Raw genomic sequence first — 57,671 nt, forward strand, 5'->3', positions numbered from 1 at the left:
TTGAATTCCCAAAACATCATGACAGTCTTCTTCATTACCAACTACTACATCTATGAAAGGTAAAATTTCGCGCATAGTCTTTTGGGCCAAATCTTTGGCGGAGTAATTTGAATCCCACTTCCAGAGTTTACCCCTGAAATTCAAATCAATGGAAACCGAGGCTCCTGCCTCTTTTGCTTTTTGTGCAGCAACCAAAGTAGCTTCCGCTGCAGTTTTTGATAAGGCAGGTGTAATTCCGCTTAGGTGCAACCATTGTGCATCCTTGAAAATATTGTCCCAGTCATAGGCGCTTGCGGGCGTAATTGACACTGCTGAATCTACACGGTCATAAATTACATTGCTCGGTCGTTGGTTTGCTCCTGTTTCCAAGAAATAGAGTCCCAACCGACCTTCGTCGGTACGTAAAATATAATTGGTGTCAATACCAACCGAACGGACTGAGTCCATGGTAGCTTCGGCCAGCGCATGTTTAGGTAATGCCGTAACATACCGCGCTTTTCCACCAAAATTACAGATTGAAGCTGCCACACTTGCTTCTGCCCCAGCGTAGGACACTTCTATGTTTCGGGTTTGCCGTAATCGCAAATTTGCCGGTGCAGCCATTCGGCCCATTATTTCTCCAAAGGTTACTACTTTCTTCATGTTATCTAAATAGTTGGTCTACGACCTGATTTTTGTTATTAAGTTTCTAATTTCTCTTGCATTTTCAGTAATTACATCCCAATTCTCTGATTGAATCAATGGGCGTTTTGCCACCCAGGTACCACCAATAGCAGTAATTAAATCAGATTGTAAATAACTAGGCGCATTTTCTATATTGCACCCTCCCAAAGGGATAAATTTCAATCCTAAATAATTGTACGGAGCTGACATACTTTCTAAATGTTTCATACCTCCTGAGGTAGCTGCTGGGAAAAATTTCAGAATTCGACAGCCTTCTTGAACCGCTATTTCAATATCCGAGGGCGTCATAATACCCGGAGCAAATGAAAGTCCTTGTTTATGGGCCTCTGCAATTATATTCGGATTACAACCTGGAGACACTGCAAAGTCAGCTCCCACGTCAATAACCGCCTTTACTTGGTCTACGGTCAAAACGGTACCAAAACCTAAGGTTATTTCTGGAACTTCTTTTTTGATTGCCTTCGCAGCATCTAAAGCTGCAGGCGTGCGGAGCGTCAGTTCAATGGTGTCTACACCGCCTTCGAGAAGTGCGTTTGCCAATGGAACAGCATGCTTGACCTCATCAACAATAAGGACCGCAATGATTCCGGCATCATCTATCTTTTGAATTAATTCTAGGGACATTGCCCTTTGCGCTAATGGTTGCATACTAGAAATTTAGTTTTCGGAAACAAATTTATTGCGAAGATTAGGATTAAGAATGATATCATACTAGACAAAAACCGAATCTTACCCATATTTGACTTAAGAATACTTAAATAGCCATTGAGATTCGTTTTTTAACTAAATAATCATCCAAAGCTAAATGTGAACAATCATGTCCGATTCCACTATTTTTAATTCCGCCATGTGGAAGGTAAATCGAATATTTGACTCCGTTAATTTGAATTTCTCCGAATTGAAGATCTCTAGAAAACCGTTCAATACGTTTATGGTCGTTGGTAAAAATATAGGAGGCCAATCCAAATTCCGTATCGTTCGCCAAAGCTAGAACCTCGTCGTCGGTTTCAAAGGACATTAAGGACCCTATAGGTCCAAAAGTTTCTTTTCTAAACACATCCATTTCTGGAGTCATCCCAGAAAGTACAGTGGGTTCAAACCAATTTCCTTTTTCCCGACCTTCGGGAATGTTTCCTCCATATTCTAATTTTGCTCCTTTGTCAATAGCATCCTTAATCAAATCAAACATTCGGTCACGGTCTTTTCGGGAAACCATGGGTCCCATATCTGCTTCGGAGTCTATACCATGGCCTAATTTCAATTCAGAAGCTCTTTTGACATAAGCCTTCAAGAATTTGTCATAAATACTTTTATGGACAAAAATTCGATTTGCAGCTACACAAACCTGTCCTGAATTTCCATATTTCAGGGCAATTCCCAAATCCAAAGCTTTTTCGATATCGGCATCTTCAAAGACAATGAAGGGAGCGTTTCCACCCAATTCCATTCCCAATTTTTTTATGGAAGTAGTACTATCCGCAATGACTTTTTGACCTGTTGCTGTGGAGCCAATCATGGTCAAGACAGCAGGAATTGTACTTGTAGTCATGGTATGTGCAACTTCACTGCTAGGCCCACAAAGAATATTCACAACTCCTGCGGGAAAATCAATATCATAGAGGATTTTACCAATTAAATAAGCAGAGAGCGGCGAGGCGGCAGAAGGCTTTATAATAATAGAACAACCAGACGCCAATGCTGGACCTAATTTGAAACCAACATTGAGCAGAGGGAAATTCCACGCTAAATAGGCAACAGCAACCCCAGCTGGCTGATGTACCATTTTATGTGTATGCGTATTTTCGTAATCAGGAATCTGCTCATCACGCATGTTCTTCATAGCAGCCGGGTACCATTCCAAAGCATTGATAACCCCTTCAATATCTTCCCATGCCCCAGCATAGGTCTTACCCATTTCATAAACCATTGCGGCACGCAAGTCGTGTTCCCTTTCCAGGACGGCAGTTCTAAGTTTGCTCATCCATTCGGTACGCTCCGCCAAAGATAGTTTTGACCAATATTCGAATCCTTTTTGGGCAGCACTTAACGCCAATTCAGCGTCTTTGAGCCCCGCCCATGCAATTTCGGCTACTTTCTCTTCATTAGCCGGACAAATTACGGTGTGACGCTTTCCATCCGCAGCATCAACCAATTTACCGTCGATATATAATTTTAGATATCCGAAATCCATTCCTTTTTCACTTTCAGTTAAATCATGATTTCGGTTGAATAGTGGCGTACAATAGCTTCATCCACCTCAAAACCCAAGCCCGGAAGTTGTGGTACGTCAATATAACCGTTTTTCATCTGTATCTCGGGTGCAGTTAGTGCCTCTCTAATGCCATTTTCAGTTCGGTCGTATTCGATATACATATCTGGAGGGTAAACTCTTCCCGGAATGGGTTCTAAATTGGCAATAAAATGAAGTGCTGCATGGAAAGCAATTCCTGTTCCCCAAACATGAGGAATAACTTCAACACCCCGCGTACTCGCTAAGGTAGCGATTCGTTTAGCTTCCGTCAAGCCGCCAGCACTGCAAATATCCACCTGTAAAATATCTACAGAGTCATTTTGTAACAATTGCTGAAATCCGTATCGTAAATATTCACATTCACCTCCTGCAATAGGAATGCTTGTTTTTCCTCTTAATTCACGATAGTGGTGGTAAAACTCTGGAGAAACAGGTTCCTCAAACCATCCAATATCGCAGGCTTCAACCTTTCTTGCCAATTCTGCGGCCTCACGCAAGGAATAGGCATGATTTGAATCAATCATCAACTTGATTTCATTGCCAATAGCCTTTCGAACGGCTTTAACGATAGCAACATCTTTCTCAACCGAAAGACCAACCTTCATTTTGATGGCCTTAAAACCCCGATCAACATAATTTTTGGCCTCCTGGACGAGTTTTTCGATAAGGTTTTCACCCTTAGAAAAATATAATCCAGTTGCATAGGGAACCACTTTTTTACGATGTTGTCCCCCCATGAGAACACTAACAGGCAAATTCAAGGCTTTCCCCTTTAAATCCCATAGGGCAACATCAACAGCACTTATTGAAGCTGCCAATACCCCTCGACGCGCATAATCAAGGGTTTTTCGGTACATATCAAACCAAAGTGTTTCCTGTTCTATAGGGTTCTTCCCAATTAATAGGGGGGCTATTGATTTTATCCCTGCCTGTATTACGTCCGCAGGACCATAACCTTCTCCCCAGCCAACTAGTCCGTCATCGGTACTCACCTTTACAATACATATACGCCTTTCACTATACTCCCATTGTGAAAAGAAAAAGCTTTCCTGGAGCTTATCAGACAAGACAAATGTCTCTACTTTATTAATTTTCATACGATTAACGGTTGGTTTATACTACCTAAATGGAATTTTAAATTTAGGAAAGGTAGTACAAAAAAATAGGTGGTAATTATCTAGGTTTGACCTTATTTTAACCAAGAATCGCAAGGCATAAAGAATTGGATTGGGGATTATTGACATAAATCAAGAAACAAGTTCAATATTTTGTTGCCTGAAGCTACTATATCTATCTCTAAAACTACTCGGAGAAGTGTCTTTAAAATTTTTGAAAGTCCTATTGAAATTCGTCAAAGAAGAAAAACCGACATCGTAACATATCTGTTTGATGGGTGCCTCCCCATTTATTAAAAGTTGACAGGCCTTACTGATTCTAACTTCATTGAGAAAAAGGGAAAAGGTTTTATTCGTACGTGTTTTAAAAAATCTACAAAACGCAGGCGGGGTCATAGCAGCAATTTTTGATATTTCCTCGAGGGAAATATTCTGTGAATAATTTGCCGAAATATAATTGATAACCTTATGTAATCGATTTTCACCAGCCAGTTCTTTTGGAATAGAAAAATTTGGGCCTGATAATATCTTATGGTCCCGGCTTTTTGATAAGGTTTGTAAAATACCTAAAAAAGAAATCAACTTCTCAGAAGAGGAAGCAGTACTCAGCTTTAATAATGAATCATGCACCAAAGCCTGAGTCTTTCCTGAAAATAGAATTCCTTGATTTGACTCTTTTAGGAGTGCTTTTATGTGCGTAAGTTCAGGCAAAGAAAAAAGGTCAATTCCACCAAGAATTTTTGGAAATTTTACTACTATAAAATCCACAACTTCATCATCGGTTACATCCTCATCATTGCGCCATAAATGGGGTAGCCATTCACCTACAAGAACTAATTCGCCTTTTTGAAAATTGGAAATATGGTCACCTACAATACGCATACCGTGACCTTTCAAAAAGTAAATCAATTCAAACTCTTTATGAAAATGCCAATCACCACCAACATAGGGCCTATGCACTCTTCTGGCTACAATTGAGCTGAGTGAATCTTGTTCTGAAGATTTAAACTGGAGTTTCATCGACTAGTAAGCTAGTGAAAAAAAATAGTTACCCCAAATGTCATCTTTTATGACAAATAATAAAGTATTAGGAAATATGGGCCTTTACATAAATTGAAGTAAAGGTTTATTCGAGATGTTCAGCTTATGTCTAGTTGAATGTTGTATTATATTTCAAGAATTCAAGTACTTTACCAATGCTAACCAATTTCTTTACAAAATGACTTTGATTGAAAAAATTCTCATTTGCTTATTGGGAGGATTTTTACTTCTTTCCTGCGGTTCAAAGAGTAAAAAAATGGACGTAGAGGAATCTGTAAAAGATACCTTGACAGTTTATGAGCCAAATTGGGAATCCATCAAAAAAAATTACAAAGACCCTGAATGGTTCAACGACCAAAAATTCGGGATTTTTATCCATTGGGGGGCGTACTCGGTTCCAGCATATGGTTCTGAATGGTACCCAAGACGTATGTATATGGATACCGCAACATTTTCGGCCCAATTGAAACATCAAAAAGACGGCCCTAATGAAACTTATTTATATCATAAAAAGAAATATGGCGATCAAAAGAAATTCGGATATAAAGATTTTATTCCGATGTTCAAGGCCGAAAAATTTGACCCTGTAGAATGGATTTCATTGTTCAAAAAGTCAGGTGCGCGATACGTTGTACCCGTGGCCGATCATCATGATGGCTTTGCCATGTTCGCCTCTAAGACCAGTAGGTGGAACGTGGCCAATATGGGACCTAAACGAGATGTTTTAGGCGAGCTATTTGAAGAAGGCCATAAACAAGGGTTGATTATGGGAGCCTCATCGCATTATGCGTTTAATTGGTCCTTCTACAATAAAAAAGATCATTTTGATACAGTAGACCCGGAATATGCCGATTTGTACTCAAAAAAAGGTAAAGATTTAACGGAGCCCGTTTCTGAAGAATTTAAGCAACTATGGTGGGATAGAACAACAGACCTTATCGATAACTACAAGCCTGAAATTTTATGGTTCGATTTTTATTTGGACATTCCTGATTTTGAGGAGTACCGACCAAAAATAGCGGCCTATTATTATAATAAGGGATTGGAATGGGGAAAAGAAGTTGTCATTAATGATAAGAACCTCTATCATGAAGCATTTCCTGAAGGAACCGTTATTTACGATCTTGAGCGCGGAAAACTTCCGGGCATTCGACAGTTGTCTTGGCAGACCGATACATCCATTGGAAAAAAATCATGGGGGTATGTGACCAATGAGGAGGCAAAAACGCCGAACTCACTTGTAGATGACTTGGTTGATATTGTCTCAAAGAATGGAAATCTATTATTGAATGTAGGTCCAAAACCTGACGGAACCATTCCCGAAGACCAAAAAGAAACGCTTTTGAAAATAGGAGCGTGGCTTGATACCAATGGTGAGGCAATCTATAATTCAGAGTACTGGAAAACTTTTGGTGAAGGTCCAACTGAGGAAGAAGGTGGCTATATGTCTGAACACTCAAAAAAAGGTGACTTCACGGCCAAAGACATTCGCTTTACAAAAAGAGGTGACAAACTCTATGCGATTATGCTGGACTGGCCTTCCGATGGAAAAATAAATATTAAATCTTTGGCAAAAGATAGCGAATTTGCGGAAGGCTTGATTATAAAATCAGTAAGATTACTTGGTAGCGATAACAAGTTAAGTTTCAACCAAACGGAAACTGGACTAATGGTTACCGAACTTGGGGAAAAAGTGGGGGAATTTGCCCACGCACTGGAAATAAGTCTATAGAAAAGATTTGCGTTAAATTTAAGATTTTATTTTGGCAAGGTTCCCTCGCCATCCGGCCTGCAACTGTGCTTTTAATTCAGCTACCAATTCAGGATGTTTGTCAGCAATATTTTTGGTTTCGGCAGGATCTGTTTGATGGTCGTATAATTCCACATCAATAGGTTCAGCATCGGGATTTGTTCTATCCTTCCAAGCTACAAAACGATAGCGTTCGGTGCGCATGGAGTAGCCCATCAATCTATTCTCGAACAGGTCTATATCCCATTTTTCACCTTGTTGTTTTATAATTCTGCCTTCTACCTCTTCGATCAACGGACCAAAATAGGTCTCACGCATTTCTGCGGTTAACGGATTTGCGGCCCATTCGCGAAGTGCTGGACTTGGAAACTGGCTGAAAACAGCTTTCTTCCATGCTTTATCGGGATTCCCAAGCAAAGGCACAAAACTCTGACCTTCTAAGTGTTCTGGAAGTTCTAAGCCTACCAATTCCGTTAACGTAGGATACATGTCAACTAATTCTACCAAAGCATCGGTCTTTTTTCCTCTACTTCCTTTGGGCATATCAGGTGTCCAGATGAGCAAAGGAACTCGAGTAGCAATCTCATAATTCGTTGCTTTTCCCCAAACGCCCATATCGCCTAAGTGCCAACCATGGTCACCCCATAATATGATAATGGTGTTTTCGCGAACACCTGCTTCTTCTAGCGCTCCAATCATATTACCAATTTGAGCATCGACATAACTTACAGACGCCAAATAAGCATGCTTCAGGGTTTTAGCCAACTCTCCTTCAATAGGTCCAGTTTTAGGAATACCATGGCGTACGCGCAACTCAAAAGAAGCATGCAACCCCATTGCAGCTCCATCTTCTGGCGCATTGGTCTGTTCAGACATAGGTATTTTTTCTCTATCGTATAAATCCCAATACTTCTTAGGAGCATTCCAATCCAAATGTGGTAAGCGAAATCCTAAACCAAGAAAGAATGGTTTATTGTCTTTTTCAATCATATCTTTCATGGTTGCAATCGCCAATTCGGTATGATAACCGTCAATGTATTCGTGGTCTTCTATATCAGCCATTTCATAAGCTGGACCCCGACCTAAGGCATAATGGTCGACACTATTGTTGTATTTAGCACGAACATTCGCTTGATTCTTTTTATAGATTTCTTGATTCTCTTTTGTGGCATATGCGCCAGGATAATTGGGTCTTTTAAATTTGACCTTATCTACTGCAGGTTTTCGGCTCCATGATAAAGTTGTGTCTGTAAACTTTCCATGGTAAATTTTGCCGGCATAAACGGTCTCATACCCATTGTTTTTGAAGTGCTGCGGAAGTGTAATGATATCAGGGTTTTTATCCCGGAAATAGGTGTAGTTTTCAAAAACACCAATCGTTTCTGGTCGTGCACCGGTCATTAAACTGGCTCTTGAAGGACTGCATATCGCTTGCTGACAGTAGGCATTGTTGAATAGGAGTCCCTGACTTGCCAACTTATCGATATTTGGGGTTATAGCAATTTTAGAACTATAAGCCCCCAATTCAGGACGTAGATCATCCACAGCTATAAAAAGTACGTTGGGTTTTTTCTTGGAGGCTTCCACAACCGCCTTTTCTTCTTTGCATCCTGTTAGGGAAATCAAAACAAGAAATAATATCCAGGATAGCTTCATGGGTTATTTATTTATGGGTGTTATGACGATATCATCCAAATAGAACTTCGCAGCTTTTATCTCGGGAACATCTTCTTTACGAACCTCAATTTTAAATTGGTCATCAATTTTGGAGGCTGCTGTTTTCGAAATCTTTTTGTCGATACTAATCCACTTCCGGCGTTCCAATCCGGTTAAGTCGATTGGAATTTCTTGCTTGGGATTCTCAAAAGATAGATATAGCTTCCTTACCGCTCTACCTTGAGCAAGCCAGACTTTTAAAGACAAATTGTATTCCCCTTCAGGAATATTTACTGCACTTTTGGGAGATAGGGCCACAACTTTTTCAGTCTCCAATTTTTCGTTTTTACCAAAGCCAGAAAATTCAAGACTGTTCACTCCGGAATAATAATCACCTTCGTTGATTCTAAAATATTTTGAGGATAGGCTATCGATTTCCCAGAACTTTTGATAATCATTTGGAACCGAACTTTCAGGAACCATTTTCAATGGTCTCGGATTTTTCTCAAACAAAATGGGCCCTTCAAAATCGAAAAACTGTCTTGCCAAAAGATTATCATTTGGTTTTTGCCAAACCCTAAGGTATTCGATTTCAAAATCTACAGGGAGTTCTTTTTTATCGGGTAAACCCAACCATTTAAAAATTTCTGAATCCAACCAAATTTCCATGGGATTATTTAAAACCCAATCCGTGCCAAGTTCATCTTGTGTGACTTCATCAATCAATTTTCCATCCCTATACAATTTCAGATAATCTTCGCCCCATTCAGCACCATACACATGAAAATCATCAGCTACTCGAAAAGGCAATTTGTTGTTTTTGGTTGTATAGGCCCAAGTAGGTCTTTCGGCCGGAGGGCTCCAGTCATGAATGGTGGATTTTGAACCGGTATCGGTAATATCTCCATCTTTTACCTTTGGGTTACCCATTTGCTCAAAAATATCCAACTCCTGTTCATAGCCTATTCCCCAAAAGGCGGCGGTAATGGCTGCGTTTCCAGCTTTGGATTTCACCTCCATATATCCATTCAGAAAGCGTTTCTTGGTAATTACCCCTGCAGTGGTTACCGGTAGAGGCTTTCCTTCAAAAATTCCGTAGGCATCATTATTACCTCCATCGGCATAATTTTCGTTGGCAAACTTATAGTCAGGCTCCCATTTGGTTCTGAGCTTTAACTTGCCGTTCTCAACAATTACATTATGAGGAACAAATTGAGATGGCGGACGGCCTTTCCAGATATAATAATCACCATTTTCACCTTCTATAAACCATTTGTTTCGGTCCAATTCCTTTCCTTCAAATTCATCACTGACTTCTTCATTTAAAATCCATCCACCTTCATTGTTTGGGTCTGAAGCCGGAAATACATTTTTCGATTGTTGCGCAACACATCCGGATATTATAAAGATCAAAACCAGAACTACTAAATTTTTCATTTCATTTCTTTTTGGGTGCTAAGGCCAGTTGCACTTCTTCTATGGTCAAATTTTTGGTTTCCTTTAAATAGATAAATAGAATAATGAGTCCGATCGCTACAGTAGAGGCATAAAAAAGTAAGGTTGCGCCGATGCCTAAATTTTCTAATTGCCACGGGAAAAAGGTTTGTACAAATGAACTTGTAATACTGGTAAGAAACACAAAAACAGGAATGGCAATTCCCCGATTGGAAATGGGAAATATTTCTGAAAACAAAACCCACATCACAGGTCCAATAGTGGATTGAAATGCAGCGATAAAACTTAAAATTCCAATTAAAATTAAAAGGCCGTTAATGTTGGCTGCTTTTTGAATGAGGGCACTCGAATATTTTTTTGCGTCGTCACCTCCCAATGTTTCGGACAAAGCTTCTTTGAATTCAATATCACTTTCGTAAGATTTGTCAACCAATACATCTAAACGTTCGGAATTTGGCAGTTCCGTCAATTCCGAAACATTTTCCTTTGATAGGGAATAAGTGGCACTATTAAATCCGTAGAAACAGATTCCCAGACTAATGATAATCCATAGCATTCCGCCAAGTATCATTGGGCGCCGACCAATTTTATCAACAACAAGCAGGCCTAAGACCGTAAAAATTACGCTAATTACTCCTATCCAAATGGCTTGCGAAAAAGCTGCATCCGTACCCATGCCCAATTGCTCAAAAACGGTTGGGGCATAGAAAAGTATCGCATTGATTCCCGTAGCCTGTTGCGCAATGGCCAAGGTAGCCGCAATTATAAAAGTAATGCGCATGGGTTTACTGAAAATTTCTTTGAATTGTTCCCAATCGGATTGCTCACCTCCTGTGGTTTGCAAAGATTCCTGCATTTCTGTAATCTGGTTGGTGACTTCGTTTTCTGGTATTACCTTTCTCAGGGTGTCTTTCGCTTCCCCTATTTTTTCCTTTAAAACCAACCATACGGGACTTCTGGGTATGATAATTAATAGAACAAACCAGAGTAGGGCAAAAATAATTTCAGAGCCTAACATCCAACGCCAGGTGTTTGTATCGATGCCCAAAGTGCTGACCCATTCAGCACCTGAATTGGCCCAATTCTGTATCATATAATTGATAAAATATGCAGCCGAAAGACCCACAACAATGTTGATTTGAATCATTGAAACAAGCTTACCACGCCATTTAGGTGGCGCAATTTCACCGATGTACATTGAGGCCATAGAGATAGAACTAAAAGCCAATCCACCTAAAAACCGCGCTGATATAAAAGTCCAGTAATTAGGTGCAAATGCCGAACCGATTGCAGAAATCAAATACACGGCAGCTGAAATTTGCAAGGCTCTTTTTCTACCAATTTTGTTGACTGCGTAACCAACAAACAGCAATGCCAATAACACACCCCAGGCAGCCGCACCTACGGCGGCACCCAGTTGTAGTTCATTAAGTGAGAATTCTTCGGTCAGATAGTTGGTTGTACCGGAAATCAATGCTGCATCAATGCCAAAAACAAAACCACCCATGGCCACAATAGTTGCATAGGTATATGAATTCTTTTTGTAATTGGCCATTTTTTATTTGATTTTGTCTCCTTTTACAGAATTGTTGGGCTTGGTTTTTTTGGTTTGGGTTTTACAACCCTAAAGTCCCCTCAAGGGGACAATTCTTTCAGTTCCAAATGATAGGCATGAATACAGTCATTTCTCCTTGCCCACGATTGCTCCAGGTGTAATAAGGAATCAATTGTGTGGCATAGGTTTCCATTTTGGGTTTACTTACTTCATTGTACATTCCGTTAAGTTCATCCTTACGAATCAATAAATCGGTTTCAATGGTTGTAACTCCTCCTAAAACATCGGTTTTGTGAACTGATTTTAATTCTTTGCTACTGGAAATATAAACATCAGTTATATCTGTTCCCTTGGGAAGGTCAGTAGATTCTAACGCATAAACCACAGGGCCTCTTTTGACCGCAACTTGATTTCGTACTTCCTCAATTCGTGGATGCCCTTCAATGAATTTGGCTTCCATTGGCATGTTCAAGGAAATGATATCACCAGTGGACCATTCTCGCTCTATTTTCGCAAAACTTCCCGGAGCAATTGTTTCGATTGATTGATCATTCACTTTTAAGGTGCTTCCTTTTGCCCAGGCAGGAATTCTCAATAACATCTCAAAAGGTTCTGACTTAGATTCTTCAACAGTAATTTCCACAGCCCCGTCCCATGGATAATTGCTTTTTTGTGATAGTTTAATGGAAGAACCATCCATTAGAGTCGTTTCCAATTTATTTCCTCCATATAGGTTTACGGCAAGGCCGTTTTCCGTTTTGCTGTAGGCCCAAGCAGGGGATTTAGCAATAGTTCTAACCAAGTTGGGTGGACAACAAAAACATTTCAAATAGGGTTGCCGCTCCGGAAATTCTACATTCATCTTCTCATAATCCAGTGCCCCATCAATTTTTCGTAAAGGATTGGAATAGTAATAATCCTCCCCTCCAAGACCAATACCAGATAGTCCACTGTTGTGCAGAATCAGTTCCATAATATCACCATGTTTGGAATCACCCGTCAAGGTCAACATGCGATAATTGAACATCGAATTACAAATATTCGCACAGGTTTCATTGTAGGCCGTCATATTCGGCATCATATATTCGTCAATAAAACCTTCCTCTATTTTATCCAAACGAGAAGACCTGCCGTAATGTGTTTGACCTACAGCCCCAGTGACGTACATTTTTTTGTTGGTCACATTATCCCAAAGTCTATCGAGGGCATCTATTAGCGCTTTTTCACCCGTTTCTGCATAGACATCAGCTGCTCCTGCATAGTAATAAAGTGCTAACACTGCATGACCTACGGCTTCGGTTTCCTCACGAAGCGGCACCCGTTCTTGTACCATATCGCCAATAGGATAACCCTTTGTAGCAGTGGTGTCGTTGATTTCATAAGTACCTCTAAGATTGATGAATTGTTCAGCAAGTTCCAAATAACGCTTGTCTTGAACTGTACGGTAGAGTTCCACAAGGCCCATAATTTGGGTTTGATTAAATCCGAAGCGTTCCAGTTCAGGAGTAATCGGTACAAAAAGGTCATAGAGATAATCGGCATGTTTGATGGCAATGTCCAAGAAATTGGTCTTTCCCGTAACCCGATGATGTATGCAGGCACTTGTCAGCAAATGCCCGCTATTGTACAATTCGTGATATCTCCTGTTGGAAAAAGGCTCCAAGTCATCTCGTATAATTATTGGAGTTGAGAGATATCCATTTTCCTGCTGAGCTTGGCTAATAATTTGGATGATCTCGTCCATTTCATGAACGATTTTTTCGTTTTTATTTACAGCATAAATGTACATGCTGGCTTCCATCCATTTGTAGAAATCTCCATCATGCCACCACCAGCCTTTATGTTCGCCCTCTTTGAGACCGGCAGCGATTTTGAAGTTATTCAATCCATGGCCTATATCTCCTTTCAACAAGCTTCCCATATAGGGCACCATTGTTTCTTCGGCCTGTTTCCACTTTTGGGCCCAAAAGCCTTCCGTCCATTGGCAGTCACCGATATCGATACTTTTCAACTTTACATTTGGACTGTTGGTATTGTTTATAATGCCTCGGGCGTTGTCTTTAATCATGGCAATGGATTTGCTTTTTTTCGGTTTCTGGAATTTATCTTTGGAATCTCCGCAGGATGCAATTAGAACTACAGCGCAAATAACTTGAATGCTCAATCTTAAAGTTTTTCCAACTGTCATATCCTGATTTACTGGGTGTTTTTTTTAGGCCAAAAATTATCCATTCGTTCAACATCACGCCATTCATATTCCTTTTTCAATAACCATCTTGGGCGCTCCAAAGTGGCTTCCCAAGCAAATAACTCCTTATACATTTGAAGGTAACGTTCGGGTTCTTGGTCGGCCAGATTGTTCAATTCACGTTCATCTTCCGGCAAATAAAACAATTCGGCTGGCCTATCCGGGAAGCGAATGAATTTCCAGTCGCCTTTTCTTATAACGGCACGCGCATCTCTTTTCCAGAAGAGTGTTTGATGGGGACGCTCTGTTTTTACTCCATTGATATAAGGAAGCAAATCGACTCCATCAATATCTTTCAATTCAGTATTGTTACCACCAGCGGCCGAGTAAAAAGTAGGAAGTAAATCAAAAGTGCTGATTGGAAAATCATAGACCGTGTTTGGTTTTAATTTTCCTGGCCATTTCATTAGAAACGGAACGCGTAGACCTCCCTCTAAATGTGTCGCTTTAATTCCGCTTAAGGGAAGGTTACTTGATGCATTTGCGTCCGTTGGACCGCCATTGTCATTGGTAAAAACAACTAGCGTATTATCAGCAATACCCAACTCCTTAAGTTTGTCCAGCACTTTACCTACTGCCCGATCTAATGCCAACCCCATTGCTGCCACAATCTTCCGCTTGCCAGTCAACTTTGGGAATTTCGCCAAATCTTCTGGAAGGGCATCCATAGGGGTATGTACAGCGTTGAAGGAAAGAAAGGCAAAAAAGGGTTTGTTCGCCTTGGTATTTCTTTCTATAAAATCTAAGGACGCATTGGCAATAGCATCCGTTAGATATTCTTTCGACTCTTCAAAGTTGCCAAATCCTCGCTCCATTTTATTTAATGGTTCCGCTGGTCCTTCGGTGTATTCAAAATAGCTTCTAGCGCCACCACGAAAACCATAAAACACATCAAATCCTCTTTTGGTAGGATGAAATCTATCTGCCCCGCCCAAATGCCATTTGCCATAAACAGCAGTGGCATACCCCTGTTTTTTCAGGTAATCAGCCATGGTTACTTCTTCTACTGGAAGCCCCATTTCAGCTCCATCGGCAGCAGAAACTTCGCTCATATAGGTCGGGACATTGTTTTCTTCATATCCAAAACGGTACTGCGATTTTCCTGTAATCAGTCCTGCTCTTGAGGGACCGCAAGTTGGATGCGTCACATAGGCTTGGGTAAACCGGACCCCTTGCGAAGCGAGCTTATCCAAGTTGGGAGTTATCATTTCCTTGCTTCCTTGGAAACCGAAATCTGCGTAACCGGCGTCGTCTGCGAATAGCAAAATGATATTGGGTTGCTTTTTTGTTTCTGAAGTATTTTGTTGCTGTGCAGAACATCCCAGTGGGATATAGCATGTGAATACTATAAGGAGTAGTTTTTTCATTGCAAGTGGTCTCTAGTTAATCAAATATAGTTTTTATGTCTGCGTACAGATTTGCATCATTTATCATCTGCTAGCTTTATTTTAACCCGCAACGTATGTTCGTGAATATTTAAGGTTAACATTCGTATTCTATGCGGTTATTCTGAACGATTCTTGATTCTATCTGCTTTTTGCTTTTCACTTAACCCTTGTCTGAAATAAACACCAGGAGCATGATTTACACGATGTTGTTTCATTTCTGGGTCATCAATATCTAAGCTGAGGTCACAGTCAAAACGCACCAATTTGGAACTAAACTTATCCCAATCGCCTGTTACATTTATGAAATGCGCCAATCCCCAAGTAATGCCCCGCCCATCTTTGGTATTTGTAAAAGCATCAGGTACATGCGGTGCTGCGGCATAGGGCATGAGTTCGGTAATGGAGGCAATTTCAAAATTTACCCAATCTTCAGCATACTGCACCGTGTTATGTTCTGGGCCATCTTTATAGACCAATGCGGCGACCCCTTTTTTAAACGGAAAAAGTGATGTTTCATGCCCTGAGGTAATAACCGGATTCAAGGGATGTTTGGTAAACGGCCCCAGTGGATTATCGGCAATTGCCAAGCCTTGCATGCGAACAAGTTCAGGCCTGTCATCAAAATCGGATTTATAATAGATATAGATTTTTCCATCATGTACCAAGGGATACGGGTCGTGAATGGAATTCATGTCCCATTCTCCTTTTGCTCCATTCGGGATGACTATTTTATTCGCTGCAGTCCATGGCCCGTCAGGAGAATCGGCATACGAAACCGCAACCGGACAATCATCCCCGCCATTTTTTCCAGAGGCCACTGAAAATGCTTGATAGTATAAATAGTATTTTCCCTTCCATTCTAAAATGTCGGTTGTTGTAACCGACCTATGGCCAACATTGGGTGCGGGTGGTCTTGGTATGGCAACTCCCTGTTCTTTCCAGGTAAAACCATCTTCCGAAGTTGCGTAATAAATATCCGCTAAATCCCAATCTGATGAAGGAATGGTATCGCTCGACTTTGCAGCATTCGGAATTCCCACAGGTGGTACAGGAGTTTCACGATGCGTATACCACACATAGTATTTGCCGTTGTAGAAAATGGTTTTGGAAGGGTCCCGACGCGAAATAGTGCCATCATGATTATTGTAATCAAATCCCTCAAGCTCGGTATATTTAAATTGACTGAACAATTCATTGTTCTGGGGTCTTGGAGAACTGTAATCAGTGTAGATACGTTCCATTGCCGAGCTCATTGCTCTATTCGGTTTTTCCTCTGGTAGGTGAAAAGGAAATCCGTTTTGGTTCTTAACGACTTCTTGTTCCGAACTATTTTTCTCTTGTTTACAGGAAAAAAGAACCACTGAGAATAAAAAAAGTAACGCAATTGAATCTTTCATGGGACAGATTTTAAATGAATGGCTATTTTTCGGTATTATTCTTCTCTTGATCGAATCCCTGTTGAAAAAAAACATCCGGTTTATGCCAGACCGTACTTTTTTTAAATACTTGGGGATTGTCGTATTCCAAACTCAAATCACAGTCAAAGCGCGCAATTATCGAATGTTGTTCGCCCGCTTCGCCAGCATTGACAAAATGACACAGTCCCCAAGTGAAACCTTTTCCGTAATTGGTATTTGTAAATGCATCGGTAAGATAAGGTGCTGCAGCGGTTGGTGTTAATGAAAGACTGGAAGCAATTCTAAAATTGACACCATCTTCTGAATATTGCATGGTTTCTCGTTCGTTTCCATCTCTAATCGTCAAAGCAGCTACTCCTTCTTTAAAAGGAAAATATGTGGTTTCATGCCCTGAGGTCATTACTGGATTTAATGGATGTTTCTCAAATGGCCCCAATGGGTCGTCCCCAATAACCAATCCATGCCCAACGGCATATTGGTCCCTGATATCGGGCCATTTATTGAAAGCTGCTTTGTAGTACATATAGATTTTTCCTTTGAAGACAATAGGATGTGGATCATGGGTAGCATCTTGATCCCATTCCCCTTTTTTACCAAAAGGAATGACTTCTGATGCGCCATGTGTCCATGGCCCGTCAGGAGAATCGGCATAGGAAACGGAAACAGGGCACCAATCGCCACGAAGCCCGCTTGGTTCACTAAATGCCTGATAGTAGAGATAGTATTTTCCCTTCCAAATCAAGATGTCCGGAGTCGCAACTGAACGCCATCCAGAATTTGGTTTTTTAGGTCTGGCAACGGCTATGTCTTGTTCTTCCCAAGTAATTCCATCTTCACTGGTAGCATACCAGATATCACATAGGTCCCAATCTGTTGACGGAATTTCATCGGTAGTCTTGCTAGCATTCCGTGCCCCGATTGGTGGAACAGTGGTTTGCCGTTTTGTATAATAGATATAGTATTTTCCATCGACCTTGATTGGTCTTGAAGGGTCACGTCTTGTAACGGTTCCATCGCCATTATTATAATCAAAACCTTTTAGCCGGGTATATTTGAATTGGGAAAAAAGCTCGTTGTCGTGTATGCCTTTGCCCGGATAACCGAACATCCGTTCCGTGGCAGCACTCATTGGAATATTGGGTTTCTCGTCCGGCGTTTTATGTGGAAAAACTGCAGTTGTTTTTTCCACTGAAACTGGTTCAGATTTGGTTTCCGGTTCCCCACAAGAAAATAGTAGAAAGACGATGGGAATATGCAATACGAATCTAAAAATTTTCATTCTTGGTCGGTTTAAGTTCTCACTTTAAATCTTCTAGAAATTCCTGGGCCAAATAGGCGTAGGTCTGATTTTCGGACTTTGAAAATTCTAGAATGTTGTTAAGAGTTTGGGCATTCAATACCTCGCTATTGGATAAGTGGGTCAAAAAGGCCTTAATTTGATTCTTGCTCATAACACCCAATTTTTCCGAAAGCACTTCAAGTACATAATTAGGTGCCTCATCCAAATATTTCATCATCTGGCTTTTACTGCTGGCATCCACCACGTCAAAAGCTTCCCAAAATGGACGTTGCAATTTGGGTGCATCTTTAAACTTTGTGGTCAATCGTTTGGTAATAATACTTCGGACAAGAGGCGTACTGGTTCTAAACACATCGGCCAGTTGTTTATAATGTTCTTTGTAATCTAACCTATCCATTTTTCCCATCGCAAAAATCTGATACTCCGGATTGATGCTATACAGCATATCCAAGATCATTTGCCTATCCAAAATCGATAAGGAATGTGTTTTCAATTGTTCTTGAATATCTCCATGAACCAAGTGCCATGCAGTATAGCAAGAATAGAGCGCTCCTGAAACCACTGATTCCTTTACCCTTGCAATAGTGGCCCCTGAAACGGCGTCAACTCCATTTACCGTTCTCATTTTGGGTTTTTCAACTAGTTGGTCAATGCGTCTTCGGCCCATTAAGTTTTTATCGTCTGCCAACAGCCTGTGCAGTTTTTGATAATCTGCTTCCCCAAATTCGTCATGGTCATGTTTGGTCAACGGCATCGTCGGATACCGGTCAAAACCTGCATACTCTCCCAGGAGCGTCCAATAGAATTTGATGTTCATCAACTTACATTCACCATCTGCGCAAACCGGGGTAGTGATTTCTGAAGTATATAAGACCGGGACTTTCCTTTCGTTGACCAGTGCGAGAATCTCTTGTTTATTAGTAGAATCCACTTCTATAAAAAATTCGGTGGGCTGGGGAGTCAATTGTGTTCCTTCCTTCCAGCTCAAAACAAAATATTCCGGAGGATTATCCATAGGAACTTCTACAGTTCTATTACCCATTAACAGAATCCCAATTAGTACAATAAATAATAGTTTTCTCATTTTTTTGACTCTGGAATTTTTTTGAATTTCTGATTCTCTATCAAGGCCAAATACTCATCCAAATAGCCGGTATAGATTTCTCTTGGATTCACATCATATTTTTTACATAAGGCAGCTGCGAAACCCACGGCAGCTCCCATTTGTCCAGTAGTTCGCATTACCCTTGGCCCACCAAGCCCGGCATGGGAACAACTGAAATTTCTCCCTGCCATAAATAGATTTGATATGTTTTTGGAATACAAACTGCGATAGGGTATATAATATTCCGGGGTTTTATAAAACAAAGCTTCGGAAATGAAATCGGGATTCTCCTCATCTTCCAAAACGGTTTGGTAATGTATATCCACATCGCGAATTTCGATAACCACTCCATCAGGGAATTTGCGTCCTTCCTTGGCATCGTTGAACGTAAAAATATGGTCACCGACCAGTCTTCTCGATTCTCTTTTTCCAACTAAGGAAGAAACCCATTCCAATTTTCTGTTGGCATTTGTTGGATCTTTTTTGGCATTTGCAAACGATCCATAAATGGCGCGTAACATATGATCACGAATATCTTCGGCATCATCAATTTGGTTATGGTCCGGACTACTGAATTCCCATTGCCATTCTCCGGCAACCCGTGCATACTTTCTTGCAACGGGCATGGCCCAAGAGACTTCGGGGAAAGTATGTTTAGTATTTGTTTCTTTCGACCCCCATAAAACTGAAGAACCCATCACCGCATCGTCTGGTTCTGAAGGTGTCCACAATTCGCCATGTTCTTCCCAAACTTCTCCGTATTCTTCAGAACTTTCACGACCATAATTGAATTCCGCCCCCGCCCAGTATCCAATCCATCCGTCTCCTGTAGAGTCAACAAATCTTGGTGCTTCAAATCGAATTCGTTCACCAGTCGAAGTATGTCTCGCATCTACATATTGAATGCTATTATTTTCAGCTTTTGCATCATAGGCCCTATGATTTAAAAACAAATCGATATTCTCATAACTTTTGACATTATCATCGCGCTTTTTCTGGTCCAATTTAGCTTCGGCACTTCCGTTCGGATAATGCTCCGTATCGATTTTTTTTAGGATGCGTTCAAAATTTCCATAGATACCCAAGGTATGCACCCGAATCTCCTCGCTGGCATTTCCACCTAAAACCGGTCGGTCATGAATCAAAGCGACTTTGAGTCCTTCTTCTGCCGCTGCAATAGATGCGGCACAACCTGCAAGTCCACCACCTACAACTACTAAATCATAGGATTTTGTAATCGGTGGAGCATTTGGTTCGGACTTGGTCTTCTTTCGCCATTCAGCCAACTTTTTGGTAGAAGAGGGAGGTTCTTCTTTTTTAGTTGAAAAATAGATAGCATCGCATCGTCCGTCGAATCCGGTCAAATCGACCAGTTCCATATCAATTTCTTTTTCGGACACCTTTATTTTATCGACATATTCCCAGCCCCAGCCTGAACGCTGACCTAAGATCTTTTTTAAAGGTTTTCCATCGATTTTTAGTTGAAATCTACCTGGAGCCTCCCAATCTCCGGGCACCCAATTTTTAGTGCGGACCCAAACATGATATTCTCCGTCAGATTCAAATCTGACCTTAGTAATAGCATTTTTAACCGGTTCTCCAATTCCGTGTGCCAATAAGTAGGGAGACCCCATTTGTTGTTCGAATTGTGGGTCTACGGTCCATCCCCCAGGGTTGTCAAAACTTTCAGCCTCGACTAAAACATCTTGTGCATAGGAACCGGAATGGATAAGAAATAAAAATATTAGGGTAAGCACATTTTTCATATTCAAGGAAATAATAGTGTTTCTTATTTAACTGCTGATCATCTTTCAGCGTTGGTGATGGTGCCATCATTATTTTTAAAAATAAGCTACTATACGTTTCAAGAACTAGCACTTATTATCAAGTAGTAATATTATTTTAACTTCATTTACCAAAATGATAAAATACGCCTTAAGTAACTAATCAGACCTTTAACCATTTCATGCTTATTTGGTTTTACATCATTATAAATAAAGTACATTAAATATAAGAAATGGTAATTTTAATATTGGGATTATCAACTAGACAAGATATGTACAACAAAACTTAGAATAGCCTTGGTGGAACTACCGTAAGATATTAATATTTCTCCCGAAGCTTATCCATATCCTCTTTTAATTTCTGGTCGATAACTTTAGCATAAATCTGAGTGGTCTTTTAAGATTGATGCCCCAGCATTTTGCTAATCGATTCAATTGGTATTCCATTATCAAGGGTTACAGTGGTTGCGAAAGTATGTCTAGCCAAGTGGAAGGTCAGATGCTTTGCTATATTGCATGCGTCTGCTATTTCTTTTAAGTAGGCATTTGTTCTTTGATTACTAATTACAGGTAAGAGCAAGCCATTTTGTGCAGTAATAGGATGATCTGCATATTTTAATATGATTTCTTCTGCAGCAGGAAGTAGGGAAATGGTACTTCGAGAATCAGTTTTTGAACGATTAATTTTTATCCTTCGAGTTCCATTCATTTTCAAAACGACATGGTTTTGAGATAACTTTTGGACATCCCTCTAGGTCAATCCCGTAAAGCAACAAAACAAAAATGTCCCGAAGCTGTTCCAACCTCTTGATTCCAAATCATCAATGTAGCGGTTTAAATCAATTCCTTTTTGACTCGAACCCTTGTCTCTACCTTTTATGGAATTCCAGTTTTCAGGCTTAATTTTACGTTTTATACTAAATTCAGAGCGATTGCCATTTACGGTTATTCGTATGTATATCGGAGCTTTACCGCGATTATTTAATCTGCCTGTTCTTAGGTAACTTAAGATTGCAAATGAATTGGACACTATAATTGTTTGTTTTTCATTTTTTTTACCATTTTAAGTTGATAAAAATATTTCCGTAATAATCTGATATACAATTTTTAAACACCCTTCTGGTGTCCATTTTTATGGATTTAATAAGTGCGCACCGAATAGCGCTCCAAATTGGATGATTTTCAATGATATCAAATGGATGAAGAAAAAAGAAAAGCCTATAAATCAATGATTTAAAGGCTTTTTGAATATTTTATGAAGTCTAAAAGTGACCTGGCTGGGGCTCGAACCTCAGTTGTAATCATTTGATATTCAAAAAGTTAAAATCAGTATTTTTAAAGTGCGCACCGAATAGCGCACCTGTTTGTATTTATATATTTAATGAACTTATATCTATTCAAATGTCGGTAAATTCTATTCGAAAGTCAAGAACTAGTATGTAATCGTAATTACTTATTCAAAATTTATATTTAAACGAGAGTAAAAAACACGGAAAATTACCTTTGTTTTATTGAAAGGAGTAAAAACTACCTCTATTGATTTTAGTTGTGAATTAGGAACATTAAGTTTTGATTCAGGTTTATTGGGAAAAACTAATCTTCTTTCCAATGAATAAATTTTCCTGTTTCTGGGGTTCCAGCATTTTCCCCACTTCGAAATAAACGACATAATCCGCTGCACAATTCGAATAACATTTCCCTGATTTCTGTGGTGTGATCACTATGAACTTATCATGAATCTTTTAAGCCCCTTTTGAAACGTGCTACCTCTTCCCTTGTAATTTCGATTTTCAGATAATCCTTTCCAAAGCGGTTCTTCACTAGTTCGATTTTATCCAAAAGGTATTTCATTCGATCTTGGGTTTCTTCCAATTTTTGATTGGCTCGATGGTATTTCATTTTTAACTTCACGGCCTTTATCCTTATGGTTTCCATAGAATCGGAATCGGTTTTTTTCGGCTCAAATATCTTGGGTACATATCTTTTATAATCCTCTTGAAAAAGTGACTTCAACATCATTTCAATGTTCATTAACGGAATATTTAGAGACTTTTCAATAGCCTTCGAAATTGCGATTCCCGCCTCTATGCGCTTACGATTTTTATCTTGACCGGCTATGATATCCTTTCCAAAACGTTGGTGGGGCGAGTAGTTGTGCCATTCAAAAAAGTCCATCATTGCCGTCAAGGTTTCGGCATGGGAACGTGCCACTTTTTTTGAGAATACCCGAAACCGAAGGGCAACGGCGAAACGGATACTAATGGCCGAATACGGATACTTATATTTTCTCTTTTCTTTCATTTTTACAGTAAATTTTTTAATGTTTTCAGGGGTTTCGGAGCTTTTTACAGTAAAATATCCTATCTATTGATTTATTAAAAACTATCGCACTACCTCATAAAACACTCATTTTCAAGGTATTGAAAATAGAATCAAATATCATAACACCGCTTTAGCGTGTTGTCCTCTTGCTATTCCTTTTTCCCCCGCAGGGGAAAAAATAAATACCTTTACTTCAAGGTAAAGGCTCTCGTTTCTAAAGTTGAAAAAGGCATCCATTTTAAGAAGGTTAAAGCTATTTTTTTATGGATTCAATATGAATTATTGAGAAGTGTTGCATTTTCTAAAATAGAAAAGGGCAACTTTTTGAAAGTCGCCCCATGCATTCAAAATCTTCTTGCTTTAAATAGTGAACATGAATTGGTAATTATAAAGGTTCTTAATAGCTTCCTCTTCCAAAATTTCTTGATAGTCCAAATGATTTTCTTGGGCATATATTTTCATTTCAGAACCGAATTTTATTTCAACTTCTATCTTGGATTGCTCCATCAATTTTTCCTGTGTATCTCCGTCCAGATTATTGAAATTTAGACGAAACGGTATATCTATATTAATATCCATACGATTTGAATTTTAAAGTATTCCCTCATCGGCAAAACTGTAATAGTCGCCATTGGGTACAATTAGAATGTGATCGAGTACTTTGATGTCTAAAAGCTGTGCAGCGTTCTTGATTTTTTTCGTAATCTGTCTATCCGCTTCGCTTGCTTTTAGTGTTCCACTTGGGTGGTTGTGTGTCAAGATAATCGCTACGGAAAGGGTTTTTAGGACAACCGCAAATAGGATTCTCAAATCTACAAGCGTTCCTGTTATTCCCCCTTGTGAAATTTGATAGATTCCTTTGACCTTATTGTTATTATTCAATAAAACTATTTTGAACGATTCATGTAAGCTAATAGTACTTTTATCCCAATGCTCAAAAAGAAGTTCCGCAGCATCTTTCGAGGAATTTATCTTGCGCCAAAATGGTGCGGTTATGCGTTCTTTGTAACTGACTTTAATTTCATTAACTTGTGATTTCATTGCTTTTGATTTAAACGTTATTAGTAATGAAAAAGAGGGCAGTACTTTTCCGAGAATGCCCTCTTTGTTTTTCTACAATCCACTGTTTAAGCTGCTTTGTTTTCAGACTTAGAACCCAATAACAATACTTCACTAACAATCACTTCCGTGATGTATCGCTTTTCGCCTTCTTTGGTTTCATAACTGCGAGAAGTTAATTTTCCTTCGATGGCAATTTGCTTGCCTTTGACGGCATACTTTTCTACAATCTCGGCAGTCTTGCCCCAAGCCACCATATTATGCCAGTCTGTACTTAGAACTTTCTCGCCTTTGGCGTTTTTGTAGTTCTCATTGGTGGCCAATGAAAAACGGATTACTTTTTTACCGCTTTCCAAAACGGTCATTTCGGGATTGTTCCCCACGTTGCCAATCAATTGGACTTTGTTTCTAAGATTACTCATAATTGAAAATATTTAGAATGAATTAATAGACCTGCCCGAACTTTTCGAACAGCATTTAATAGCGATTTACTTATTACACCTAGAGCGTTTTCCTTTTTGTTATTTTTTAACTTTTGTTCCGATTCATTTTTGAGGATTTGATATGATTTCATGATTTCCGGTTTTGATTTACTTCCCACAGAGCCGTCGCTGTTACCTTTTTTTGTTGCTTACTCAGTTACAATATTCAGGCTTGCTAAGACGTATAAAAAAGAGACCCCACTTTTGGTGGGGTCCTGGCTTTATGCCGTTGTGCAAGAATGGATGTTGTTTTTTCGCTGTCAAAAAAAGGTAGCAGTGGCGGTTCGGGTAGTAGGTCGAAAGCTTTGAAGTTGTGAAATTTTAAATCCTTTTGAATCTGAACAAAACGCTATATTTCAAATTCAGGTAGAATAGAATTTCAATACGTTTTAATCTGGTAATGATGGACCGATAAAACTAGTTGTATGTCAAGTAAATAGTTACACAATAAGGTTAAAAGTATTCTCCAAGGATTAAGAATCCTATCCTAATACTGTTAAATCCGTTTCTATTTTCATGATTATTAATAGAACAGTTTTCATTTAGTTGAGAATCAAACATCCTTTGGCTTTAATTCCAAGCCTGTATACAGCTTTAGTATTGAAGAACCATATTTTGGGTAGGTCAGTTCTTGTTTTATCTCAAAGTGTTTCAATAACATTGGCATAACAATTTCACGCCTATCCTCAAAATCCTTTTTAGCACTTTTCCCTGTCAACAGGTTAAAACCAAAATCAAGAATTGGTGATTTTCCTGGTGTTACCAGCATAAAACTGCCGTTTGGCCTTAGAGTTCTTTTTACTTCCAAACATACTGCCTCTAAATCAGAAACAAATTCTAAAGCGCTAACTGCTACAATACTATCAAATGAATTGTCTTCCCATATCATCTTTTCCGCTCCACCAGAAACGAGTTCCGCTTTTACATTATATTCAAGGAGCTTTTCTGCCACTTCATTATGTTTGTCATGAATATCAATTCCATAAATATTATGGGCGTGTTTTGCTAGTTCAGGTAAAAAAACTCCACTTCCATATCCGATTTCAAGCAAATGTCCCTTACTCTTTTTAGCGAGCATTCTAATAATTAGGCGAAACCTTGCCTTCATAATAATTCCCAGGAATGGTTTGAAATTCCAATCACCATGATCGACATCACCTGTTTTTATCAAATATTTTTTGGGAAGTAAATTTAATTTGGTCGAACGCATTTCTTTAAAGAGATTTAGTCAAAACGAGGCGTTCAATTGAAGGGGGGGCAATCCAAAGATATTTTAAATAATAATGTTTTGCTAATTAGACTTGGCAAAAGAAGACAATTTTACTTTTGTCGAAAAAAAATAACGATTTGACTGATTTCAAAGGAGAATATTAGTCCCACAAAAAATCTACAAGAATTAACTCTATAATTATAATATTCAAAACTTGAATATTAAAAATATTTTAAAGTGCTCGTATTCAACGCGTTAATAATAATGAGAAATAAAATAATTTTAGTTAAAAAAACCAGATAATCGAATTATTTACTAATTTTGTTTAACGAATGAAAGAAACGCTACATAAAATAACTTCCACTTTAATGGCATTAATCGTGCTATTATCCACAATGTCTTTCTCTGTGGATATGCATTACTGTGGTGGTCATTTGGTAGATTTCAGCATGTTCGATAAGGTAGATACTTGCATGATGAAAGCAGAAAAGTCGAAAGACTCTAGTTCCTGTGAAGTTATGGAAATGGAGAACGAGACAAGCTGTTGTTCTGATATAGAAGTTACAATAGAGGGTCAAGATGATTTAAAAATCTCATTCGACAACCTTACTTTTGAACAGCAACAATTTGTTTTTTCTTTTGCTTATTCCTTTATAAATCTCTTTGATGCGGTAGAAGAAAATATAACTCCGTTTAGAGACTATGTCCCGCCTCCACTATTACGGGATGTTCAAGTTCTTGACCAGACTTTCCTTATTTGATTTTTAGACAGTATTAAGTGCGCCCTGCGATAGCAATCGTTTAGGGCTCAATTTGTTGTATTTGTTTTTCTGAATATCAGAATATCAAATCTTTCATACCTGTTTAATTATCAAATCACATGCTTAATAAAGCTATCAAATTCCTTATCGAGAACAAACTAGTTGCAGTACTAATGCTCGCCTTATTTGTAGGTTGGGGTATCGTAAATGCACCGCTTGGTTGGAATACAGGTTTTCTGCCTTCAAACCCGGTAGCAGTAGATGCTATTCCTGATATAGGTGAAAACCAACAAATTGTTTTTACGAAATGGGAAGGTCGTTCTCCACAAGATATTGAGGACCAAATTACATATCCACTAACTACTTCTTTGCTCGGTATACCAGGGGTAAAAACGATTCGTAGTTCCTCTATGTTCGGTTTTTCGAGCATCTATATCATTTTTGAGGAGGACATCGAGTTCTATTGGTCACGTAGTCGGATTTTAGAAAAGCTAAATTCATTACCGGCAAATTTGTTGCCAGAAGGTTTAAACCCAGCTCTAGGGCCTGATGCTACTGGATTGGGTCAAATCTATTGGTATACTTTAGAAGGACGTGACGAAAAGGGTAATGTAACTGGTGGATGGGATTTACAGGAATTACGCAGTATTCAAGACTATTATGTGAAATATGCGCTTTCAGGTGCTAGTGGTGTCTCGGAGGTCGCCTCAATTGGTGGTTATGTACAGGAATATCAAGTTGATGTGAATCCTGAGAAAATGCGCCAATATAAAATTAGTCTAAACCAAATTGTAAAAGCTGTAAAAGAAAGCAATCAGGATATAGGAGCGCAGACTTTGGAAATAAACCAAGCTGAATACCTTGTCCGCGGCTTGGGCTATGTCAAGACCATTGCAGATTTAGAGAATGCGGTTGTTTCTTCTGAAAATTTTACATCACTTCGAATTAAGGATGTTGCTAACGTAAGTCTTGGGCCAGCAACCAGACGTGGTATTTTGGATAAGGAAGGAGCCGAAGTAGTTGGAGGTGTTGTCGTTGCTCGTTACGGTGCAAACCCAATGGAAGTCATCACGAATGTAAAAGCCCAAATCGATGAACTTAAAGATGGTTTGCCTTCAAAAGTATTGGCAGATGGCCGTACCTCTCAATTGACCATAGTTCCTTTTTACGACCGTACAGAGCTGATTGAAGAAACCCTCGATACCCTCAATGAAGCATTGACATTAGAAATATTAATTACCATTTTGGTAATTATCATAATGGTCTTCAATTTAAGGGCGTCCATCTTAATTTCTGGATTATTACCAGTTGCTGTTTTGATGGTTTTTGTAGCCATGAAAATCTTTAATGTAGATGCCAATATAGTTGCGCTTTCAGGTATCGCCATTGCTATTGGCACCATGGTCGATGTTGGTGTTATTCTAGCCGAAAACATGATACGGCATATGGATGATAAAAAATTGCGTTTTAGTGAAAGCGGCGCGGAATACACTATGAATGAAATCATCTATAATGCTACCTCTGAGGTTTCTGGAGCAATCTTAACGGCAGTCCTAACTACCATTATAAGCTTTGTACCTGTATTTACTATGATTGGTGCAGAAGGAAAATTATTCCGTCCCCTTGCTTTTACAAAAACAATGGCCCTTTCGGCTTCATTGATTATCGCCTTATTCATAATCCCGCCATTGGCGGCATATTTATTTAGAAAGAAGAATCTGAAATCTTCATTTAGCTATGTACTTCAAATTTCGCTTTTAGTATTGGGAGCAATCGCAATGTTTTCAGGCTATTGGTTAGGGATTTTTTTGATTGCTTTTGGTGTAACGGGACTTTTAAATTTAAGGCATAATCTTGACGGCAAGAAAGTTAATCTGATTAATATTATTATATCCTCAGCTGCTATCGTATTTCTGCTTGCAGAATATTGGAGACCCTTAGGCTTTGATAGAAGTGTATTTGTCAACTTGATTTTTGTAGCGCTAATTTGCTTTGGAGTTCTAGGGATATTTTCTGTATTGAGAAGGTATTATGGTCAGATTTTGGAATGGGCATTAGCGAATAAACTCTTGTTCCTAATCATTCCTGCAACGGTTCTTATTTCTGGTGTGTGGATTATGAACAACACCGGAAAGGAATTTATGCCATCCCTAAACGAAGGCTCGTTCCTTTTAATGCCTACCTCTTTACCGCATGCTGGTGTAGAAGAAAACAAAAGGGTATTGCAACAACTGGATATGGCAGTTGCTACCATTCCCGAAATAGAAACGGTGGTTGGTAAATCTGGCAGAACAGAATCTGCACTCGACCCGGCACCGTTATCCATGTATGAAAATATGATTCAGTACAAATCTGAATACATGCATAATGAGAAGGGTAAAAAACAACGCTACAAAGTAAATGAAGATGGGCTTTATATACTTAAAAATGGTACTCTAGTTATTAATCCAAATACGAATACGAATATAGATAGTGAAAATTCGAGTTACAAAGCATCAAAATTAAAAGACCCATTTGCAATTCATTCGAAACATTTGGTTGAAGATGACGATGGCGAATACTACCGTAACTGGCGACCAGAGATTAAAAACCCAGATGATATATGGAATGAAATCGTTAAGGCGACAAGATTACCAGGGGTAACTTCCGCACCGAAATTACAACCCATTGAAACCCGACTGGTCATGCTGCAAACAGGAATGAGGGCACCCATGGGAATCAAGGTAAAAGGACAGGATTTATTGCAAATAGAAGCCTTTGGCTTACAGTTAGAAGGTATTCTGAAACAAGCCGATGGTGTCAAGGAGCAGGCTGTTTTTGCAGACCGAATTGTGGGTAAGCCTTACTTGTTAATCGATATCAAACGAGAGCAACTGGCGCGATATGGAATATCGATTATTGATGTTCAGCAAGTTCTAAAAGTAGCTGTTGGCGGAATGCCTTTGACGCAGACCGTTGAAGGTCGTGAGCGTTATGGTGTTCGCGTGCGCTACCCGAGAGAATTACGCGGCAATGAAGAAGACCTTAAAAAGATTTATGTCCCAGTTGAAAAGGGAAGTCCCGTCCCATTGGGCGAACTTGTTGACATACGCTACGAACAAGGTCCACAAGTGATTAAAAGTGAAGATACCTTCCTAATCGGATACGTACTATTCGATAAGCTTGATGGTTTTGCCGAAGTAGATGTCGTAGAAAATGCTCAGGCTTTAATAAAAGAAAAAATAGCAACTGGGGAATTAACTATTCCTAAAGGAATCAGTTATCAATTTACTGGAACCTATGAAAACCAGTTGCGAGCAGAGAAAACACTTTCTGTTGTGGTTCCGTTGGCACTAGCAATAATTTTCTTGATTTTGTATTTCCAGTTCAAATCTGTTTCTACTTCACTTATGGTCTTTACAGGAATCACAGTGGCTTTTGCAGGTGGTTTCATTATGATTTGGTTGTATGGTCAAGACTGGTTCTTCAATTTCAATCTGTTCGGAGAGAACATGCGTGACCTATTCAATATGAAAACCATCAATCTGAGTGTGGCAGTATGGGTCGGGTTCATTGCACTTTTTGGTATTGCTACCGATGACGGAGTAGTAATGGCAACCTATCTCACGCAAACCTTTGACCGTGACAAACCAACAGATGAAAAGGGTATTAGACATTCAGCATTAGAAGCTGCGAAAAAACGAATACGTCCTTGTCTGATGACTACGGTAACTACAATTCTTGCTTTACTTCCTGTATTGACATCTACAGGAAAGGGAAGTGATATTATGATGCCAATGGCCATCCCAATTTTTGGGGGAATGGTGATTGATATTACCTCCTATTTTATTGTACCGGTATTGTACAGTTGGAGAGAAGAATTAAAACTAAAAAGAGCAAACTAATGAGAACTATAAATATTGTTATCTGTTTTTTGCTTGTTTCCGCTTTTTCGAGCGCTCAACAATTACAATCATTTATTAGCGAGGCACTAGATAATAGTCCAGAGATTCAGGCGTATCATCTTCGTCACAACATAGCTGAAGAAAAAGTAAACGAAGCTGATTGGATTCCCAATACAGAATTCAGCGCAGGGTATTTTGTGAGTGAACCTGAAACTAGAACTGGTGCCCAACGTGCTCGGTTTTCGGCGAGACAAATGTTGCCATGGTTCGGTACGATTACGGCTAGAGAAAATTACGCAAGCGCAATGGCAGATTCAGAATATGTAGAAATCGTGATTGCAAAACGTAAACTGGCACTTTCGGTTTCTCAATCCTATTATAGACTCTATAGCATAAAGGAAAAACAAAAAGTACTTGATGAGAATATTCAGTTATTGAAAACCTATGAAAAACTGGCACTTACCTCTGTGGAAGTTGGAAAAGCATCTGCAGTAGACGTATTGAAATTGCAGATTAGACAAAATGAGTTGCAGCAGCAAAAAGAAGTTTTAGATGAGGGGTATTCAGGCGAGCAAACAACCCTTAATAAATTGCTTAATCGAGATGGGGAAACAGAAGTAACTGTTCTTGAAAACTTAATGCCCCCAGATGAAGATAGCGTGTTCGCTGAGGATGCTTTAATGCTAAATCCAGAATTGCTCAAATATGACAAACTCTATGAATCCGTAGTACAATCAGAAGAATTAAATCAAGCAGAGCGCAATCCTATGATTGGTTTTGGATTGGATTATATGCCAGTTTCTGAGCGACCTGATATGAGTTTTAGTGATAATGGTAAGGATATTTTTATGCCGATGGTTTCTGTTTCTGTGCCTCTTTTTAATAATAAGTACAAGTCTACTTCAAAACAGAACGAACTAAAACAGCTTGAAATTAGAGCTCAAAAAGACAGTCGCCTAAATGATTTGGAGTCTGCTTTTGCTCAAGCGATATCATCGCGCAATCAAGCTAGAATTAAATACAATACACTCGAGAAAAACTTGAAGCAAGCTAATGATGCGGAAGAAATCCTTCTTAAAAATTATGAAACGGGAACTATTGATTTTAATGATGTACTCGATATTCAAGAGCTACAATTAAAGTTTCAAATCAATCAAATAAGTGCAGTCGAAACTTATTATGCGCATAGCGCAATAATCAATTATTTAATAACTCAATAAATACAAAATAATGAAAAAGCTTATAGTAACTCTAGTAGGGATAATAGTCTTTACAACGATTTCAGTAGTCTCATGTAAGGAAGATAAAGCAGCGAGAGATAAGAAATACAATACTGCTTATGTATGCCCTATGCATTGCGATGATAGTGGTAGAGACGAAGAAGGCACATGTGTCGTGTGTGGAATGACTCTTGTAAAAAATGAGGAGCATTACGAAGACGGACACACTCACTAGGAAAAATTATAAAGTCAATGGAGCAGGTTTGTTGAGAGAGAATACTAAGCCTCTTTGCGTTGCTAAACAAATAGAAGAAAATGAATATTAATAATCACACCTATTACCAATTACTTGGAGTGGCACTGTTGAGTTTTTTAATTATGTCTTGCACTAAAATATCTACCAATGTGAAAGTTAAGCATTCGGGAGCTTTGCGAAACATAATGTCAGGAAATATAGAGGCTACAATTTCATTAGATACCCTATCACAAAAAGAACATTTTTATGCTCTTGGCGCAGTAGCAGATTTAAAAGGTGAAATACAAATATTTGACAGCCAACCACATAATAGTGTTGTAATTGATAATAATATCAGTATCACCGATTCTTATGCCATGAAAGCTGCTTTACTGGTTTATGCGGAAGTTGAAACATGGAATGGTTTTAATATTGAGAATGTCAAAACGAAAGTTGATCTAGAAAAGAGAATTTTTGAAACTGCGAAATCCAATGGTATTAATGTGCAAGAACCTTTTCCTTTCTTGTTAGAAGGCGAAGTCTCTTCTTTAGATTGGCATGTGATAAATTGGAAAGATGGGGATACAGACCATAATCACGACAAGCATAAGCAATCGGGATTGAACGGAAGTCTGGACAACAACGCGGTAGAAATCATAGGCTTCTATTCTACAAAACACAAGGCCGTCTTCACACATCATTCCACCAATATACATATGCACTTTAAAACAGAAGACAATAAATTATCAGGACATGTTGACGATTTGATTTTAAATAAAAAAATGTCATTAAAACTACCAAAAAGATGAAACAGCTTTTAGATTTTAAAGATCGTAATAAAAATAGATTTCCATCAAATAGTCTTCTTTCTGCGATAATTATGCACGAACCGTCGGAAATAATTAAAACTATTTAACATGAAAAAAAACATCTTGTACTTCGGTATTGCGGTAATGATTGGACTACTTGGGGGTTACTTAATATTTGGTGCTAGTGCCGATAGTGCTAATAAAACGGTAGATAATCACGACCATTCAGAAACATCGGCTAATCAAATGTGGACATGCTCAATGCATCCGCAGATTATGCAACCGGAACCCGGAGATTGCCCAATTTGTGGTATGGAATTGATTCCTGCAGAAGCAAGTTCTGAAGGCTTAGCTGCAAATCAAATCAAGATGACCGAAAACGCATTGGCATTAGCAAATATTGAAACCACCATTGTCGGTAATCTTAAGGAAAGTAATGATGATGGGGTAATTTCACTGTCTGGTAAAATAGCTGCAAATGAGGAAAACAATGCTATTCAAGCAAGTTATTTTGATGGTCGCTTGGAGAGATTAAATGTAAGTTTTGAAGGGCAAGAAGTAAAAAGAGGGCAATTATTAGCAACAATTTACTCACCAAATCTTGTAGCTGCTCAACAGGAATTAATTACAGCGACTTCTTTAAAACAATTTCAACCGGCTTTATATAAAGCTGTTCGTAATAAGTTGAAACTATGGAAACTTTCTGAAAGTCAAATCGACAATATAGAGTCGACAGGAGAAGTGCGTGAAAACTTTCCATTATACGCAACGGTTTCAGGAACAGTAGCGATGGTAATGGCAGCAGAAGGTGATTATTTAAAACAAGGTCAGCCTATCCTAAAAGTAAGTAACCTCAATTCAGTTTGGGCAGAATTTGATGCTTATGAAAATCAAATTTCACAGTTTAAAAAAGGACAGAAAATAAAGGTTACCACGAGCGCATATCCTAAAAAGGAATTTGATGCAGTCATATCATTTATTGACCCTGTGTTGAATAGTAGTACAAGAACTGTGACGGTGCGCACAACCTTAAAAAACAATGAAAATTTGTTCAAGCCTGGAATGTTTGTTTCCGGAAAAATAAAAGGCACAGCCAAAGCTGTGGAAGAGTCATTGAATATTCCAGCAAGTGCTGTTTTATGGACAGGGGAACGCTCTTTGGTATATGTAAAACTAAATCCAAATGAGCCTGTTTTTGAAATGCGAGAAGTTACTGTAGGCCTTCGTAACGGAGATAATTTTACAGTTACTTCAGGATTAGAAAATGGAGAAGAAATTGTGACCAATGGCACTTTTACAGTAGATGCAGCGGCCCAATTACAAGGCAAGAAGTCAATGATGAACAAGTCTGGTAGGAAAACAATGACAGGTCATGAAGGTCATTCGGGAATGCAAGGCGATTCAGAAAATAAATCCAATGCCATTCCAACTATGAAAATGAAATTACCAAAGGCATTTCAAACAGCTTTTCAAGCTGCATTAAAACCTTATTTTAAAATGAAAGATGCCTTTGTAGCTAGTGATGCGAATCAGGTATCTGCTTTGGCAAAAACGACATTTGAAAAAATGAAAGGCATAGAAATAGGAGGTTTGGGCAAAATAGAAAAATCGCATCTATCCAAGAGTATTGAAATGTTTAGTGCTATCTCATCAAATTCAGACTTAAAAACCCAAAGAGCTCAATTGGTTGTTTTAAATGAAAATATTGTGGCCCTTGCAATGAATATCAAATCGCCAGTAGAAACATTGTATTTACAAAAATGTCCTATGGCTAATAATGGCCATGGAGCAATTTGGTTAAGCACGCAAAGCGATATTAAGAACCCCTATTATGGTGAAGCCATGCTGACATGTGGGAGTGTGATTAAGACCATTGAATAAATGAGTGCGACATCTAATGACACAGAATATGTTATGAAGAAAACTTGTAGGTCTATAAAGGATTGCCCTGATGAAAAACCATTGTTCATGAATAAAAACGGACATGAAATATATGAATGCGTAACATGCGGTCATAGATTTCACCGTGTAGATGATTCTGAAATACACCTTGAAAAGGTGTACTCCGATAGTTATTTCTTCGAGGGTAAATCTGGGTATCCTAATTATTTAAATGAGAAGGAAATCTTGATAAAGCATGGCAGTCGCTATGCTAAATTGGTATCCAAGTACATTGACAAACCAGGTAAGGTTTTGGATGTAGGCAGTGCAGCAGGCTTTATACTTAAAGGGTTCGAGAACGAGGGTTGGACTTGTTATGGAGTAGAGCCAAATAAAACAATGGCGGAATATGGTAAAGATGAATTTGGCTTCGACATACAAGTTGGGGACCTAGAGTCTTATGAAACCAACCAAAAATTTGATTTGATAACATTAATCGAAGTGATTGGTCACTTTAACGACCTTGATATAGCTCTACAGAAGGCTCATAGCTTTTTAAGACCCAATGGTATTATTCTCGTTGAATCATGGAACCGAGAAAGTCTGATTGTGAAATTAATTGGTAAACACTGGCATGCATACTGTCCACCAAGTGTTGTTCATTGGTTTTCTGACAAAACGATTACTGAACTTTTTGATTTTTATGGTTTTGATCGCATAAACAAAGGATTCCCCTTCAAACGAATAAAGTTAAAGCATGGGATTGCTCTAATCGATACCAACACACCAAATTTTTTTCTAAAACAACGTATTATCAAATTACTAACAAATTCATTTGGAAAACTAAAATTGATTTATCCGCCAATAGATGTCAAATGGTATGTGTTCCAAAAACGGAATTGAACTTTTATGAAAACAACAATAAAACCAATATTCAAATAATCAACCTAAAGGAGCTTCATTGCTCTCGACAATAAACAATATTATGAGCTATTCTAATTTTAAAGACCCGGTCGGTTTACTTAAACGCATGCTTCTTTCTGGAAACAAAACGGCTTATTCAATCTTATTCAGGGAGTTTTTCACCAAACTGGTTATCCCGGTTGATTTGCTATTACGAAATTCAGAGAAAAGAAAATTAAAAAATTCCAAAGATTCATCACTTCCGATTATATTGGTTCTAGGTGGTTCAAGAAGTGGAACTACACTGCTATATCAAACCTTGGAGCGATACTTGCCCGTAAGTTACATCAGTAATTTTATTGCCTCTTTTGTTAATTCCCCTATAAGCGCATATAAACTGTTCCGCAGATTGATTCCTAAATCTGTCAAGGATTATCAAAGTTATTTTGGCAGTGTTCAAGGCTTTGGTGGACCTAACGATGCCTTTTTTCTTTGGAATAGATGGTTGGGCGAGGATAGAAACCATGCACCTGAGGATATAAGCGATGAATCAAAGATTGACATGAGGGGCTTTTTCAATACTTGGTTAAATACAACAAAAAAACCATTTCTGAACAAGAACAATAGAAATTCACTTTGTGCACCCATGTTTGACAAAGTATTTCCAAATATCTTCTTTGTTGAAATCTATAGAGATCCGGTTTTTGTCGCTCAGTCCATTATTCTGTCCCGCCGTACTGTTCAAGGTAGTGATAAGATTGCGTGGGGTTTGCTAAGTAAAGACTCGGAAAACAATAATGACCCCTTAGCCTATATTGATGACATTTGCCATCAAGTCTTTGAAGTTAATCGAATACTTGACAAAAACAGAGCTAAAATCGATCCTAAAAATTATTTTCGAGTTTCTTATGAGGATTTTTGTGTAAACCCCAGGGACATAATAAAATTGGTTGGCGAAAAAGCTCTCAACCAAAAAATAGAGTCAGCAGAGCTAAAGAACTTACAATTCTCTACTACTTCCAACACAAAACGATTGAATGACGAGGAGTTCGATAGGATTGAAAACTACTTTAAGAAAAATAATACTTAATTTGAACAGGATTATCATTAGCATGATAAAAAGAAAAATACTCTCGTTATCGCCTCTTCTAGCTATTTATATAGTTATAATAGTTCTGTTAAATAACCCTCTCGAGGGGGATGAACTAAGATATATGGCGTATGCAGAAAATTTGACACAAGGGTTTTATACTAGCCCTGATAATCCTGACCTATCGAATGGCCCAGGTTACCCACTGGTGCTTTTACCATTTGTTGCTTTAGATGTTAATTTGATGATTCCAAATATTATAAATGGAATCTTCGTATTTCTTGGAATATTATTTTTTTATAAATCACTACGATTATACCTAAAACCAAAAATTGCACTTATTTCATCATATGTTTTAGGCCTTTACCCACCACTGTTGCATTTTATGCCAGATCTTTTATCGGAGTCACTATCTTTCTTTTTGATAAATGGATTTATATTCCACTTCTGTTCTTTCCACTTAAAAAAGAATAATCCTAAAAACGGGGTTCTAGCTTCTTTGTTTTTAGGATTCTTAGTTTTAACCAAAGTAATCTTTTTTCATGTGGTAGTAGTAAGTATGACAATGTTAGTGCTCATGTCTGTTTTCAAAAAATCGCAAAGACCCAAATGGTCACTTTTAATCCTAACGGTGGGTATTCTTTTTACAACACCATTCCTGGTATATGCCTATAAAGTCACCAATAAACCATTCTATTTGGGAACTCGTGGTGGAGAATTACTTTACCATCGTTCTACCCCCTTTGAAAACGAATATGGCAACTGGTTTTCTGCCGATAGAATTCTTGGTGTTAGATTTGAAGGAGACTCTGAGGAATATCAAAGGCTAGAGAAATTACGATTGAATCACGGTGAATTTTACCAACGGTTACAGCCACTTTCAAATATGGAAAGAGATAGTGCTTTAAAAGTCAAGGCAATAGAGAACATGAAAAAATACCCCATAAAATACTTAAAGAACACTATGGCCAGTACTGGGCGATTATTTTTCAATATCCCAAATTCATACAAAAACCAAGGTCTTCAAACGTATGGATACCTCATACCAAATGGTATTATACTAGTTTTCTTGGTTTTAATCGCTAGGACTGCAATTTTGGAAAGAAGTCGAATTCCCTTTGAAATTAAATCAGTTGTAATTTTTGTTTTGATTTACGGGTTTGGAATAATATTGCTCTTAGGCAAACCTCGGTATTTCATAATGATGGTACCAGGGTTAATTCTGTTTTTAGTTTATAGTTACTCTAAACTATTAAAGATTAATTTATTAAAAAAGGAGAAAAAGAGTGTATGATAGAGGTAAAATTAAATAATCCGCTTTTTAGGCAAATATTTCTATTCCTATCGGTAGGTGTTGTGTGCTATTTTGTATCAATCGTATTGTTGCTGTTCTTCGTTGAGATTGTACATTTCGAAGTTAATTTCGCCAACTTTCTAGCATCATTTATTACCATATTCGTGTGTTATTTACTCAATGTAAAATTTGTGTTTAAAAGTGGGCGCCATTCAAAACAAAAAGAAATAATAGCATTTTTTTCATTCTCAGCAATAGGCCTTGTTCTAAATATAGTATTGATGTATTTGATGACAACATACACACCAATTTGGTATGTAATTTCAAAAACCTTGATTACAATATTTATTGCGGTGTTTAATTTTATTGTTCGCAAAAAGCTGATTTTTCTCAACTGATTCTATCCAGAATTTCATGTACTTGAACAGTAAACTGCCCTAAAACAATCATTTACTTTCTATTGAAGTATGGTATTGAATATGCCTTAAAGTCTAGGTAATCATACCTGCGGCTACGGTCTCGTTTGATTTGCCGTCGACCAAAATGATGCTGCCCGTATTTCTGTTCTTACGATAAGTATCGACCATGATAGGTCGAGCGATCGAAATCTTCACCTTTGCAATGTCATTCATTTTTAGGTCTTGATTTCCCTCTACTCTTTCTAGAGTATCAATATTTATTTTATAGATTATTTCCTTAATTACAGCCAACTGTTTATTGGAAGTATGTTGCAAGTTAAACCTGGTTTTTAAGTTTAAAGGGGTGTTGCCCAACCAGCAAAGCATTACAACAATGTCTTTTACGGCTTCAGGGGTATTGTTCGATCTCACTATCATGTCTCCCCTGCCCACATCAATATCGTCTTCTAAAGTAAGGGCAACCGACATCGGTGCAATGGCCACATCAAGCTCTTCTTCAAACACGTCAATGGACTTTATTTTGGAAGTAAGTCCAGAGGGCATTACTACTATTTCGTCCCCCTTGCGAAAAACACCACTTTCGATTTTACCTGTATAGCCCCTATACTCCATAAATTTGTCGGTCTGTGGGCGCAAAACGTTTTGAATGGGAAAACGGGCATCGACCCTATTGGTATCACTACCTATATACATGGTCTCCAAAGTATGCAACAGAGGAGCTCCTTGATACCAATTCATATTGTCCGATCTCTGGACCACATTGTCTCCCAAAAGCGCACTGATTGGTATAAATCTAATGTCCTGTACCAATAGTTTGGATGAGAATTCCTTAAACTGAACGCACAGTTCCTCGTAGACCTTTTCGTCAAAATCCACCAAATCCATTTTGTTAATACAGACAATAATATGTGGAATGTTGAGCAGTGATGCTATGAATGAATGCCTTTTGGTTTGTTCGACCACCCCATGCCTGGCATCTACCAGAATTAAGGCTGCGTTAGCCGTTGATGCTCCCGTAACCATATTTCTTGTATATTGGATATGGCCTGGAGTATCTGCAATTATAAATTTTCTTTTAGGTGTTGTAAAGTATCTATAGGCAACATCGATTGTTATACCTTGTTCTCGTTCGTCCTTTAATCCATCGGTAAATAATGCTAGATCAATACCATTAAACCCTTTTTTGGAACTGGTCCTTTCAACGGCTTGTAGTTGATCTTCAAAAATTGATTTTGAATCGTATAATAAACGACCGATTAGAGTGCTTTTTCCATCATCCACACTACCGGCAGTAGTGAATCGAAATAACTGATTTGTTTCAATCATAACCTTATTAAAAATATCCTTGCTTTTTTCTGTCTTCCATGGCCGTTTCCGAGCGCTTGTCGTCAGACCTATTCCCACGTTCCGTATTACGCATTGCCGCAACTTCTTGAATTATTTTATTGATGTCATCGCATTCCGATTCAATACCACCGGTAATGGTAATATCACCAAGCGTCCTGAATCTGACCTTCTTTGATACCACTTCCTCTCCCTTATCGATTTCCAAAAAACTTGAAAACGGAATCCAGGAATCATTTCTCCAAAGAACCTCCCTTTTATGAGCAAAATATAATGATGGTATTTCTATCTTCTCCCTTTTAATATAATTCCAAATATCCAATTCCGTCCAATTGCTGATGGGGAAAGATCTAAAATGCTCTCCTTCTTGGTATCCTCCGTTATATAAGTGCCAAAGCTCAGGGCGCTGATTCTTGGGGTCCCATTGACCAAAAATGTCCCGGTGTGAAAAGATACGCTCCTTGGCCCTTGATTTTTCCTCATCCCTTCTTCCACCCCCTATAGCACAATCAATTCTTTTTTCTTCAATAACATCAAGAAGGGTGGTTATCTGTAATGAGTTTCGCGTTGCATTCTTTCCTTTTTCTTCAAGAACCCTGCCCTGATCAATTGATTCTTGTACAGAAGCAACAATGAGTTGGGTATTTAATCCTTTCGACAGATTATCGCGAAAGGCGATTGTTGCAGGAAAATTATGCCCTGTATCTACGTGTAGTAAAGGGAAAGGAACCTTTAATGGGTAAAATGCTTTTTGAGCCAACCGAGTTACAACAATGGAGTCTTTGCCACCAGAGAAGAGTATGACGGGATTCCTAAACTGGGCCCAAACTTCTCTAAGTATGTAAATCGACTCGGCCTCCAACTCATCCAAATAATTCAAATAATACTTTCCCACTATAATAAAAGTTTATGTTTGACATGTGCATAAATCGACTCCGCGGATTCTTCGGGAGAAGTAGATGGGGAAATTACGATATCCGGGTTATCAGGGACTTCATAAGGAGCTGATATGCCTGTCATGTTAGTAATCTCACCAGCCCTTGCTTTTTTGTAAAGACCTTTGGTATCCCTGCGTTCGCATTCTTCTATATCTGTATTAACGAACACTTCAAAAAAATTATTTGCCCCTACTGTTTGTTTTATATTTTCTCGGTCTTTTTTATAAGGGGATACGAACGCCGCTAGAACAACGCATCCAGCATCTATGAACAGCTTCGATATCTCACCGATACGCCGATTATTTTCAGAACGATCTTCGGGGGAAAATCCAAGGTTTTGGTTTATTCCCTTCCTAATATTATCCCCATCAAGCACATAGGTTTTAATTTTCATTTCAAACAAACGCTTTTCAAGCGTATTTGCCAGAGTGGATTTTCCAGAACCGGACAATCCTGTAAATAAAACCAAAAAAGAACCATGGCCGTTCAACTCCCTTCGTTGTGCCCTAGTTATCTTATATTGGTACTCCACCAAATTATCTTCCATGGTCGGTTGTTAATTGCTCTATTCTAATAAGATAGCCTCTTTTTGATTGTAAGCCAATTCCTTGAATAGGATCTCGAAAAGTAAAAAAATATTTTGGTTAGTATAATCTTAAAAAAATGTATTTGGCAAAAATCCGATAAAGTGCAGTAATTCTTCTTTCAATGGGGTTCAACGAAATGGGTATAGTAATTTTTATTAATCGAACCTTGACCGTGAACAACGTATTTACTAGGTGATTTCTCCATTAATATGAACTAAAAAGTGATTGTTTTCCAAGTTTCTTTTGTTGTAGTTCATCTCTTTATTTGATTTCAGGGAAATAACATTTAGACCTACTGCTGTGCAAATAGCGTGGCCGGCCGCTGTATCCCACTCCATGGTAGGAGCAAACCTCGGATATAAATGTGCACCACCCTCTGCTACAATACAGAACTTTAAGGAGCTTCCTTTGGATACAATCTCCACTTTGGGATACTTTTTTCGAAGTTCTTTAATAAACTCAGAGGTCTCTTGATTCATATGTGAACGGCTACAGACCACACTGATAGCATCTTTTGCAGGATTGGAAGGGAAAATCAAATCACTATCATGAAACAAGTCTTGTTTCGATTTATGGGAATCATCTAAAATTGTTTTATAAGATTTTTTTTTAGCAGTAATTCCATAATATAATTCTCTGCTAACAGGGGCGTATATGACACCAAAAATTGGGCTACCTTTTGAACACAATGCAATGTTCACAGTAAATTCTCCATTCTTTTTTAAGAATTCCTTGGTGCCATCGAGTGGGTCAATTATCCAGACGGTCTCCCATTCTTTTCGCAGACAATAATCCAGTTGTTCATTTTCTTCGCTGATAATCGGAAATTTGGTCCTTTTTAAAGAATTGTTGATTATTTCATTTGAAGCTAGGTCCGCTAAGGTTATTGGCGTATTGTCCTCTTTCAATTCCGTTTCAAGATTGGGCAGCTCATATATTCGCAGAATTTCTTGTCCAGCTTCAATTGCCGCCTTAATAGCTAGGTTGTAATCTTTAGTCATAAGTTTTTTCAACTAATGCTAAGCTACCCAAAGCCTTTGAGAATATAAAATTTCGGTTAGTTTTAAATGGTTATGAAAATTAGGAGATTGACCATTTTTGAACTTCTTCGCAATTACATTCAAGATAGTCATTTCGCATTAAATTAGCGTTTTTCAGCAATATTACGTTGGCCTTTTATTGATTTTTTTTTAACTAAATTATATTATCAATTTTAGATTCGTCTACTGATAATTCCAAGTTTAAGAAGTATAGTCACAATTTTGAAAATAGGAGGATGTAAAGGTTTTTCATTTTATGGCTCTATAGAGGGAAAGGAACTAGATCCTATAAGCATTTGCAATACAGTTGCATCATAAATCGTTTATCTTTGCATTGTGAAATTTTTAGCGGTCATACTATCTCTATATTTTTTGGCACTCAACGTAGTGCCTTGCGGCGATGATGCTCAAATTTCCGATTCAGCAACAACCGAGTTTCAAGTGGGTTCAGACCATAATCAAAATCACGGCGATTGTGAACTTTGCTCACCTTTTTGTCAATGCCATTGCTGTCATTCGCACACCATTGTTTTTGATTTGGACATCTTTGAGCCTATCGAACCTACGGTCATACAAGAAAGTTTTACACATTTTGAAAGCGTAAGCGAAGACCCGGTATTTACCCTCTTTCAACCTCCCAAGAGTATCGGCTAATTACCTATGTATGCGATGATGTCATCGCCCTCCAAAAAATTAGTCAATTAAATTCAAATTACTATGAATAAATATGCGATAAGCCTTTGGCTTATGCTCATTTGCTGTGCATTTGGCTATGCACAGAATACCCTGAAAATCAATATTTTTACAGCAGAAGAAAAAGAACCTTTATTCGGGGCGACCATTTTCATTGAGAGCCTGAATAAGGGAGTTACCACCGATTTTGATGGTATAGCCTTATTGGAGGATGTACCAGATGGTCAATACAATCTCCAAATCTCGTACTTGGGCTTCGAGACTTTGGAAACCAATATTGTTGTCCCTGCAGGAGACGACTTGGTATTTTATCTGAAGGAAAGTGCAAACGCCTTGGATGAAGTGGTAGTACAGTCCTCAAGGAGCACCCGAACCATACAAAGGATACCGACCCGAATAGAGTATATCGGAGTTGAGGAATTAGGGGAAAAAGCGATAATGAACCCAACGAATATTTCCATGGTACTCCGTGAAAGTACGGGAATCCAGATGCAACAGACCTCGTTGAGTAGTGCCAATACCAATATCCGGATACAGGGTTTGGACGGGCGCTACACCCAACTCCTACGAGATGGTTTTCCCCTCTACGGTGGTTTTTCAAGCGGTTTGAGTATCCTACAAATACCACCGTTAGATTTGAGACAGTTTGAAATTACAAAGGGAAGTTCTTCCACATTGTACGGTGGTGGTGCCATTGCAGGTTTGGTCAACATGGTTTCCAAAACCCCTAACGAAGAACCTGAATTGGATATCATGCTTACCCAGACCCAGGCTTTGGGAAGTACGGCCAATGTCTTTTATAGCGAACGTAACGAAAAATGGGGATGGACACTTTACGGCTCTGGTCATTTACAAAAAGCTTTTGACCCTGAAGATGATGGATTTAGTAACCTTCCTCGTACCCGTTCCTTAAGTTTCAATCCAAAATTGTTTTATTATCCTTCTGAAAAAACTACGGTGTGGTTTGGTGTCAACGGAACCTACGATGATAGAAAAGGAGGTGATATTACGAAGATTGAAGAGGGTGAAAATGGAATCCATCAGTATACCGAAGAAAACTTGTCAAAGCGAATCAGCACACAAGCTGTTTTCGAAACCCAGTTGGATTCGACCCAATCCATTTCGGTCAAGAACAGCGTTGCGTTTTTTGATAGAAGTCTTGAAATCCCTGACCTTTCTTTCAAAGGAACGCAATGGAACACTTTTTCGGAGGCTTCATATCAGAAACAGGGACTAACGTCAGATTGGGTCTTGGGAGCCAACCTTTACACTACTTCTTTTGATGAAATGGAGAATCCCTTTGAACGTGATCAACGCGATATTACATATGGACTATTCGTAAATAGCATCCATGACCTTTCGGACCGATGGATTCTTGAAACGGGTGTTCGAACAGATTATGCTGAGGATTGGGGATTCTTTCCACTCCCAAGGGTCTCCTTGCTTTACAAATCAAACACTAGTTTTTCAAGTAGGCTCGGTGGTGGACTAGGGTATAAAATCCCTGATATTTTTACGGAAGAAGCAGAGTTCATCAATTTCAAGGATGTACTTCCCATTGATAGGGAAACTATGAAAGCCGAACGGTCGTACGGTCTGAACCTTGATTTTAACTATCAAACGCGATTATCTGACGAGCTGGGCTTTTCTATCAATCAATTGTTTTATTTGACCGCTATCAGAAATGGCCTATTGCTCAACTCTTTGGATAATCGTCTGTTCCAGTTTGAAAATGCAACAGGGGAAATCTTGAGCAAAGGCTCAGAGACGAATATCAAATTCACCTTCAGGGATTTTCGATGGTTCTTAAACTACGCGCTTATCGACGCGAGATTGAATTATTTATCTGGCAATCCTCAAAAACCCTTGACCGCCAAGCATAATGCGGGAAGTATTTTAATGTATGAATCCGAAAAATGGCGTATTGGGTATGAGACCTATTACACAGGAAAACAATTGCTATCCAATGGAACGGAAACTACTGATTTCGTAACCATGGGGCTCTTGTTGATGCGCAACTTTAAATGGGGAAGCACATTCATTAATTTTGAAAATTTCACGGACAGGAGGCAGAGCCGTTTTTCTCCTTTGGTATTGCCCCCACACGAAAATCCTACCTTTCCAGAAATCTATGCCCCCACGGACGGATTTATCTTTAGCGTAGGCCTTATTTTTAAACCATTTGGAAACGAAGACAACGATTAATTGAAAATACAATGATACAAGCAGATAAATTTATGGAAGATAAAGGGGTCCGTCCTACGGCAATGCGTTTGTTGGTCTTCCGGTTCTTGGCCGAAAGCAAAACCGCCAAAACCTTATCGGACATCGAAAACGCCTTTGCAAAGGCCGATAGGACAACTTTGTACAGAACTCTTAAGACTTTCGAAGATAAAGCCATAGTGCATCAGATAGATGATGGTACGGGCATGACCAAATATGCACTATGTGAAGAAGGCTGTAATTGTGCCATCGAACAGGATTTGCACCTTCATTTCCATTGTAATAACTGTAAGGAGACGGTCTGTCTGACGGCACATAAAATTCCACATATCAATCTTCCGGACGGTTACGTTGCAGAAGATGCGAATTTGGTATTGAAAGGAATCTGTGACAAATGTAGCGGACAATAAATGCACTTCTGTTGCATGATTCCATAATGTACCTTGCATTAAAAAAGTAGTAATCCATGAAATTCAACACAACTATCCCTCACGGACTAAAAGGACATTACTTAAAAGAGATTGAACTGTATCGTTCATACCTTCAAAAGAATGATTTAACAAGGGCATGGCATCATCTTGAACGTTCGCATGTGCTGGGGCAATCTTATCCTTTGGAGCATACATATTCCCATTGGCTGATGCTTAAATTTGGTTTCAGACAGAAAAACTTAAAAGAAGTATTCGGACAATTACTAAGATTACTAGTCGGCGGTTGGAAATCGTTCATTGACCATGTACCAATCGGAAACACAGGCGGCTCTAATGTCCCGCCTTTAAGAAGAATGGAACTTCCGGTTGAATTGGAAGAAATTCTAAGGCAGTACGAAACTCGATGATGAAAAAGAAAAAAGTAAACTTACACGATATAGACCCAACGGAACACCAGGGCGAGCATTCACACGATGATGGACATAATCACAGTAGTCCAGAAGAAGCATCCAATTTTAGAACCTACCTACCTGCGATATTCAGCTTTGTAATGCTGATAGCGGGTATTGCCATTGATTATTTTGATGCCGTTCCTTTCTTTAAGGAATGGGTAAGAATCGTTTGGTACACGGTAGCCTATATTCCCGTAGGTTTTCCTGTTATTAAGGAAGGTTGGAATAGTATTCTAAAAGGCGATTTCTTTACGGAGTTTTTCTTGATGTCCATTGCAACTTTGGGGGCGTTTGCCATAGGGGAATATCCGGAAGGTGTGGCCGTAATGTTGTTCTATGCCGTAGGCGAATTATTCCAACAAGCAGCAGTTAATCGAGCAAAAGGAAACATCAAGGCTTTGCTGGATGTACGACCTAATGAAGCTCTGGTATCCCGTAATGGCGACTTCATTTCTGTTCATCCTGAAACTGTAGTGATAGGCGAAAAAATTCAAGTACGGGTGGGCGAGAAAGTACCTCTCGATGGAGTTCTACTTTCAGATAAAGGTTCTTTTAATACCGCAGCCCTAACGGGAGAAAGCAAACCCGATACCCTCCAGAAAGGCGCATCTGTGTTTGCTGGAAGTATTAATCTCGATGGGGTAATAGAAGTGGAAACTTCGAAAGAGTTCAAGGACAGTTCCATTGCGCGTATTCTCGATATGGTTCAAAATGCAACAGCCCGCAAATCTAAAACCGAACTTTTCATTAGAAAATTTGCTCGTGTTTATACACCTATCGTTGTTTTTCTCGCTATAGGTCTAACGTTGCTTCCCTATTTCTTTGTTGATGATTATGTATTTAGAGATTGGCTTTATAGGGCTTTGATATTCCTTGTGATTTCCTGTCCCTGTGCATTGGTCATCTCTATTCCATTGGGTTATTTCGGTGGTCTTGGTGCAGCATCGCGAAACGGGATTCTGTTCAAGGGTGCATCCTTTTTGGATGCCATGACCAAGGTAAATACAGTTGTAATGGACAAAACTGGAACAGTAACCAAAGGAGTATTTAAAATCAAGGAAGTGGTAACCATCTCGGTGTTTACCGAAGCAGAATTTATGCAGTACCTGATGGCGATGGAAGAGCAATCCACCCATCCGATTGCAAAAGCCATTTTGGAATACAAGGCAGATGGTGCGGATTTTGAAGCGACCGAAGTTTCCGAAGTCGCTGGAAAGGGACTAAAAGGAACGGTCAACGGAAAAACTGTTTTGGTCGGAAACAAGGCCTTAATGACCTCCAACGAAATAGAAGTATCTTCTGAAACGGATAGTATCGTAGAATCAATTGTAATGGTAGCCGTTGACGGAAAATTTGCAGGCTACGTGACCATTGCCGATGAACTAAAGGAAGATGCCCATCAAGCCATAAAACAAATTAGGGATTCGGGGATTTCCAAAATCATCATGCTTTCTGGGGATAAAGATTCCATTACCCAAAAAGTCGCCAAAGAATTAGGTATCGATTGGGCAAAGGGTGGCTTATTACCTGAAGATAAACTCAATGAAGTAGAAAAGCTCAAAGAGCAAACAGATACAAAGGTTGCCTTTATAGGCGATGGTATCAACGATGCTCCCGTTTTAGCGGCAAGCGGCGTAGGTATAGCAATGGGGGGCTTAGGTAGTGATGTCGCAATCGAGACTGCTGATGTCATTATCCAGAACGACCAACCTAGTAAGATTGCACGTGCCATTCAAATAGGTCGCTCAACAAGAAGTATCGTATGGCAGAATATTGCCTTAGCTTTTGGAGTTAAAATCATAGTACTCATTTTGGGTGCAGGTGGCCTCGCAACAATGTGGGAAGCTGTTTTTGCCGATGTGGGGGTGGCATTACTTGCAATTCTCAACGCGGTACGATTGCAGAAGATGAAGTGGGGGTAGTAATTAGAAATAAAAAAATATAAATTTCAGTCTCATAAAATGGTCTTTTTTTGAGACACCTTTTCAAAACATGAACATTGTACCAAGGGAGTCCTATTCTTTATTGCTTTTTGTGGTATTATTAATTGACATTCTCTGAGACACTTAGAGTTTACTTCAACCATTAATTAAATTTGGATTGATTTGTAATAGTATGGCACAACTTTTTTATCTTTAAAGTACGAAAGCGTCAAAACGCTGCTATAGGTGTCCTTTTAGGTGTCCTATTTTGAAAATCAGATTGTAAAATATTGATTTATAAAGGAGTAGGGTAGGATTTCAGATCCTGCCACGATTATACCGATACTGTGGTAAAATCTGCAAAATTTAAAGAACCCTTAATAATGTTACGGTTGTGTATTAATATTTCTCCCGAAGCTTATCCATATCCTCTTTTAATTTCTGGTCGATAACTTTAGCATAAATCTGCGTAGTCTTTAAAGATTGATGCCCTAACATTTTACTCACGGATTCAATGGGAATTCCATTTGCTAGTGTTACTGTGGTTGCGAAAGTATGTCTAGCCAAGTGAAAGGTCAGATGCTTTGCGATATCACAGGCGTCCGCTATTTCTTTTAAATAAGCATTTGTCCTTTGATTACTTATTACCGGAAGTAACAAACCATTTTGCAAAGTAATGGGATGATTGGCATACTTCTTAATGATTTCTTCTGCCGCAGGGAGTAGGGGAATAGTACTTCGAGAATCTGTTTTAGAACGGTTGATTTTTATCCAACGACTGCCATTCATTTTCAAAATGACATGATTTTCAGATAATTTTTGAACATCCGTATAAGCCAATCCCGTAAAGCAACAAAAAACAAAAATGTCCCGAACCTGTTCCAACCTCTTTATTTTAAACTCCTTTTCCATCATCGTGCGAAGTTCTAATTCTGTCAATACTTCCCGCTCAACTTTCTTCCATTTAGCTTTCCAATGAAAGAACGGATCTTTGTTGACCCAATTATTGGCAAAGGCAATTCGCATAATTTTCTTAAAGTTTACAACATACTTGGTTGCGGTATTTTGATTACCAATCTTCTTTGTTACTAAATGGTGATGAAAGCGATTGATAAACTTAAGGTCGATTTCTTTTACATAATAATCGTCCCGTTTGTATTCCTGTTTGATAAAGTCTTGAAGATGGTTTAGAGTTCTTATATGTCTTCTGTAGGCACCATATGAATAATCTATACCTACTAGTTCTTCGATTTGTGCATTATGTTCATCATAAATTGTTAACAAGGTCTTATAGGTTTCTTCTTTATTTAGAAGTTTATTTTTAATCACTTCTGAAGTAAAGGGCTTCTTTTTCTTTACAAGTTTTGAATGAATTGCGAATGCTCTTGATTCCAAATCATCAATGTAGCGGTTTAAATCCAGTACTTTTTGGCTCGAACCCTTGACCCTACCTTTTATAGAATTCCATTTTTCAGGCTTAATTTTACGTTTTATGCTAAATTCCGAGCGATGGCCATTTACAGTTATTCGTAAGTATATTGGGGCTTTACCGCGATTATCTAACCTACCTGTTCGTAGGTAACTTAAGATTGCAAATGAATTGGACACCATAATTGCTTGTTTTTTCATTTTTTTTCCCATTTTAAGTTGATAAAAATATTTCTGTAATAATCTGATATACAATTTTTTAACACCCTTCTGGTGTCCATTTTATGGATTCAATAAGTGCGCACCGAATAGCGCACCGAATTGGATGATTTTAAATGATATCAAATGGAAGTAGAAAAAATGAAAAAGCCTCTAAATCAATGATTTAAAGGCTTTTTGAATATTCTATGAAGTCTAAAAGTGACCTGGCTGGGGCTCGAACCCAGGACCCTCTCCTTAAAAGGGAGATGCTCTACCAACTGAGCTACCAGGTCATTATTTCATCGCCAAGTTTTTCACTTAGCGGCTGCAAATATAAGTCCATTAATTTATTTCACAAGTCGATTTTAAGAGAAATTTAAAATTCTTTTGAAATCAATTGTTTTTAGTTCAATTTTACAAAAAAGAGGAGATGCAAATAGTGTTGTTAGGTTATATGGGGAGTGGAAAAACCACTATTGGAAAAATTTTGGCAGATAAACTGAATGTCAAATGCTTAGATCTGGACCAATACATTGAGGGGGCTGAAGGAAAGGATATTTCTAGTCTATTCAAGGAAAAAGGAGAAATCTATTTTAGAAAGAAAGAAGCTGAAAGTTTAAGGGAAGTATTGTCAACAAAAGATGATTTCGTTTTGTCTATAGGTGGAGGAACACCTTGTTATGCAAATAATATGTCCGCAATCTTTGACATGACAGAAAATGGTATCTATTTGAAAGTAGGCTTAGATGAGTTGGTGAAAAGGCTTTCGAAGGAAAAAACTAAAAGACCATTGATTGCCTCTATTCCTGAAGTAGAATTACACGAATTTATAGGAAAGCACTTGTTCGAAAGAAGTTTTTATTACAATCAAGCCAGTCACGTTGTGAATTGCGATGATAAAAGTATTCAAGAAATTGTAATTGAAATCGAAAGTTTATTAAGCTAATGAAACTGAATCATCTTTGATTTTAAACTCCACTTTTATATGTTCTTGTAGCGACGTTGATAATGATATTCCTTTAAAGTCTGCCTTAACGGGATATTTTTTATGATTCCGATTGACTAAAACAGCAGTCTTCAACTGTTTTAAGGGAGTTTTTAAAAAATGATGTACGCCATAAATTAAAGTTGTTCCAGAATTCAGAACATCATCCACCAAAACAATTGACTTGTTCGTATATTCTTTTTCCGAGATAGATGTTTGAACCCCACTTTTTAACGGATTACTTTTATCCATACTTACTTTGCATAGCAAAACTTTTGCTTTGGTAATATCTTGAAGAACACCCTGTATTTTCTTTGCAAAACTCAAGCCTCCGCCGTCAATGCCAGCCAAAACAATTTCTTTTTCGTCAACGTTTGCCTCATATATTTGGTAGGCAATGCGACGTATTTTATGCTGAATTTGGTCGTGTGAAAGAATTTTGTTTTGCATACTCATTTGCTATTAGATTCAAAGATAAAGAAACCCAAATAGATTGTCTTTATTCTTCTTGGTCGCTGTGGACGTCTAAATATTCATCGATTTCCCTTCTGTCCTTTTTGGTTGGTCGACCGATGCCCTTTTTACGGTAGTAATCTTTGGAATACTGCAGCAACTCGTTATGTTCGAATGCTTCTTTTGGAGTGGTATCTTTTCGATAAAGGTCCACCAACTTAGCACCAACACGACTTTTCGGTATATCTAACACCGTAAATTGATAGTTGATTTGATTTTTTCGAACGACTATTTTATCCATAGGATATACTTCTCGAGCAGGTTTGGTTACTTGGTCATTAATTTTCACCTGTCCTTTTTTACAAGCTTCCGTGCCCATATTTCTGGTTTTAAAATAGCGGGTACTCCATAGGAACTTGTCAATACGCATAATGAATTAAAAATCTTTGTTAAGGTCTTCAACAAAAATAGGGGAAAATTGTATCTTGCCGACCTTAATAAAGAATGCATGAAAATAAATAGACTGATTGTTGTTTTTGTAGCAATGGTTCTAGGGATATCCTGTAGAAATGATGATGATGGCGATGACCGAATTGTCGTTCCTCCACAAACGTTAATCGAGACGGCTGTTGAAAATGATGCAGATATTAAAGCGTTTTTAGAAACTCATTTTTATAATTATGAGGAGTTTGAAAACCCACCTGCCGATTTTGATTTCAAAATAAAATTTGGACTGATTAGTGATAATCCGGAAAAACTACCGCTCACCAATTTTGTACAGACGCAGGTCATCAGAGTTACTTCTTTGGAATTTGGACGAGACGATGGAGAGGAAGTTGACCAAACTTTGTATTATCTTATTGCTAGAGAAGGCGTGGGGGAAAGCCCGACTTTAGGAGATAGAACTGTTTTACAATATGAAGGTTCCCTTTTAGATGGTTCTTTGTTTGATGGTTCAACTTCACCTCTAAATCAGTATCTCCCAGGTTTTCTTAAGGGATATGCAAATGGAGTTGTAAAGTTAAAATCAGGAACAGGACCTGTAGAAAACGGAGATGGAACGGTAAGCTATGAAGATTATGGTGTTGGTGCAATATTCATGCCCTCAGGCCTCGGATATTTTAGCGCTTCTCCTAGTTCAGCAATCCCTGCATATGCGCCTCTTATTTTTAAGATAGATGTATTAGATTTTGAGGAGGATACTGATTTCGACGGTGACGGTATACCTTCAATACAGGAGGATATTGATGGTGACGGAGATTTAAACAATGACAATACGGATGCTGATACAGAACCAAGTACAATTTTCCTAGCGAATCACAATGATACGGACGACGATGAAGATGGTATCCCAACTATTGATGAAATAAAGATTGATGGCGAGATTAAAAAAGATGCAAACGGCCTGATTATATTTCCCGATACCGATGGTGATGGGGTTCCTAACCATTTAGATAGCGATAGCTAAAGTATCACTTGAGTAAATATAAAAGCCCAGAATCATAGATTCTGGGCTTTTATATTTATAAATCTCCTTTCTATAACTTAAGGGAAAGGCTTAAAATCAATTGGTCTGGTCTGGTATCTAGACGACCTTCTACAGAGGCATCTTGAATATTGGTGTTGATGAATTTCGCTTCATTACTACTAAGACCTCTTTCATAACGTAAATCAATACCCAATTTACCCAAATTCACACCAGCGCCTAAATGAGCACCAACTGAAAAATCATTTTCAATATTATCGATGCTTATTCCGTCAAATTCGCTATCCAAAATATATTGAAAAGCGGGCCCGGCAAAAACATGTAAAGGCCCGATTACTTTTATTCCGACTAAAGCGGGTAAATCTAATTTACTCATGTCAAAAGAATCTCCGTTATAATCTGATTTTGTCTTGGAGTACACCAATTCTGGACGGAGGTAGATTGGACCTAACTTGATTTTTCCGAAAACTCCAGCGTGGTATCCAATATTTCTATCTGGTTCACGAGCGGCATCGCCGGCAGATTCAAAATAGTTGCCATTACCGTTGTAATTTAAACCACCTTTAATACCAAATCCCGAATCACTTTGAGCAAATGCAGTCATACTAAACATAGCAAAAACTGCTAGAAGAAGTGTTTTTTTCATAATCATAATAATGTTTCGTTTCTAATGCATATCACAGTATCAAAAACGATACCATGATTATTTTCTCGTCATTACCTTCAAAACGGCCTTTTCAATGGCTTTATTGTTGAGTCCATATTTCTCCATCAGTTGAGCGGGCGTACCACTTTCTCCAAACGTATCTTGTGTAGCAACAAATTCTTGTGGGGTAGGGTACCGAGTAGCAAGCATTCCGGCAATGCTTTCCCCTAAGCCGCCCAAATAGTTGTGTTCTTCAGCTGTTACGATGCATCCTGTTTTTTTAACAGACTTTAACACGGCTTCCGAATCTAGAGGCTTGATGGTATGAATGTTTATGACTTCCGCAGATATGCCTTGCGCCTCTAAATTTTCGCAAGCGGTCAAGGCCTCCCAAACTAGGTGACCTGTAGCAACAATGGTCACATCAGTTCCTTCGTTTAGCATTAGCGCTTTTCCAATTTCGAATTTTTGGTCAACCGGAGTAAAGTTTGCAACCTTAGGTCTTCCGAAGCGCAAATAAACCGGACCATCATAATCAGCAATGGCTATAGTCGCGGCTTTTGTTTGATTGTAATCACAAGGATTAATTACTACCATGCCCGGCAACATTTTCATCAATCCGATGTCTTCTAAAATTTGGTGTGTAGCTCCATCCTCACCAAGGGTAATTCCCGCATGGGAAGCACATATTTTTACATTCTTACCAGAATAGGCTATGGACTGTCGAATTTGATCGTAGACCCTTCCTGTGGAAAAATTGGCGAAAGTACCCGTAAATGGAATTTTTCCGCCGATGGTTAATCCGGCTGCAATTCCCATCATATTGGCTTCGGCAATCCCTACTTGAAAGAAGCGCTCGGGATTCTCATCAATAAAAGTTTGAATTTTTAAAGAACCTACCAAATCGGCACAAAGTGCCACTACATTAGGGTTGGTTCTTCCCAATTCGGTCATTCCTGCACCATAACCACTTCTTGTATCATTTTTACCTTGATCTACGTATTTCGTCATTGTCTTTTAATTTCATTCCTACAAAAGCGAGAATCTTTTTGAATCTAATTTCTTTATTTGGTGGAGACTAGTAATCTCCTAATGTTTCTGCATTCTGGCTTAAAGCATTTTCCAATTGCTCATCATTCGGTGCTTTCCCATGCCAAGCATGCGTATGCATCATAAAATCAATTCCATTACCCATTTCAGTATACAAAAGAACACAAACTGGTTTTCCTTTTCCTGTTCTGCTTTTGGCCTCCTGCATTCCTTTTATGACCGCTTCTAAATTGTTTCCTTCCTTGATTTCCAGAACATCCCAATCAAATGCCTCAAATTTTGCTTTTAGATTTCCCATCGGAAGTACATCGTCTGTAGCACCATCAATTTGCTTCCCGTTTAAGTCAATGGTGGCAATAAGGTTATCTACTTTCTTTCCCGAGGCATACATGATAGCTTCCCAGTTTTGTCCCTCTTGCAGTTCACCGTCCCCGTGAAGACTATAAATTAATTTAGCATCCCCATTCAATTTTTTAGCTTGGGCAGCACCAATTGCTACTGACATTCCCTGGCCTAAAGATCCAGAAGCTATACGCACTCCAGGTAACCCTTCGTGGGTGGTGGGATGCCCCTGAAGTCTAGAATCAATCAGACGGAATGTGTTTAATTCATCCACGGGAAAATATCCTTTGCGAGCCAGAACGCTATAGAAAACTGGGGAAATATGTCCATTGGAAAGGAAGAAAAGATCTTCGTTTATTCCATCCATATCGAACCCTTCATTTAATTCCATGATTTCGTGATATAGGGCAACGAAAAATTCCGTGCACCCTAAGGAACCACCTGGGTGACCAGAATTTACCTTATGTACCATTCTAAGAATGTCTCTTCTAGTTTGAATAACGTTGTCTTGTAACTCCTTAATATTGGGCATAAATCAATAACTATTTTGTTGGCTCCAAAAGTAGTGGCAATCTTTTGGGAATACAAGTGGGAGTTATGATATTTTATTAACGGTAACGGTTTTTGTTGAGATGAAATAGCTTAACTAACTTTATTTTTTCCTTAAGGAATAATGTGCCCTAGTTGTATATCTTTGCCGCTGTTATAAGCCTATGAAGTTTACATTAGAACATACCGACTCAGAAAGTAGGGCAAGAGCTGCAACAATGGTCACAGATCATGGTGTAATTGAAACTCCGATTTTTATGCCCGTAGGCACTGTTGCTTCGGTAAAAGGAGTACATCAAAGAGAACTAAAAGAAGAGATTAACCCTGATATTATTTTAGGTAATACCTATCATCTATTCCTACGACCGAAAATTGATATTCTTAAACAAGCTGGCGGCCTACACAAGTTTATGGGTTGGGATAGAAATATTCTTACGGACAGTGGTGGATATCAAGTGTATTCACTTTCTGCGAATAGAAAAATCAAGGAAGAAGGAGTGAAATTCAAATCGCATATTGATGGATCTACACATTGGTTTACCCCAGAAAATGTGATGGAAATTCAGCGCGTTATTGGAGCCGATATTATTATGGCCTTTGATGAGTGTACGCCTTATCCTTGTGATTATAACTATGCAAAACGGTCGATGCATATGACGCACCGCTGGTTAGATCGCTGTATTGCCCACTTGGAAAAAACACCTTTTGAATATGACTATTCGCAAACTTTTTTTCCCATAGTTCAAGGTTCAACTTATAAAGATTTACGAAAGCAATCTGCCGAATATATTGCAAACGCTGGTGCTGAAGGAAATGCAATAGGCGGTTTATCTGTTGGAGAACCAGCAGAAGAAATGTATGCGATGACCGAGGTAGTTACTGAGATTTTACCAGAAGATAAACCGCGTTACCTAATGGGAGTTGGTACTCCAATTAATATTCTCGAAAATATAGCACTAGGAATTGATATGTTCGATTGCGTAATGCCAACAAGGAATGCTAGAAATGGAATGCTTTTTACCGCACACGGGACCATAAATATCAAAAACAAGAAGTGGGAAGATGATTTTAGTGCTATTGATGAAATGGGAAATACTTTTGTAGATCGAGAATATTCGAAAGCCTATCTGCGTCATCTTTTTGCCGCAAATGAATATCTAGGAAAACAAATTGCAACCATACATAATTTGGGCTTCTACCTTTGGTTGACTCGTGAGGCGAGAAAGCATATTTTAGCCGGAGACTTCCAAGATTGGAAAAACAAGATGGTAAAACAAATGGACAAAAGATTGTAAAGTGACCATCTTAGATAGATACATATTAAAGCGTTACTTGCTTACTTTCATCGTAATGCTGGTGCTTTTTATTCCCATCGGGATTATGGCGCACCTAGCAGAACAGATTGGTAAAATTCAAGATAACGAGGCACCCTTAAATGAGGTTTTGGCGTATTTAGGGCATTTTAGTATCTATATCGGTAATTTCTTATTTCCGATATTTTTATTTCTATCTGTTATTTTCTTTACCTCAAAATTGGCAAGTAATACAGAGATTGTAGCCATGTTGAGTTCTGGAATCTCTTTCAACAGATTCTTGAGACCTTATATGATAGGGGCTTCAATCATTGCTGTTTTTATGTTGTTGATGGGAATGTTTGTAGTTCCTACCGCTAGTGCAGGATTTAATGAGTTCAAATTCAAATATCTGAAGAAAGGAAAAGAAGAACAAAAAACCACCAATATCTATAATCAACTTAACGAAACTGACTTTATATATGTCAGTAGTTTTGACCCAAGAAGGAAAGTTGGTAGCAACTTCACCTTTGAGCGTTTTAAGGAAGGAAATATTCTTGACTTTAAAATCTCTGCCCCAAGTATACGTTGGATTGAGAAGGATAGTACATACAGACTGACTTCTTATAGAAAGCGTAAAGTTTTAGGAGATACGGCTATAATAGAAACGAAAAGGAGGTTAGACACGCTCTTCGCCTTTAAAATAGATGACCTTACTCCAGTCTCTTATATCGCAGAAACTAAAAACCTCATAGAGCTGAATGAATTTATTGATGATCAGAGAAGAAAAGGAGCTTCGAATATCAATTCTTATATTCTAGTAAAATATAAGCGCTGGGCCTTACCTATAAGTGTTTTTATATTGACCATAATTGCGGTAGGAGTGGCATCCATAAAAAGAAGGGGAGGAATGGGCTTGAATCTAGCTTTCGGAATTGTTGTCGCCTTCGTTTTCATATTCTTTGATCGGATTTTTAGCACACTTGCCGAACAAGCGGGTCTTGAACCTATGACCGCCGTAATCGTACCCAACCTATTTTTCGGTATTTTGGCTTTTTATCTCCTACAAAAGGCCAAACGATAGTTTTCAAAAGCCTATGAAGACAAAGCTTAAACACTATTTTCATCTTCATTTCATCGTATTCATTTGGGGCTTTACTGCAGTTTTAGGAAAGCTTATTTCCATCGATGCACTTCGCTTGGTTTGGTATCGTATGGGAATAGCCTCCCTTTTGATTCTGATATTCATAATAGTTCGTAAACATGCTATAAGGATGTCTCGGAAAACTC

At 38.5% G+C, this 57,671-nt stretch carries 52 protein-coding genes and 1 tRNA gene (2 of these 53 cut by a window edge); 21 read left to right on the forward strand and 32 right to left on the reverse strand.

Going from position 1 to position 57,671, the window contains the following annotated elements; genetic code table 11:
* The 5 genes from FEE95_RS20340 to FEE95_RS20360 form a co-directional block, all read right to left on the reverse strand.
* On the reverse strand, positions 1 to 642 hold the 5' portion of the coding sequence (locus FEE95_RS20340) for a sugar kinase (RefSeq protein ID WP_138659869.1). The gene continues 450 nt to the left of window position 1, outside the view; only the first 642 of its 1,092 coding nucleotides appear in the window; it begins with the start codon at positions 640 to 642; its stop codon lies off the left edge, out of view.
* Between the two features lie 18 nt (positions 643 to 660).
* A complete protein-coding gene (locus tag FEE95_RS20345) occupies positions 661 to 1,332 on the reverse strand; it encodes a bifunctional 4-hydroxy-2-oxoglutarate aldolase/2-dehydro-3-deoxy-phosphogluconate aldolase (RefSeq protein WP_212748463.1) in 672 nt (223 codons plus the stop codon).
* 106 nt (positions 1,333 to 1,438) lie between these two features.
* The gene (locus FEE95_RS20350; RefSeq protein ID WP_138659870.1) at positions 1,439 to 2,875 is read right to left on the reverse strand and encodes an NAD-dependent succinate-semialdehyde dehydrogenase; all 1,437 of its coding nucleotides are present in this window, start codon (positions 2,873 to 2,875) and stop codon (positions 1,439 to 1,441) included.
* Positions 2,876 to 2,892: 17 nt separating this feature from the next.
* Positions 2,893 to 4,032 carry a mandelate racemase/muconate lactonizing enzyme family protein gene (locus FEE95_RS20355; RefSeq protein WP_138659871.1) on the reverse strand — a complete coding sequence of 380 codons (1,140 nt, stop codon included), beginning with the start codon at positions 4,030 to 4,032 and terminating at the stop codon, positions 2,893 to 2,895.
* Between the two features lie 150 nt (positions 4,033 to 4,182).
* The gene (locus tag FEE95_RS20360) at positions 4,183 to 5,070 is read right to left on the reverse strand and encodes an AraC family transcriptional regulator (RefSeq protein WP_138659872.1); all 888 of its coding nucleotides are present in this window, start codon (positions 5,068 to 5,070) and stop codon (positions 4,183 to 4,185) included.
* A gap of 199 nt (positions 5,071 to 5,269) precedes the next feature.
* Here FEE95_RS20360 and FEE95_RS20365 point away from each other — a divergent pair, with 199 nt between their 5' ends.
* Positions 5,270 to 6,823, forward strand: coding sequence for an alpha-L-fucosidase (locus FEE95_RS20365; RefSeq protein ID WP_138659873.1), 1,554 nt, complete (start codon positions 5,270 to 5,272; stop codon positions 6,821 to 6,823).
* An 18-nt stretch (positions 6,824 to 6,841) separates the two neighbouring features.
* Here FEE95_RS20365 and FEE95_RS20370 read toward each other — a convergent pair whose 3' ends face one another.
* The 16 genes from FEE95_RS20370 to FEE95_RS20445 all read right to left on the reverse strand — a co-directional run bounded on the left by FEE95_RS20370 (position 6,842) and on the right by FEE95_RS20445 (position 25,823).
* A complete protein-coding gene (locus FEE95_RS20370; RefSeq protein WP_138659874.1) occupies positions 6,842 to 8,497 on the reverse strand; it encodes a sulfatase in 1,656 nt (551 codons plus the stop codon).
* 3 nt (positions 8,498 to 8,500) lie between these two features.
* Complete coding sequence (locus tag FEE95_RS20375) at positions 8,501 to 9,934, reverse strand: family 16 glycosylhydrolase (protein WP_138659875.1); 1,434 nt, start codon at positions 9,932 to 9,934, stop codon at positions 8,501 to 8,503.
* Position 9,935: 1 nt separating this feature from the next.
* Positions 9,936 to 11,507: an MFS transporter gene (locus tag FEE95_RS20380; RefSeq protein WP_138659876.1), complete on the reverse strand. Its 1,572-nt coding sequence runs from the start codon at positions 11,505 to 11,507 to the stop codon at positions 9,936 to 9,938.
* Between the two features lie 97 nt (positions 11,508 to 11,604).
* Positions 11,605 to 13,695 (reverse strand): glycoside hydrolase family 127 protein, encoded by a 2,091-nt coding sequence (locus FEE95_RS20385; protein ID WP_138659877.1) that lies wholly within the window; start codon positions 13,693 to 13,695, stop codon positions 11,605 to 11,607.
* Between the two features lie 8 nt (positions 13,696 to 13,703).
* The gene (locus FEE95_RS20390; RefSeq protein ID WP_138659878.1) at positions 13,704 to 15,122 is read right to left on the reverse strand and encodes a sulfatase; all 1,419 of its coding nucleotides are present in this window, start codon (positions 15,120 to 15,122) and stop codon (positions 13,704 to 13,706) included.
* A 137-nt stretch (positions 15,123 to 15,259) separates the two neighbouring features.
* Positions 15,260 to 16,540, reverse strand: a complete 1,281-nt coding sequence (locus FEE95_RS20395; protein WP_138659879.1) for a glycoside hydrolase family 117 protein — start codon at positions 16,538 to 16,540, stop codon at positions 15,260 to 15,262.
* A gap of 22 nt (positions 16,541 to 16,562) precedes the next feature.
* A complete protein-coding gene (locus FEE95_RS20400) occupies positions 16,563 to 17,840 on the reverse strand; it encodes a glycoside hydrolase family 117 protein (protein WP_212748464.1) in 1,278 nt (425 codons plus the stop codon).
* 19 nt (positions 17,841 to 17,859) lie between these two features.
* A complete protein-coding gene (locus FEE95_RS20405; RefSeq protein WP_138659880.1) occupies positions 17,860 to 18,945 on the reverse strand; it encodes a hypothetical protein in 1,086 nt (361 codons plus the stop codon).
* Complete coding sequence (locus FEE95_RS20410; protein ID WP_138659881.1) at positions 18,942 to 20,732, reverse strand: FAD-dependent oxidoreductase; 1,791 nt, start codon at positions 20,730 to 20,732, stop codon at positions 18,942 to 18,944. The genes FEE95_RS20405 and FEE95_RS20410 overlap by 4 nt, the downstream gene beginning before the upstream one ends.
* A gap of 415 nt (positions 20,733 to 21,147) precedes the next feature.
* Positions 21,148 to 21,459: a site-specific integrase gene (locus FEE95_RS22390; RefSeq protein ID WP_238474626.1), complete on the reverse strand. Its 312-nt coding sequence runs from the start codon at positions 21,457 to 21,459 to the stop codon at positions 21,148 to 21,150.
* 42 nt (positions 21,460 to 21,501) lie between these two features.
* Positions 21,502 to 21,780, reverse strand: coding sequence for an Arm DNA-binding domain-containing protein (locus FEE95_RS22395; protein ID WP_238474627.1), 279 nt, complete (start codon positions 21,778 to 21,780; stop codon positions 21,502 to 21,504).
* 701 nt (positions 21,781 to 22,481) lie between these two features.
* The gene (locus tag FEE95_RS20420; RefSeq protein WP_138659882.1) at positions 22,482 to 23,051 is read right to left on the reverse strand and encodes a BfmA/BtgA family mobilization protein; all 570 of its coding nucleotides are present in this window, start codon (positions 23,049 to 23,051) and stop codon (positions 22,482 to 22,484) included.
* Positions 23,052 to 23,432: 381 nt separating this feature from the next.
* Positions 23,433 to 23,651, reverse strand: a complete 219-nt coding sequence (locus FEE95_RS20425; protein ID WP_138659883.1) for a hypothetical protein — start codon at positions 23,649 to 23,651, stop codon at positions 23,433 to 23,435.
* A gap of 12 nt (positions 23,652 to 23,663) precedes the next feature.
* Positions 23,664 to 24,113: a JAB domain-containing protein gene (locus tag FEE95_RS20430; RefSeq protein WP_138659884.1), complete on the reverse strand. Its 450-nt coding sequence runs from the start codon at positions 24,111 to 24,113 to the stop codon at positions 23,664 to 23,666.
* Positions 24,114 to 24,199: 86 nt separating this feature from the next.
* Positions 24,200 to 24,553 (reverse strand): single-stranded DNA-binding protein, encoded by a 354-nt coding sequence (locus tag FEE95_RS20435; RefSeq protein WP_138659885.1) that lies wholly within the window; start codon positions 24,551 to 24,553, stop codon positions 24,200 to 24,202.
* Between the two features lie 613 nt (positions 24,554 to 25,166).
* Positions 25,167 to 25,823 (reverse strand): class I SAM-dependent methyltransferase, encoded by a 657-nt coding sequence (locus FEE95_RS20445; protein WP_138659887.1) that lies wholly within the window; start codon positions 25,821 to 25,823, stop codon positions 25,167 to 25,169.
* A 332-nt stretch (positions 25,824 to 26,155) separates the two neighbouring features.
* Between FEE95_RS20445 and FEE95_RS20450 the strand changes: the two genes are divergently transcribed.
* The 10 genes from FEE95_RS20450 to FEE95_RS22525 all read left to right on the forward strand — a co-directional run bounded on the left by FEE95_RS20450 (position 26,156) and on the right by FEE95_RS22525 (position 38,298).
* Positions 26,156 to 26,584, forward strand: coding sequence for an HYC_CC_PP family protein (locus FEE95_RS20450; RefSeq protein WP_138659888.1), 429 nt, complete (start codon positions 26,156 to 26,158; stop codon positions 26,582 to 26,584).
* Between the two features lie 119 nt (positions 26,585 to 26,703).
* On the forward strand, positions 26,704 to 30,468 hold the full coding sequence (locus tag FEE95_RS20455; protein WP_138659889.1) for an efflux RND transporter permease subunit: 3,765 nt from the start codon (positions 26,704 to 26,706) through the stop codon (positions 30,466 to 30,468).
* On the forward strand, positions 30,468 to 31,688 hold the full coding sequence (locus tag FEE95_RS20460; protein ID WP_138659890.1) for a TolC family protein: 1,221 nt from the start codon (positions 30,468 to 30,470) through the stop codon (positions 31,686 to 31,688). Before FEE95_RS20455 ends, FEE95_RS20460 begins: the two co-directional genes overlap by 1 nt.
* Before the next feature lie 130 nt (positions 31,689 to 31,818).
* Positions 31,819 to 31,923, forward strand: coding sequence for a hypothetical protein (locus FEE95_RS22520; RefSeq protein WP_394347963.1), 105 nt, complete (start codon positions 31,819 to 31,821; stop codon positions 31,921 to 31,923).
* Positions 31,924 to 32,003: 80 nt separating this feature from the next.
* Positions 32,004 to 32,732 carry an acetolactate decarboxylase gene (locus tag FEE95_RS20465; RefSeq protein ID WP_138659891.1) on the forward strand — a complete coding sequence of 243 codons (729 nt, stop codon included), beginning with the start codon at positions 32,004 to 32,006 and terminating at the stop codon, positions 32,730 to 32,732.
* A gap of 108 nt (positions 32,733 to 32,840) precedes the next feature.
* Positions 32,841 to 34,613 carry an efflux RND transporter periplasmic adaptor subunit gene (locus FEE95_RS20470; protein ID WP_138659892.1) on the forward strand — a complete coding sequence of 591 codons (1,773 nt, stop codon included), beginning with the start codon at positions 32,841 to 32,843 and terminating at the stop codon, positions 34,611 to 34,613.
* Positions 34,614 to 35,516, forward strand: a complete 903-nt coding sequence (locus tag FEE95_RS20475; protein WP_138659893.1) for a class I SAM-dependent methyltransferase — start codon at positions 34,614 to 34,616, stop codon at positions 35,514 to 35,516.
* Between the two features lie 82 nt (positions 35,517 to 35,598).
* A complete protein-coding gene (locus FEE95_RS20480) occupies positions 35,599 to 36,606 on the forward strand; it encodes a sulfotransferase (protein WP_138659894.1) in 1,008 nt (335 codons plus the stop codon).
* A gap of 124 nt (positions 36,607 to 36,730) precedes the next feature.
* Positions 36,731 to 37,900 carry a glycosyltransferase family protein gene (locus FEE95_RS20485; RefSeq protein ID WP_171037100.1) on the forward strand — a complete coding sequence of 390 codons (1,170 nt, stop codon included), beginning with the start codon at positions 36,731 to 36,733 and terminating at the stop codon, positions 37,898 to 37,900.
* Entirely contained in the window at positions 37,897 to 38,298 is a 402-nt protein-coding gene (locus FEE95_RS22525) for a GtrA family protein (RefSeq protein WP_138659896.1), read from the forward strand. Before FEE95_RS20485 ends, FEE95_RS22525 begins: the two co-directional genes overlap by 4 nt.
* A gap of 93 nt (positions 38,299 to 38,391) precedes the next feature.
* On the opposite strand, the gene FEE95_RS20495 is transcribed toward FEE95_RS22525, so the two are convergent.
* The 4 genes from FEE95_RS20495 to cysQ form a co-directional block, all read right to left on the reverse strand.
* Positions 38,392 to 39,645, reverse strand: coding sequence for a sulfate adenylyltransferase subunit 1 (locus FEE95_RS20495; RefSeq protein WP_138659897.1), 1,254 nt, complete (start codon positions 39,643 to 39,645; stop codon positions 38,392 to 38,394).
* A 7-nt stretch (positions 39,646 to 39,652) separates the two neighbouring features.
* The gene (cysD, locus tag FEE95_RS20500) at positions 39,653 to 40,558 is read right to left on the reverse strand and encodes a sulfate adenylyltransferase subunit CysD (protein WP_138659898.1); all 906 of its coding nucleotides are present in this window, start codon (positions 40,556 to 40,558) and stop codon (positions 39,653 to 39,655) included.
* Positions 40,558 to 41,148 carry an adenylyl-sulfate kinase gene (gene cysC / locus FEE95_RS20505; RefSeq protein ID WP_138659899.1) on the reverse strand — a complete coding sequence of 197 codons (591 nt, stop codon included), beginning with the start codon at positions 41,146 to 41,148 and terminating at the stop codon, positions 40,558 to 40,560. The genes cysD and cysC overlap by 1 nt, the downstream gene beginning before the upstream one ends.
* 228 nt (positions 41,149 to 41,376) lie before the next feature.
* Positions 41,377 to 42,189 (reverse strand): 3'(2'),5'-bisphosphate nucleotidase CysQ, encoded by an 813-nt coding sequence (gene cysQ / locus FEE95_RS20510; RefSeq protein ID WP_138659900.1) that lies wholly within the window; start codon positions 42,187 to 42,189, stop codon positions 41,377 to 41,379.
* A gap of 375 nt (positions 42,190 to 42,564) precedes the next feature.
* Here cysQ and FEE95_RS20515 point away from each other — a divergent pair, with 375 nt between their 5' ends.
* From FEE95_RS20515 to FEE95_RS20535, 5 genes are all read left to right on the forward strand, one after another.
* Complete coding sequence (locus tag FEE95_RS20515; protein ID WP_138659901.1) at positions 42,565 to 42,882, forward strand: DUF6660 family protein; 318 nt, start codon at positions 42,565 to 42,567, stop codon at positions 42,880 to 42,882.
* 63 nt (positions 42,883 to 42,945) lie between these two features.
* Positions 42,946 to 45,126, forward strand: a complete 2,181-nt coding sequence (locus FEE95_RS20520) for a TonB-dependent receptor (protein WP_394347962.1) — start codon at positions 42,946 to 42,948, stop codon at positions 45,124 to 45,126.
* 11 nt (positions 45,127 to 45,137) lie between these two features.
* Entirely contained in the window at positions 45,138 to 45,554 is a 417-nt protein-coding gene (locus tag FEE95_RS20525; protein ID WP_138659902.1) for a Fur family transcriptional regulator, read from the forward strand.
* A 56-nt stretch (positions 45,555 to 45,610) separates the two neighbouring features.
* Positions 45,611 to 45,982 (forward strand): DUF3703 domain-containing protein, encoded by a 372-nt coding sequence (locus tag FEE95_RS20530; protein WP_138659903.1) that lies wholly within the window; start codon positions 45,611 to 45,613, stop codon positions 45,980 to 45,982.
* Positions 45,982 to 47,949 (forward strand): heavy metal translocating P-type ATPase, encoded by a 1,968-nt coding sequence (locus FEE95_RS20535; protein WP_138659941.1) that lies wholly within the window; start codon positions 45,982 to 45,984, stop codon positions 47,947 to 47,949. The genes FEE95_RS20530 and FEE95_RS20535 overlap by 1 nt, the downstream gene beginning before the upstream one ends.
* 399 nt (positions 47,950 to 48,348) lie before the next feature.
* On the opposite strand, the gene FEE95_RS20540 is transcribed toward FEE95_RS20535, so the two are convergent.
* Both FEE95_RS20540 and FEE95_RS20545 read right to left on the reverse strand, forming a co-directional pair.
* Positions 48,349 to 49,578 (reverse strand): site-specific integrase, encoded by a 1,230-nt coding sequence (locus tag FEE95_RS20540; RefSeq protein WP_238474629.1) that lies wholly within the window; start codon positions 49,576 to 49,578, stop codon positions 48,349 to 48,351.
* Positions 49,579 to 49,798: 220 nt separating this feature from the next.
* Positions 49,799 to 49,871: transfer RNA gene (locus FEE95_RS20545), tRNA-Lys, on the reverse strand.
* A gap of 137 nt (positions 49,872 to 50,008) precedes the next feature.
* On the opposite strand from FEE95_RS20545, the gene FEE95_RS20550 reads away from it, so the two are divergent.
* On the forward strand, positions 50,009 to 50,524 hold the full coding sequence (locus FEE95_RS20550; protein WP_138659904.1) for a shikimate kinase: 516 nt from the start codon (positions 50,009 to 50,011) through the stop codon (positions 50,522 to 50,524).
* Here FEE95_RS20550 and FEE95_RS20555 read toward each other — a convergent pair.
* On the reverse strand, positions 50,516 to 51,013 hold the full coding sequence (locus FEE95_RS20555) for a phosphoribosyltransferase family protein (RefSeq protein WP_138659905.1): 498 nt from the start codon (positions 51,011 to 51,013) through the stop codon (positions 50,516 to 50,518). The two genes, FEE95_RS20550 and FEE95_RS20555, sit on opposite strands and share 9 nt — an antisense overlap.
* Positions 51,014 to 51,062: 49 nt before the next feature.
* The gene (locus FEE95_RS20560; RefSeq protein ID WP_138659906.1) at positions 51,063 to 51,446 is read right to left on the reverse strand and encodes an RNA-binding S4 domain-containing protein; all 384 of its coding nucleotides are present in this window, start codon (positions 51,444 to 51,446) and stop codon (positions 51,063 to 51,065) included.
* Positions 51,447 to 51,524: 78 nt separating this feature from the next.
* Between FEE95_RS20560 and FEE95_RS20565 the strand changes: the two genes are divergently transcribed.
* A complete protein-coding gene (locus FEE95_RS20565; protein ID WP_138659907.1) occupies positions 51,525 to 52,484 on the forward strand; it encodes an FKBP-type peptidyl-prolyl cis-trans isomerase in 960 nt (319 codons plus the stop codon).
* 70 nt (positions 52,485 to 52,554) lie between these two features.
* Here FEE95_RS20565 and FEE95_RS20570 read toward each other — a convergent pair whose 3' ends face one another.
* The 3 genes from FEE95_RS20570 to FEE95_RS20580 form a co-directional block, all read right to left on the reverse strand.
* Positions 52,555 to 53,148: a porin family protein gene (locus FEE95_RS20570; RefSeq protein WP_138659908.1), complete on the reverse strand. Its 594-nt coding sequence runs from the start codon at positions 53,146 to 53,148 to the stop codon at positions 52,555 to 52,557.
* A gap of 57 nt (positions 53,149 to 53,205) precedes the next feature.
* A complete protein-coding gene (locus FEE95_RS20575) occupies positions 53,206 to 54,159 on the reverse strand; it encodes a transketolase family protein (protein ID WP_138659909.1) in 954 nt (317 codons plus the stop codon).
* A gap of 67 nt (positions 54,160 to 54,226) precedes the next feature.
* Positions 54,227 to 55,072, reverse strand: coding sequence for a transketolase (locus FEE95_RS20580; protein ID WP_138659910.1), 846 nt, complete (start codon positions 55,070 to 55,072; stop codon positions 54,227 to 54,229).
* Between the two features lie 181 nt (positions 55,073 to 55,253).
* Here FEE95_RS20580 and tgt point away from each other — a divergent pair, with 181 nt between their 5' ends.
* The 3 genes in view from tgt to FEE95_RS20595 are tightly spaced (at most 13 nt apart) and all read left to right on the forward strand, a layout consistent with a single transcriptional unit that may run on beyond the window.
* Positions 55,254 to 56,384 (forward strand): tRNA guanosine(34) transglycosylase Tgt, encoded by a 1,131-nt coding sequence (tgt, locus tag FEE95_RS20585; protein WP_138659911.1) that lies wholly within the window; start codon positions 55,254 to 55,256, stop codon positions 56,382 to 56,384.
* A 1-nt stretch (position 56,385) separates the two neighbouring features.
* Positions 56,386 to 57,465: an LptF/LptG family permease gene (locus tag FEE95_RS20590; RefSeq protein ID WP_138659912.1), complete on the forward strand. Its 1,080-nt coding sequence runs from the start codon at positions 56,386 to 56,388 to the stop codon at positions 57,463 to 57,465.
* 13 nt (positions 57,466 to 57,478) lie between these two features.
* Positions 57,479 to 57,671 carry the 5' end (the start) of a DMT family transporter gene (locus FEE95_RS20595; protein ID WP_138659913.1) on the forward strand. Its footprint extends 707 nt past the window's final position, so 193 of the gene's 900 nt are visible here — the first part of the coding sequence; its start codon is at positions 57,479 to 57,481; its stop codon lies off the right edge, out of view.

Source organism: Maribacter algarum (ex Zhang et al. 2020), from assembly GCF_005885635.1.
Classification (GTDB): domain Bacteria; phylum Bacteroidota; class Bacteroidia; order Flavobacteriales; family Flavobacteriaceae; genus Maribacter_C; species Maribacter_C algarum.

Coding starts and splice junctions, on each gene's coding strand:
- FEE95_RS20345 (WP_212748463.1), bottom strand. CDS start 1,332: ATGCAACCATTAGCGCAAAGGGCAATGTCCCTAGAATTAATTCAAAAG.
- FEE95_RS20350 (WP_138659870.1), bottom strand. CDS start 2,875: ATGGATTTCGGATATCTAAAATTATATATCGACGGTAAATTGGTTGAT.
- FEE95_RS20355 (WP_138659871.1), bottom strand. CDS start 4,032: ATGAAAATTAATAAAGTAGAGACATTTGTCTTGTCTGATAAGCTCCAG.
- FEE95_RS20360 (WP_138659872.1), bottom strand. CDS start 5,070: ATGAAACTCCAGTTTAAATCTTCAGAACAAGATTCACTCAGCTCAATT.
- FEE95_RS20365 (WP_138659873.1), top strand. CDS start 5,270: ATGACTTTGATTGAAAAAATTCTCATTTGCTTATTGGGAGGATTTTTA.
- FEE95_RS20370 (WP_138659874.1), bottom strand. CDS start 8,497: ATGAAGCTATCCTGGATATTATTTCTTGTTTTGATTTCCCTAACAGGA.
- FEE95_RS20375 (WP_138659875.1), bottom strand. CDS start 9,934: ATGAAAAATTTAGTAGTTCTGGTTTTGATCTTTATAATATCCGGATGT.
- FEE95_RS20380 (WP_138659876.1), bottom strand. CDS start 11,507: ATGGCCAATTACAAAAAGAATTCATATACCTATGCAACTATTGTGGCC.
- FEE95_RS20385 (WP_138659877.1), bottom strand. CDS start 13,695: ATGACAGTTGGAAAAACTTTAAGATTGAGCATTCAAGTTATTTGCGCT.
- FEE95_RS20390 (WP_138659878.1), bottom strand. CDS start 15,122: ATGAAAAAACTACTCCTTATAGTATTCACATGCTATATCCCACTGGGA.
- FEE95_RS20395 (WP_138659879.1), bottom strand. CDS start 16,540: ATGAAAGATTCAATTGCGTTACTTTTTTTATTCTCAGTGGTTCTTTTT.
- FEE95_RS20400 (WP_212748464.1), bottom strand. CDS start 17,840: ATGAAAATTTTTAGATTCGTATTGCATATTCCCATCGTCTTTCTACTA.
- FEE95_RS20405 (WP_138659880.1), bottom strand. CDS start 18,945: ATGAGAAAACTATTATTTATTGTACTAATTGGGATTCTGTTAATGGGT.
- FEE95_RS20410 (WP_138659881.1), bottom strand. CDS start 20,732: ATGAAAAATGTGCTTACCCTAATATTTTTATTTCTTATCCATTCCGGT.
- FEE95_RS22390 (WP_238474626.1), bottom strand. CDS start 21,459: ATGAATGGAACTCGAAGGATAAAAATTAATCGTTCAAAAACTGATTCT.
- FEE95_RS20420 (WP_138659882.1), bottom strand. CDS start 23,051: ATGAAAGAAAAGAGAAAATATAAGTATCCGTATTCGGCCATTAGTATC.
- FEE95_RS20425 (WP_138659883.1), bottom strand. CDS start 23,651: ATGGATATTAATATAGATATACCGTTTCGTCTAAATTTCAATAATCTG.
- FEE95_RS20430 (WP_138659884.1), bottom strand. CDS start 24,113: ATGAAATCACAAGTTAATGAAATTAAAGTCAGTTACAAAGAACGCATA.
- FEE95_RS20435 (WP_138659885.1), bottom strand. CDS start 24,553: ATGAGTAATCTTAGAAACAAAGTCCAATTGATTGGCAACGTGGGGAAC.
- FEE95_RS20445 (WP_138659887.1), bottom strand. CDS start 25,823: ATGCGTTCGACCAAATTAAATTTACTTCCCAAAAAATATTTGATAAAA.
- FEE95_RS20450 (WP_138659888.1), top strand. CDS start 26,156: ATGAAAGAAACGCTACATAAAATAACTTCCACTTTAATGGCATTAATC.
- FEE95_RS20455 (WP_138659889.1), top strand. CDS start 26,704: ATGCTTAATAAAGCTATCAAATTCCTTATCGAGAACAAACTAGTTGCA.
- FEE95_RS20460 (WP_138659890.1), top strand. CDS start 30,468: ATGAGAACTATAAATATTGTTATCTGTTTTTTGCTTGTTTCCGCTTTT.
- FEE95_RS22520 (WP_394347963.1), top strand. CDS start 31,819: ATGCATTGCGATGATAGTGGTAGAGACGAAGAAGGCACATGTGTCGTG.
- FEE95_RS20465 (WP_138659891.1), top strand. CDS start 32,004: ATGAATATTAATAATCACACCTATTACCAATTACTTGGAGTGGCACTG.
- FEE95_RS20470 (WP_138659892.1), top strand. CDS start 32,841: ATGAAAAAAAACATCTTGTACTTCGGTATTGCGGTAATGATTGGACTA.
- FEE95_RS20475 (WP_138659893.1), top strand. CDS start 34,614: ATGAGTGCGACATCTAATGACACAGAATATGTTATGAAGAAAACTTGT.
- FEE95_RS20480 (WP_138659894.1), top strand. CDS start 35,599: ATGAGCTATTCTAATTTTAAAGACCCGGTCGGTTTACTTAAACGCATG.
- FEE95_RS20485 (WP_171037100.1), top strand. CDS start 36,731: ATGGCGTATGCAGAAAATTTGACACAAGGGTTTTATACTAGCCCTGAT.
- FEE95_RS22525 (WP_138659896.1), top strand. CDS start 37,897: ATGATAGAGGTAAAATTAAATAATCCGCTTTTTAGGCAAATATTTCTA.
- FEE95_RS20495 (WP_138659897.1), bottom strand. CDS start 39,645: ATGATTGAAACAAATCAGTTATTTCGATTCACTACTGCCGGTAGTGTG.
- cysC (WP_138659899.1), bottom strand. CDS start 41,148: ATGGAAGATAATTTGGTGGAGTACCAATATAAGATAACTAGGGCACAA.
- cysQ (WP_138659900.1), bottom strand. CDS start 42,189: ATGACTAAAGATTACAACCTAGCTATTAAGGCGGCAATTGAAGCTGGA.
- FEE95_RS20520 (WP_394347962.1), top strand. CDS start 42,946: ATGAATAAATATGCGATAAGCCTTTGGCTTATGCTCATTTGCTGTGCA.
- FEE95_RS20525 (WP_138659902.1), top strand. CDS start 45,138: ATGATACAAGCAGATAAATTTATGGAAGATAAAGGGGTCCGTCCTACG.
- FEE95_RS20530 (WP_138659903.1), top strand. CDS start 45,611: ATGAAATTCAACACAACTATCCCTCACGGACTAAAAGGACATTACTTA.
- FEE95_RS20535 (WP_138659941.1), top strand. CDS start 45,982: ATGAAAAAGAAAAAAGTAAACTTACACGATATAGACCCAACGGAACAC.
- FEE95_RS20540 (WP_238474629.1), bottom strand. CDS start 49,578: ATGAAAAAACAAGCAATTATGGTGTCCAATTCATTTGCAATCTTAAGT.
- FEE95_RS20550 (WP_138659904.1), top strand. CDS start 50,009: ATGCAAATAGTGTTGTTAGGTTATATGGGGAGTGGAAAAACCACTATT.
- FEE95_RS20555 (WP_138659905.1), bottom strand. CDS start 51,013: ATGCAAAACAAAATTCTTTCACACGACCAAATTCAGCATAAAATACGT.
- FEE95_RS20560 (WP_138659906.1), bottom strand. CDS start 51,446: ATGCGTATTGACAAGTTCCTATGGAGTACCCGCTATTTTAAAACCAGA.
- FEE95_RS20565 (WP_138659907.1), top strand. CDS start 51,525: ATGAAAATAAATAGACTGATTGTTGTTTTTGTAGCAATGGTTCTAGGG.
- FEE95_RS20570 (WP_138659908.1), bottom strand. CDS start 53,148: ATGAAAAAAACACTTCTTCTAGCAGTTTTTGCTATGTTTAGTATGACT.
- FEE95_RS20575 (WP_138659909.1), bottom strand. CDS start 54,159: ATGACGAAATACGTAGATCAAGGTAAAAATGATACAAGAAGTGGTTAT.
- FEE95_RS20580 (WP_138659910.1), bottom strand. CDS start 55,072: ATGCCCAATATTAAGGAGTTACAAGACAACGTTATTCAAACTAGAAGA.
- tgt (WP_138659911.1), top strand. CDS start 55,254: ATGAAGTTTACATTAGAACATACCGACTCAGAAAGTAGGGCAAGAGCT.